The sequence below is a fragment of the Chroococcidiopsis sp. [FACHB-1243] genome, assembly GCF_014696895.1.
Lineage (GTDB): Bacteria > Cyanobacteriota > Cyanobacteriia > Cyanobacteriales > Chroococcidiopsidaceae > Chroococcidiopsis.
This window is the reverse complement of record NZ_JACJQX010000048.1, coordinates 1-42,884: the sequence shown is the minus strand read 5'-3', so window position 1 is coordinate 42,884 and position 42,884 is coordinate 1. Positions and strand designations below refer to the sequence as shown.

40 protein-coding genes and 1 pseudogene are annotated in these 42,884 nt (G+C 47.0%); 16 read left to right on the top strand and 25 right to left on the bottom strand.

The genetic code is table 11. From position 1 onward, the window contains the following. Window positions 1-310 (top strand): annotated as a pseudogene (locus H6G17_RS26960) (hypothetical protein); the annotation flags it as partial. Between the two features lie 69 nt (window positions 311-379). Here the strand turns inward: H6G17_RS26960 and H6G17_RS26955 are convergent. Further along, window positions 380-544 (bottom strand): hypothetical protein, encoded by a 165-nt coding sequence (locus H6G17_RS26955; protein ID WP_192161647.1) that lies wholly within the window; start codon window positions 542-544, stop codon window positions 380-382. 311 nt (window positions 545-855) lie between these two features. Between H6G17_RS26955 and H6G17_RS26950 the strand changes: the two genes are divergently transcribed. Further along, window positions 856-1,356, top strand: coding sequence for a GNAT family N-acetyltransferase (locus H6G17_RS26950; RefSeq protein ID WP_192161642.1), 501 nt, complete (start codon window positions 856-858; stop codon window positions 1,354-1,356). A gap of 515 nt (window positions 1,357-1,871) precedes the next feature. Next, complete coding sequence (locus tag H6G17_RS34295; protein WP_255409926.1) at window positions 1,872-2,003, top strand: hypothetical protein; 132 nt, start codon at window positions 1,872-1,874, stop codon at window positions 2,001-2,003. Window positions 2,004-2,036: 33 nt separating this feature from the next. Here H6G17_RS34295 and H6G17_RS26945 read toward each other — a convergent pair whose 3' ends face one another. The 4 genes from H6G17_RS26945 to H6G17_RS26930 form a co-directional block, all read right to left on the bottom strand. Beyond that, a complete protein-coding gene (locus tag H6G17_RS26945; protein WP_192161641.1) occupies window positions 2,037-3,653 on the bottom strand; it encodes a sodium:proton antiporter in 1,617 nt (538 codons plus the stop codon). Between the two features lie 2 nt (window positions 3,654-3,655). Further along, window positions 3,656-4,042: an ion channel gene (locus H6G17_RS26940; protein ID WP_106166091.1), complete on the bottom strand. Its 387-nt coding sequence runs from the start codon at window positions 4,040-4,042 to the stop codon at window positions 3,656-3,658. 534 nt (window positions 4,043-4,576) lie between these two features. Next, window positions 4,577-4,834: a hypothetical protein gene (locus tag H6G17_RS26935; protein ID WP_199317030.1), complete on the bottom strand. Its 258-nt coding sequence runs from the start codon at window positions 4,832-4,834 to the stop codon at window positions 4,577-4,579. After that, window positions 4,782-7,166, bottom strand: a complete 2,385-nt coding sequence (locus tag H6G17_RS26930) for a PAS domain-containing sensor histidine kinase (RefSeq protein WP_192161640.1) — start codon at window positions 7,164-7,166, stop codon at window positions 4,782-4,784. Before H6G17_RS26930 ends, H6G17_RS26935 begins: the two co-directional genes overlap by 53 nt. A 396-nt stretch (window positions 7,167-7,562) precedes the next feature. Here H6G17_RS26930 and H6G17_RS26925 point away from each other — a divergent pair, with 396 nt between their 5' ends. Together H6G17_RS26925 and H6G17_RS26920 are read left to right on the top strand one after the other, a co-directional pair. After that, window positions 7,563-8,963 carry a hypothetical protein gene (locus tag H6G17_RS26925; RefSeq protein WP_192161639.1) on the top strand — a complete coding sequence of 467 codons (1,401 nt, stop codon included), beginning with the start codon at window positions 7,563-7,565 and terminating at the stop codon, window positions 8,961-8,963. Between the two features lie 326 nt (window positions 8,964-9,289). Next, a complete protein-coding gene (locus tag H6G17_RS26920; protein ID WP_192161638.1) occupies window positions 9,290-9,433 on the top strand; it encodes a hypothetical protein in 144 nt (47 codons plus the stop codon). A gap of 56 nt (window positions 9,434-9,489) precedes the next feature. Here the strand turns inward: H6G17_RS26920 and murJ are convergent, their stop codons facing one another. From murJ to H6G17_RS26905, 3 genes are all read right to left on the bottom strand, one after another. Beyond that, entirely contained in the window at window positions 9,490-11,079 is a 1,590-nt protein-coding gene (gene murJ, locus H6G17_RS26915; protein WP_192161637.1) for a murein biosynthesis integral membrane protein MurJ, read from the bottom strand. A 171-nt stretch (window positions 11,080-11,250) separates the two neighbouring features. Next, window positions 11,251-11,781: a hypothetical protein gene (locus H6G17_RS26910; protein WP_192161636.1), complete on the bottom strand. Its 531-nt coding sequence runs from the start codon at window positions 11,779-11,781 to the stop codon at window positions 11,251-11,253. A gap of 88 nt (window positions 11,782-11,869) precedes the next feature. Further along, on the bottom strand, window positions 11,870-14,584 hold the full coding sequence (locus H6G17_RS26905) for a cation-transporting P-type ATPase (protein WP_192161635.1): 2,715 nt from the start codon (window positions 14,582-14,584) through the stop codon (window positions 11,870-11,872). Between the two features lie 192 nt (window positions 14,585-14,776). On the opposite strand from H6G17_RS26905, the gene H6G17_RS26900 reads away from it, so the two are divergent. Next, on the top strand, window positions 14,777-15,499 hold the full coding sequence (locus H6G17_RS26900; RefSeq protein ID WP_106166095.1) for a bacteriorhodopsin: 723 nt from the start codon (window positions 14,777-14,779) through the stop codon (window positions 15,497-15,499). A gap of 13 nt (window positions 15,500-15,512) precedes the next feature. Here H6G17_RS26900 and H6G17_RS26895 read toward each other — a convergent pair whose 3' ends face one another. Next, window positions 15,513-15,899, bottom strand: a complete 387-nt coding sequence (locus H6G17_RS26895; protein ID WP_192161634.1) for a hypothetical protein — start codon at window positions 15,897-15,899, stop codon at window positions 15,513-15,515. Window positions 15,900-16,064: 165 nt separating this feature from the next. Here H6G17_RS26895 and rppA point away from each other — a divergent pair, with 165 nt between their 5' ends. From rppA to H6G17_RS26880, 3 genes are all read left to right on the top strand, one after another. Next, a complete protein-coding gene (gene rppA / locus H6G17_RS26890; RefSeq protein WP_106166097.1) occupies window positions 16,065-16,742 on the top strand; it encodes a two-component system response regulator RppA in 678 nt (225 codons plus the stop codon). A gap of 16 nt (window positions 16,743-16,758) precedes the next feature. Continuing rightward, the gene (locus tag H6G17_RS26885) at window positions 16,759-18,045 is read left to right on the top strand and encodes an ATP-binding protein (protein ID WP_192161633.1); all 1,287 of its coding nucleotides are present in this window, start codon (window positions 16,759-16,761) and stop codon (window positions 18,043-18,045) included. Window positions 18,046-18,310: 265 nt separating this feature from the next. After that, the gene (locus H6G17_RS26880; RefSeq protein WP_192161632.1) at window positions 18,311-18,988 is read left to right on the top strand and encodes a TrkA family potassium uptake protein; all 678 of its coding nucleotides are present in this window, start codon (window positions 18,311-18,313) and stop codon (window positions 18,986-18,988) included. Window positions 18,989-19,055: 67 nt separating this feature from the next. Here the strand turns inward: H6G17_RS26880 and H6G17_RS26875 are convergent, their stop codons facing one another. The 7 genes from H6G17_RS26875 to H6G17_RS26845 all read right to left on the bottom strand — a co-directional run bounded on the left by H6G17_RS26875 (window position 19,056) and on the right by H6G17_RS26845 (window position 25,350). Continuing rightward, entirely contained in the window at window positions 19,056-20,918 is a 1,863-nt protein-coding gene (locus tag H6G17_RS26875) for a monovalent cation:proton antiporter-2 (CPA2) family protein (RefSeq protein WP_192161631.1), read from the bottom strand. Further along, window positions 20,908-21,546, bottom strand: a complete 639-nt coding sequence (locus H6G17_RS26870) for an NAD(P)H-dependent oxidoreductase (RefSeq protein ID WP_106218980.1) — start codon at window positions 21,544-21,546, stop codon at window positions 20,908-20,910. The genes H6G17_RS26875 and H6G17_RS26870 overlap by 11 nt, the downstream gene beginning before the upstream one ends. A 34-nt stretch (window positions 21,547-21,580) precedes the next feature. Continuing rightward, window positions 21,581-21,961, bottom strand: coding sequence for an ion channel (locus H6G17_RS26865; RefSeq protein ID WP_192161630.1), 381 nt, complete (start codon window positions 21,959-21,961; stop codon window positions 21,581-21,583). Window positions 21,962-22,072: 111 nt separating this feature from the next. Continuing rightward, window positions 22,073-22,282 (bottom strand): hypothetical protein, encoded by a 210-nt coding sequence (locus H6G17_RS26860; RefSeq protein ID WP_106218978.1) that lies wholly within the window; start codon window positions 22,280-22,282, stop codon window positions 22,073-22,075. A gap of 323 nt (window positions 22,283-22,605) precedes the next feature. Beyond that, window positions 22,606-23,001, bottom strand: a complete 396-nt coding sequence (locus H6G17_RS26855; RefSeq protein WP_192161629.1) for a hypothetical protein — start codon at window positions 22,999-23,001, stop codon at window positions 22,606-22,608. Window positions 23,002-23,003: 2 nt separating this feature from the next. Further along, window positions 23,004-23,753 carry an AAA family ATPase gene (locus H6G17_RS26850; RefSeq protein ID WP_192161628.1) on the bottom strand — a complete coding sequence of 250 codons (750 nt, stop codon included), beginning with the start codon at window positions 23,751-23,753 and terminating at the stop codon, window positions 23,004-23,006. A gap of 250 nt (window positions 23,754-24,003) precedes the next feature. Then, window positions 24,004-25,350, bottom strand: a complete 1,347-nt coding sequence (locus tag H6G17_RS26845) for an IS200/IS605 family accessory protein TnpB-related protein (RefSeq protein WP_192161627.1) — start codon at window positions 25,348-25,350, stop codon at window positions 24,004-24,006. 15 nt (window positions 25,351-25,365) lie between these two features. Between H6G17_RS26845 and tnpA the strand changes: the two genes are divergently transcribed. Next, window positions 25,366-25,809, top strand: a complete 444-nt coding sequence (tnpA, locus tag H6G17_RS26840) for an IS200/IS605 family transposase (protein WP_192161626.1) — start codon at window positions 25,366-25,368, stop codon at window positions 25,807-25,809. Window positions 25,810-25,904: 95 nt separating this feature from the next. Further along, a complete protein-coding gene (locus H6G17_RS32880; RefSeq protein ID WP_199317028.1) occupies window positions 25,905-26,420 on the top strand; it encodes a hypothetical protein in 516 nt (171 codons plus the stop codon). On the opposite strand, the gene H6G17_RS26830 is transcribed toward H6G17_RS32880, so the two are convergent. The 4 genes from H6G17_RS26830 to H6G17_RS32875 form a co-directional block, all read right to left on the bottom strand. Then, complete coding sequence (locus tag H6G17_RS26830) at window positions 26,397-26,879, bottom strand: hypothetical protein (RefSeq protein ID WP_192161625.1); 483 nt, start codon at window positions 26,877-26,879, stop codon at window positions 26,397-26,399. The genes H6G17_RS32880 and H6G17_RS26830 overlap by 24 nt on opposite strands. Before the next feature lie 207 nt (window positions 26,880-27,086). Then, window positions 27,087-28,061, bottom strand: coding sequence for a site-specific integrase (locus H6G17_RS26825; RefSeq protein ID WP_192161624.1), 975 nt, complete (start codon window positions 28,059-28,061; stop codon window positions 27,087-27,089). 551 nt (window positions 28,062-28,612) lie between these two features. Next, complete coding sequence (locus H6G17_RS26820; RefSeq protein ID WP_199317027.1) at window positions 28,613-28,843, bottom strand: DUF4351 domain-containing protein; 231 nt, start codon at window positions 28,841-28,843, stop codon at window positions 28,613-28,615. Between the two features lie 9 nt (window positions 28,844-28,852). After that, complete coding sequence (locus H6G17_RS32875; RefSeq protein ID WP_199317026.1) at window positions 28,853-29,023, bottom strand: hypothetical protein; 171 nt, start codon at window positions 29,021-29,023, stop codon at window positions 28,853-28,855. Between the two features lie 169 nt (window positions 29,024-29,192). On the opposite strand from H6G17_RS32875, the gene H6G17_RS26815 reads away from it, so the two are divergent. Both H6G17_RS26815 and H6G17_RS26810 read left to right on the top strand, forming a co-directional pair. Beyond that, window positions 29,193-29,789: a type IV toxin-antitoxin system AbiEi family antitoxin domain-containing protein gene (locus tag H6G17_RS26815; RefSeq protein ID WP_192161645.1), complete on the top strand. Its 597-nt coding sequence runs from the start codon at window positions 29,193-29,195 to the stop codon at window positions 29,787-29,789. Continuing rightward, window positions 29,786-30,709 carry a nucleotidyl transferase AbiEii/AbiGii toxin family protein gene (locus H6G17_RS26810; RefSeq protein ID WP_192161623.1) on the top strand — a complete coding sequence of 308 codons (924 nt, stop codon included), beginning with the start codon at window positions 29,786-29,788 and terminating at the stop codon, window positions 30,707-30,709. Before H6G17_RS26815 ends, H6G17_RS26810 begins: the two co-directional genes overlap by 4 nt. Window positions 30,710-30,734: 25 nt before the next feature. Here H6G17_RS26810 and H6G17_RS26805 read toward each other — a convergent pair whose 3' ends face one another. Continuing rightward, window positions 30,735-34,043: a plasmid replication protein, CyRepA1 family gene (locus tag H6G17_RS26805; protein ID WP_192161622.1), complete on the bottom strand. Its 3,309-nt coding sequence runs from the start codon at window positions 34,041-34,043 to the stop codon at window positions 30,735-30,737. Between the two features lie 503 nt (window positions 34,044-34,546). Between H6G17_RS26805 and H6G17_RS26800 the strand changes: the two genes are divergently transcribed. Then, window positions 34,547-36,625, top strand: a complete 2,079-nt coding sequence (locus tag H6G17_RS26800) for a transposase (protein WP_192161621.1) — start codon at window positions 34,547-34,549, stop codon at window positions 36,623-36,625. Here the strand turns inward: H6G17_RS26800 and H6G17_RS26795 are convergent. The 4 genes from H6G17_RS26795 to H6G17_RS26780 form a co-directional block, all read right to left on the bottom strand. Next, window positions 36,622-38,751, bottom strand: coding sequence for a helix-turn-helix transcriptional regulator (locus H6G17_RS26795; protein ID WP_199317025.1), 2,130 nt, complete (start codon window positions 38,749-38,751; stop codon window positions 36,622-36,624). The two genes, H6G17_RS26800 and H6G17_RS26795, sit on opposite strands and share 4 nt — an antisense overlap. 217 nt (window positions 38,752-38,968) lie before the next feature. Then, window positions 38,969-39,733 (bottom strand): hypothetical protein, encoded by a 765-nt coding sequence (locus tag H6G17_RS26790; protein ID WP_192161620.1) that lies wholly within the window; start codon window positions 39,731-39,733, stop codon window positions 38,969-38,971. Next, window positions 39,730-40,461, bottom strand: a complete 732-nt coding sequence (locus H6G17_RS26785) for a hypothetical protein (protein ID WP_199317024.1) — start codon at window positions 40,459-40,461, stop codon at window positions 39,730-39,732. Before H6G17_RS26785 ends, H6G17_RS26790 begins: the two co-directional genes overlap by 4 nt. Continuing rightward, the gene (locus H6G17_RS26780) at window positions 40,458-40,901 is read right to left on the bottom strand and encodes a hypothetical protein (RefSeq protein ID WP_192161619.1); all 444 of its coding nucleotides are present in this window, start codon (window positions 40,899-40,901) and stop codon (window positions 40,458-40,460) included. Before H6G17_RS26780 ends, H6G17_RS26785 begins: the two co-directional genes overlap by 4 nt. A gap of 409 nt (window positions 40,902-41,310) precedes the next feature. On the opposite strand from H6G17_RS26780, the gene H6G17_RS26775 reads away from it, so the two are divergent. Together H6G17_RS26775 and H6G17_RS26770 are read left to right on the top strand one after the other, a co-directional pair. Further along, a complete protein-coding gene (locus H6G17_RS26775; protein ID WP_192161618.1) occupies window positions 41,311-41,769 on the top strand; it encodes a plasmid mobilization relaxosome protein MobC in 459 nt (152 codons plus the stop codon). After that, the coding region (locus H6G17_RS26770) for a relaxase/mobilization nuclease domain-containing protein (protein ID WP_192161617.1) at window positions 41,744-42,884 on the top strand (1,141 nt) is incomplete at its 3' end. The genes H6G17_RS26775 and H6G17_RS26770, both read left to right, overlap by 26 nt.

Here is a 42,884-nt window from a genome sequence, read left to right as displayed (position 1 = left end):
GCAGCCACGCCAGCCTCAATCAAAGCATTTGGCGGCAATGTATGAAGCATTCAGCCGTGGACTTGAAAATTTATTACCGACCGACCGAGACAAAGAGATTGCTACGCGAGCATTTAACCGAGGTCTAAAGGCAGAGGAAGTGGAAGAAATAATTGCCACTAGCCCTGTTGATTGGACGCAGGAGGAAGCAAAATTAATAGTATCGTTTGTGCGATCGCACTGGGAGCAAGAGCGGGAAAGCCTTCAACAACAACAGCGGCAACAACAGCAGAAATCCGAACGAAATCGGGACAGAGGAATAAGTTTATAGGTTTGCTCTCTCAACCAATTAACTGCGATTTTATCAGGTGATATGCAACCGTCATTCATTCTCAAATTCTTAACTTGTAAATTTCAAAACTTGACAGTTTTCGGTAACGGTGCGAACCACATTGTCTGGTACTCCATTCGGAATGCTCGCTTGAACTTCCAATGTAATCTTGACTTCTGCACCTACCAAACTGGCGAAGTGTTGAATGACTTCATGGGGTATAAGTGGCACCAAGATGTTTGTAATTTCCGGTAATATGGTTTGAAAAAGCCTATCTATACCTACTCTCCTCGCGGTAGATGTAGCGAACTGCAAACATCGGGAGATGAAACTGCTTTCCAAGGCAGTTTTGAAACCACATTCTCTGCAAATAAGGGGGTCTCAAAACCACAATAAGGTTCTTATTAGCTTTTGGTGATACTTGGAAGGAATGGGGCATGGAACTAAGCGGCAAGTCAGGAAAATAGAACCCTGCGAACAGCGGACAAAAGCTTAAGAATCGCGTTAATCGACAAGAATGCTTCATAGTATGAGGAGGTAGTGGCTTGGATTTGTTAATTCGAGCAGCTCAACTTGAGGACGCTGAGGCGATTGTCAGTATCCTCAATCCAATCATCAAAGCTGGAGTATACACAGCGCTGTCTACCCCGTTTTCTGTAGAGGCGGAACGGGAGTTTATATTGAACTTTCCCCCACGGGGGATCTTTCATGTAGCGGTATGTGAGCATACACAAAAGGTCGTGGGGTTTCAAAACACAGAGCCGTTTGCGACCTACACTCGTGCTTTCGATCATGTCGGAGTGATTGGAACCTACGTCGATTTGTGCTATCGACGACAGGGGATTGGTAGAAGTCTGTTTCAAGCGACGTTTGAGGCTGCTCTTGGCAAGGGATACGAGAAGCTATCTGCATTCGTCCGTGCAGACAACATCGCGTCATTAGCTGCCTATCTTAGCCAAGGGTTTCGCATCATTGGAACAGCCCAGAGACAAGCCAAGATCAATGGAAAGTATGTAGACGAAATCCTAATCGAACGGTTCTTGTAGAAACAAGAGTTGGGTGTCGCATTGCTTGGACTCTTATCAGATTAATCATCACCAAAAGCTGCCAAGACCCTTATTGTGGTTTTGAAACCCCCTTTGTTTGCAGCGATTGTGGTTTCAAAATTGCCTTGGAAAGCAGTTTTATCTCTAGATGTTTGTAGTTCGCTACACCTATCCTGTCTGCCATTGAAAATTTGCTACATCACATTCAAAAACGCCTTTACCTACAATGAAAAATCAAGCATGAGTGAACTCCGGAATGCAGGTTTTTGGTCATATCTCGGCTCAATACCTAAGTAGCAGTCGAACAAGAACATACGCTAATGAGGCAAGTAGTTAAATTTTGAAGTAAAATAATAACGTATAATTATAGATTTTCTGCCTAAAGCCTCTAAAATCGCTATCTAGCTATAAGTTTGGTTTATTAATTAAATCACGGGAGCCACTGAGATTAGATAGCTGAAATACTTATGTGCAAGCATTTCAGCCTTAGCATACTTTCTGTTCGTTTGCTACTTATGCCTCTTAGTCTGGATTTGGGAGAAATTCTGGAAACAGTTCACTCCTTTTGGACAATAAATGTATTTGGTTATACCGATGGTTGTACGGTATTAATTGACATGACTATCCAAATCCGTAAGATGCCATAGGTAGATGGAATATCGACGAGAGCGAGTCATGCGCTAATCGTCTTCTAACTTGAGAAGCTGTTCGTTGAGTTCTTGAACGTAAGCCTGTACAAAGTCCTCTGAGAGGATGCGTTTGCGTAGCGCATCGTTCACCGCGCCTTTTTCAGCTAGCAGCAAGCGGCGGCGAATAGCATCTAATTTGGTGCGATCGCTAGGCTCGCTAGCAGAGCGCCCTGAACTTTGGTTATAAAGGTCGCGCAAACTTCTTTCGGACGTTGCCACCCTTACCTGGTAAGCAGCCCGCATCTCCTCGTAGATTGCCCTTGGTAAAACTCCTGCCTTGAGCAGGCTATCCAACTCATCCTGAGCAGCTTTAGAAGCAATCAATTGAATTTGTAATTTTTCAGCCTGTTGCCTAATACTTGAAACCTTGGACAGCTTCAATCCCTTGATCAGCCAGGGTAGGATTAACCCTTGTCCTACCAGGGAGAACAGTACTGCGCCAAAGACCAGAGTGATGATTTCTTCTCGTCCTGGCAAAGTCAAAGGAATGCTCAGAGCCAGTGCCATCGAAAGAGAGCCTTTGATGTTACCTAAAACCAGAACGTGCTGCCAGAGCCAGGGAATTGGACGGTCGAACCAGCGGACTCCAGCTAACAGCGGATAGACCGAGAGAATACGTCCTACTTGATACGCTAGAACAACCAAAAGGATTGCTGGCAACATTCTCCACAGCGTCATTGGGTCGATCTCTATGCCAATTAGTAGAAAAATAAAGGTGTTGACAGCAAAACTGGCATATTCCCAGAAGCTAAACAAGGTGATTCGATCGGAGGCGGAAGTACTACGTGAAAGCCCAACATTTCCGAAAATTAGTCCCGCTACGACCACTGCCACTGCACCTGATACCCCCAAAAATTGTCCTACCTGAAAGGTGCCTAATGAAATTGCAACTGTTAGTAAAAGACTGCTAAGGGGGTTATCTAAACGAATAAATATAGGTACGCTCAAATAGCCTATAACTAACCCCAAGAAACTACCCCCCAAAGCGACAATCAGCAGTTGTTGAACTCCTGTTGAGAAGGTGAGGGAACCTGTTTCATATATTGTCAAAATTAGATTGAACGAAACTAGGGCAGCAGCATCGTTAAATAAGGTTTCTCCTTCAACAATGGTGGAAAGACGGGAGGGCACGCGAATCTCTTTAAAGACGGCAATCATTGAGACTGTATCCGTGTTTGCCAGAATGACTCCCATGAGGGACGCTGGTATCCAAGCTAGTCCAAGCCCATATTTTAATAGAACAGCAATAATTGCAGAGGAAAACACAGCCCCTGGCCCAGCCAGAAGAGCGACTGGTTTAAACGTGTTGCGTAGACGGCGGATGTCTGTATTGATTGCCGCGTCAAAGATGAGAATTGGCAGGAACAGATTTAAAACAAGAGCAGGATCTAAACCAATGCGACGAGACAATAGCTCAGTGATTGGTAAACCTGCTAATACTAAACCTGTAACGTAAGGAATCCGAAGCTGCTGTGTGACCAGAGCAACAGCTGTTGCAACGAGTAGTAGAACAATTAGGATTGTTGCCAGTTCTGATAAATCCCCAGAAACTTGGGGGTCTACTGGACTACTTTGTGCCAAAACTGATTGTCCTAGCAACCAAAGCATTACTAATACCTATGCGAGCTGAGTGATGGGAAATCTTCTAATTTTTCTCTCAGTCGCTGTGAGATGAACCGTTCTAATGTTGCTGTGACCACTTGAGCCAGAAATATCAATTCTAACAAGTAACTGCTCAATGCTTCTAACCCAACAAGCAGACAACTCCAGCCAGTTGGTACTTGATCGCCATAGCCAATCCGAAAGAAGGTGCCCATGCTGAAATACAGCAGCGATAGAAAGTCAACTTCACGAGTTTCTTGACGGGTTAACACCATTCCCCAGCTAAGTCGATCTATTCCCATATATAGTAGTGCAAAAAGCACAATTAATCCCAAGCAAATTGAGGTGAGCAAAACGGCGTAATTACACCATCGACGTGTAGTTAGACGGTTCATATTTTGATTTTGCAATAAAACTCAAGAGTTACGCAGTTGAGTAAAAGGGGAATGAATCCATCGAAGGTCAACGAGTACGACTATATCAACTAACTGAATTGCTACACAGAAAGCCAGCAATGTTGAAGCAGAACGAGTCCAACCAGAAAGTGGAAACTCGCCTGCCCATGATGCAATTATAAGCCTACTACATCGTCTGGAACCAACGCCAGAAGTATTGTGGAATGAAGCTCAACAGCAGGTGAATAAGAGAGCCGTAATTCTGGTGGTGGAAATCGTTGAGGTTCCACCCGATGAGGAAATGTATCAGCGCGGCATTCGCCAAAAATGTAGGTACAAACTGGAAACCACCCGGAGGAAAAATCTGTTTGAACTGAGGGCGATGTGACAAAACACTGTTGACTATTGATGAAACCTACATTCTGGTGTTAGCACTCCTGAAGTCGCTCTGGATATCAGCAACGCGCGTGAATAGTGGTTTTGGTGATGGTTGGCACCCACGCTACAAAGCAAACTCTCCAGGCAACGCCTCAGTCACACGACGGGTGCTGCATCCGCACCAGTTGTAGTGGCTTGTGGCTTGGGTTCCTTCGCCTTCTTCTCAAACACCTTGATACCAGCATCAACCACTTCAAAGCCGTTGTCGCTTTGTTGCCCTAACTTGCCGCTCACGGCTCCAACCCAATCACGCTCAAGCTGCTGCATCAGCTTCCGCGATCGCGCCAACTCTTGGCATTGATTAGCATTGAGTAGGCCTAATGGGTAGCTCAACGGTGAAGGTTGTCCATCCATTGCTAGCAGTTGCTTTGATAGTCCCCCCCAAGTGTTCTACTAGCTTCTTAACCAATGCTAATCCTAACCCAGTTCCACCATGCTTCCACGGATCGCTGTTGGGAATGCGGTAGAACTTGTCGAAGATCCGATCTAGCTCAGACTCAGAAATTTCAACTCCAGAATTGCTGACAATCAACTTTAGCCGATTAGAGAAAGCATCGGCAGTCATCAGAATTTGTTTAGAAGCTGGCGTATACTTGCAGGCATTATGCAGCAGTTCAGTCACAACTCGCTCCAGAAGCGCTGATTCAGTTGTCAACGCTGGCAAGTCGGTGGGAATGTTAATTGACAAAATTTGTTGCTGAGTGCGGACACGTTCGGTAAAAGACTCAACGATAGGAGAAATCCACGTTGACAGGTCAAGCGTCGTCAAGCTCAAGGGGTCACTTTCAGCATCAAAGCGTGACAAGTCTAGCAAGTCATTGATCAGGCTAATCTCTCGCTGACACTCGTTCCGTAAAATCTGCAAGTACCGCTCTACTCGGTTAGGCTCTGCATCGTAGAATCCAGCTTGTTTTAGGGTGACTTCTAGCAGAGAGAGCGCTACTTTAATGTTAGACAGCGGTGAGCGTAACTCATGGGAAACTGTATCTAGGAAATCATCTTTAAGGCGATGCAGTTTTTCCAATTCTTTGACTTGTGCCATAGCTGCTTGATAAAGTCGGGCTTGGCGTAGAGCGATCGCGCATTGGGTTGCCACCTGCTGCACTAATCTAATCTCCGGCTCGTTAAAGGCTATGTCTGGCTGATTGATTAACCATAAGTCGCCCAGCACCCCTTGGTCATCTTTAATCGGACAGGCTAGCATGACAACTCGACCACGAACAGGGTTAGGAGAGATGGAACAAAATTGGCAAGACTGCCCTTGCAGGAGCTGTTGGTAGACTTCAGGAAAGGCAGCTATTTGTATCCGACGAGCCTGCGCCCCAGGGTTGATGGTGGCGTACTCATAGTAGATGGTAGAAGTGCCTGACTCCAGATCGTATAATGCTGTATTACAACAAGTCGCTCCCAGTACAACGGCCAATTCCTGTACCGCGGTTTGCAAGATTTGGCTTTCGTCGAGACTATCGCGCACTTTATCTGTAATCCGCTTTAGCATCGCTTCAAATTCAAGTCCCTGTTGCAGTTGTGCCGTCCGCTCGGCCACTTGAAATTCGAGGTTGGCGTTGAGTTTCTGCAAAGCTTCATTCGCTATTTTGCGTTCAGTAATGTCAACTTCAACGCAAGTCACAACCCAACAATCGGCAAACTCATCGCGGTAAGGTACGATGGTATCAGAGATCCAACGCCAAATTCCATCTCGATGCTGAAATCGAAACTCAACTTTAGTCTGGCGCTCAGCGAAGACGCTCTCAAAGATTTGCGGAATAACAGTTTTAACGTCCTCCGGGTGAATGCGTGATATCCAAAGGGTTTTATTAGCTTTCAATTCCTTTGGTGAATAGCCAAAAATTGCCTCGGTTCCAGCAGAAAAGTACTCATATGTCCAGTCTTGGTTAGTGAAGAGACGAAACCTGGCAATGACAGCTCCAGCACTACTAAGGATGCTACTGAGTTTGGCTTCGGAGTCTTTCAAGGTTAATTCTGCTTGTTTGCGCTCTGTGATATCTTTACTTACGAAGAGAATACAGGCTTGTCCATCAATTTCAATCATCTCTGCTGAGAGTAGGAATGTCTTAATTTCACCTGCCTTGGAGCAGCAATCAAATTCTAGGTTGCGAATCACTCCTTCCGCTTGCAAACGTTGTATAACTTGAGCACGCTCTTCCAGGTTAATCCCAAGCCCTAAGTCAACTGAGGTAAAACCAATTACCTCTTCGCGAGTGTAACCAAAAAGGCTAAGGAAACTGTCATTCACCTCGATGAAGCGTCCTTCTGCCCACGTCGAGATTAGAATAGGGTCAGGGCTAGCACGAAACACTTTGGTAAACTTTTCCAAGGATTCGTGTAACTGCTGTGTCATTTCCTCCAATTCATTTACAGGAATATCTTTACCAATGCGCTGCTCCGCTCCACCATTAGCTGTGGCAAGAGATGCGTTAATTAACTGAAAGAGCGGTTTAGCAAACCACTGAGCAGTTACCAGTCCCAGAAAGAGCGTCGTTCCTAAAACTACCTGATTCAATAAAGCAGTCTGTCGCTCAGAGCAAAAGGAGAGATAGCTCGTTAACCCAACTGCTACTACAACCTGTACCACAAAAGGTACTAAAAAAACGAATTGCAGTGGCATTTTGCGATTTTGGATTTTAGCTTGCTGATTTTGCGTTTTTGTTGGTTGACTACTCATGACTTCTTGCTGCTGCAAGTTCTCTCATCCATATAGCAGGTCATCATGTTCCCGCTACTTTGGCAACAATTACGGGAGAGATTTTTTTCATTTCTAAATAAATTTGTAAATATAGATTGTGATTCTAATCCTCTCGGTTAAGAAAGATAAAGAGTTAAAGGAGGGAGATGTGACTCTTTTCCATCCTTAACCTTTCCTAGTCCGATTGAAGATTAGTATTACTTGTCCAAACGTTTTGGGTTCTTATCCTAGTTAGCCGAATGAACGATCGCGCTTCCAGTATGACAGACTACTTATTGATACGCGAATATCCTAAGTGCAAGAGCAACTACAGAAACTAACATGGACTGCGACACCTACTCATTGAAGGAATGGATTTTTTCCGAGTTCTATCCTATGAATACAAGAGTACTTCAAGGGGAGCTGATGCCTGAAGACATGGCAAGCATTGTGAATGACTGCGCGCTTAAGGAGCTACCTACAATTGATGCGCTCAGCACGCGAGAAGGCTGGCAGCTTTTAACTTTATTAGGAATACTAGGCACTTCGGTCGAGCGGCACGCTCAACAAGCTGTACGTCGTCACTCGCCAGCTGAAGCAGTTTTACCCGGCAAGGGATTGGCACTGCTTTTCGTCAACGGCAAGCAACCATTTCTTGAATACTTTCAAGCACTTGCTAATACTCTACACCATCCTCATCGCGATAGCTTCATCACTTATATCGAGATGAATGGTCCTTGCACCGAAGTGCAACACCCTGGGATGCGGCAGCCTATGTATCGCTTAGGCAATCTGTTTGAGGACGATTCATTTATAACCTTTACAGGCAAATTTCAAGAGGTGGAGTTCATCACCCTGCTGAAGAAATCCGTGAGCTTGCAGGGGGCAGCAAATCTGCTGATAGAAGAAGCAATAAATCATCCAAAGGGTATACAGGCACACGAGTCCATTCAAGCATTGACCGCTGCTGCCACGTTGATGTTTGCTATCCGGGATTTGATAGCTGACTTTATCCGCCGGAACCCATTTTCCACTGACTTCTTCCTGGATGAGCATCGGCAGTATGCTGTCTGCTGGTATGCAGACCGAACAGTCAAGGCTTCTAGTGCTGCCAATGATGACTCATCCCTACTGCGGGATCTACTCCTGTTCACAGAGCTAGTACCACTTCGACAGGGTTTTGGCGGTTTTCGCTCCCATGTCCGAGATACCTATCATGTTTTGCTTCCTGATGCTGTAGCTCGCTTGGAGCAAGCGATGAACCGTGAAAGCTTGGAAGTTCTCATCTCAAAGGCGATTCATCTTGACTTAGAAGCATTGTTAACCTTGGATGAAAGTCAGGTTTGTGCACTAATACAAAAACAGCCTTGGTTGGCCGCATGTTTAGTCCTGTATCGCTCTCAGCATGAAGTTTCAAAAGCACACTTCTCAACCATTATGAAGTACTTGGTGTGGCCCAAACGCAAGCGCGATAAGCTTGAAGATTCCCGGGAGCAAGTTACGGTAGTCTCTAATACCCGTGGTAGTACAGGAATGGAGCCAATGGGTATCATGGCTTGGCTTGACCAATCGAGAGCTCGGCATCCTTTGGCTATGCTTGGGCATCGCTTGCCGATAGTACAGCTTTGCTCGACGCTCCTTCAACAGTACGTCTCTCATCCAATTGAGATGTCATTTGAAGAATTGGTTACCTTTTTACCGACAGATATGAGCGATACACTCCGCCCTTGTGCGCTAGGACGTTGGAGCAATCGTATTGGAGTAGATCTAGTGAGCCTAGTACCAGAGGCAAACTAGAAAGTAAAATGGCTACCCACCAAGCATTTTATCACTCAATATTTTTTGTAATTCTTTAAGTATCAATTAACCTATCAATTAACCTATAGCCTATTTGGTACAGTAATTTAATACGGTACAGCAAGGATTTGAAGCCCTTACATTTCAGAGACTTCAATTGATACAGTTTTATTGCTGGTGAGCGAGATATTGAAAACGGCTCATCAATTCCAAGTGCGTAACTTTCGGAATCACTGCTCATTTCACCCCATTCATACCTTGCCTGAATCCGCGTCACGAAGAGTGCGCGGAGTGGCTCAAGCGGGCGCAACGCAATTCCCTTTGGATTGGCAATTCGGGCATTCTTACGCTTAGAACTATACTGGTTTGCTACAGGTATTAGTTGGTACGAAGCTAAACTCGCTATTATTCGGGATGCAATTCGGACTTACCTGAGCGCTCCTCGCTACTCCCTTCACCCAATTGCGTAACTCCTGCCAGTTTTTCTCCCTCAGCTCCCTCAGCTTCCCTAGCTCTCTTCTAGCTCCTAAGCCCTCTTCTTGAGTCGAGAAATCAATAAATCGATTTCTGGTAATTTCATTTGGGTGGCGATCGAGGCGAAAACTCCAATGCCGACGAAGCCAGAGGCGATCGTTTGCAGCAATAGTAAAACTAATCCCTGACTGCCGAAAAAATGTTGCAAACTCCAGAGAGTCCCCCAGCTAGCTGCCCCAGCAATAAAGCTACTAGTAATTAACCCCAAAAATGGTAAACTCCATTGCCGCAAAGGTAAGCCCTGGAGCTTGCGGTGCAGAATGCCCAAAAATATCAGCGTCGAGATCGTATTGACTCCTACTGTCGCTAGCGTAATTCCAGGCGCACCAAAAGGTTCGATCAGGATAAAATCTAGTAGAGCGTTGAGAAATATATTTAACAACCCAACGCGGAAGGGCGTTTCTCCATCTCCCAAAGCATAAAACACTCGTACCACAACATCGCGCCCTAAGTAGACAAACATACCAATGCCGTAGGCAACTAAAATTGAGGCTACGAGTTGCGAATCGTCTTGTTGAAAGGCTCCGCGTTCGTACACAATTCGGACAATTGGCATCGCTAGAGCTGCAAATAAAGCTCCTAAAGGAAGCATCGTGAGAGCCGTTAAAATTAATCCCTGCCGCAGCCGCGATTTGAGATTATCCCACTCTAACGGATCGGCAAAGCGAGAAAGAATTGTAAATAAGGGGAGCAAAATGACATTGGAAATGATGCCGAGGGGAGTCTGAACGATTAAGTTGGCGTAGTTGAAAGCTGCTGCTGCCCCAGGAATACCAGAAGCAAAGAAAAAATCGCTGAACAGATTAATTTGTAGCATCCCAGAAGCAAAAACAGCCGGAGCCATCAACTTAATTGCTTGCTGCACGCCAGGAGAGCGAAAATCGAACCGCAGCCGCAGCGTACCAAGTCGTAATCGCCACTGCACGATCAGTTGTACGATCCACTGAAGCAATGCCCCTGCTAGCGTTCCCCAGGCTAAAACTTGCCCTCCAATTGCCACATAAGCAGGAGAAATTATTTGGCTCCCCAAGGATAAATATAAGATTCCCAACCCCAAAATAATCGTGATGCTTGAAAGTACGGGACTGAGAGACAGCAACCAGTATTGATTGGCAGTATTGAGCGTGCCAAAACCAATCCCAATTAATCCCGATAGTAAAATCATCGGCGACATAATTCGCAATTGCTCGGCGGCGATCGCGTGGGCTGTCTGGCTCAATTGCGGACCCACCAAATAAATTAATCCATCCGCTGCAAAGAATAGAGCAATGGATACGAGCAACAGCACCCCACTGACCAGAGTTGTCACGCTTTCAACTAGGGGAGCAACTTCCTGTTTGCTGCGTTTCTCCAAGATGCTGACAATCGTGGTGTGGATCGGACCATTTACACCTCCCAGCAAGATTAAAAAGAAACTAGGGACGATGTAGGCATAGTTGTAGGCGTTAGCAGCTATACCCGTACCGAAAGCCGCCGCGAGCGCCTGTTGGCGAAACAAGGCAACTAATTTACTCAACAGGGTTGCTACTGCAACGATCCCCGCAATTCCAGCTAAAGTTCGAGATTTTGGTTGATTGGACACAACTAGGGACTCGGGGCTAGGGAAGCTGAGGGGGTTGAGGGAGCACAGCAGTTACGCACTTGAAGTTTCAGATCTCGATCCCCCCTATACTCGCTTAACAAAAGGGGGGGGAAACTAATGTCCTCTTTTTAACTCTGTTGGGGAATCGACTGCGTAACTTCTGAAAACTATTTAGGGAACATTATAAATATGCCACTCCTGAATTCCCCAATGGCTGAGAACAGCTTCAGCCTTTTGGATCTCATCCTCTGTTGCTTCTACGATCGCTAGGTAATCTCCTTGGTTAAATCGCTCGCTGTAAAATCTGGCTTGTTCTTCGGGAACAAACCAACCTCGCAGCGCGCCATGCAGTCCGCCGGCAACTGTAGCAGCTCCACTACCTAAAATAACCGCTACCATACTTTCCACAGCCAAGGCAGGACCCACTCCAGGGACTAGCAAGATGCCCAGTCCAACAATTAAAGTCATTAATCCTACTCCTGTACTCCCTGCCAGCGCGCCCTTTATCGCACTTTCAGCTCGTGTAATTGGCGGTCGTTGAATGACATTACAACCTAGAACCTCATCGCCTTCGGGGGTTTTTGTCACCATAGAAATCTTCTGCATGGGGAAGCCAATGCTTTGCAGCTCGGTAAGTGCCTGTTCTGCGTTTTGACGATGAGAAAATATACCAATACCATGTTTAAGGTTATGATCGGTCATATTGATTTTTGAAAGTTTGATGTTGTAAGAGTGAATACTCTCTACCAGTAGAGTTGGAAAATAGTTGCCAAGCCGCGCTACAGAGAGGCTACTTGAGAGGTGCAAAACGCTTTAACAGGGCTGCTAGAGCAATCATCGGGATTCCCAAACCAAGACAAATTAAGCCTTGAATCAAACTCAGTGTCTCAGTTGTAAATAGCTGGTTCATCACGCTCCATTGACTAAAAAGCGTTTGAAAGATGAATACACAACCAATGCCGATCGCCACAGCATAGCCAATGGATTCATCTTTGCCCCGTATTCTGGCAAAGAGCGCTGGGATAAATCGACTGATGCTTAACAGGTAAAAAGCTTCTGCTGCAACCAATGCCTGAATTGCCATCGTCCGAGCTAAAGTTTCATTTCCTGTGGTTTGAACGATCCATTCAAACGTGCCAAAAATTACAATCCAGTTGAAAACAGAGACTGCCAGAATCCGTGTCAGCAGGCTACCAGATAGAAGGGGTTTGTTCGTCGGACGGGGAGGTTGTTGCATGACCCCAACAGAGGCAGGCTCAAACGCTAAAGGTACTGTCAAAGCTACGGAGCTAACCATATTCAACCAAAGAATTTGCACCGGAAGAATCGGCAATGCCGTTGACAAAAGTACCCCAATCAAAATCGTCATCGATTCTCCACCATTTACAGGCAAGATGAAGGCGATCGCTCTCAGCAAATTTTTATAAACCGTGCGTCCTTCCTCAACTGCCGCCTCGATTGAGGCAAAGTTATCGTCGGTCAAGAGCATGTCAGCCGCTTCTTTCGCGACTTCCGTACCAGCGATCCCCATTGCCACCCCAATATCGGCTTGCTTTAAGGCTGGGGCATCATTGACTCCATCTCCGGTCATCGCCACAATCTCACCTTTGGATTGAAGCGTCTCAACGATGCGAAGCTTTTGTTCGGGTGCGACGCGAGCAAATACCATACTCTGCTCTACAGCATTTGCTAGTTCCCGATCGTCCATTTGGCTGAGATCTTGACCCGTGAAAACGGGAGCATCTTCGCTTTGGTTCAGCCCGATCTTCTGGGCGATCGCCGCCGCAGTCATTGCATGGTCGCCCGTAATCATTTTGACTTGGATACCAGCCGACTGACAGGAATGAATTGCTTCAATCGCATCTGGGCGAGGTGGGTCGATCATGCCTTGCAGTCCCAGAAAAATTAAATCTTTCTCAATGTCAGAATGCTCAATTGAAGACTGCGAACGCGGTACAACTTTCTTGGCAAGTGCGAGTACCCGCAGCCCTTGCTTCGCCATCTCATCTACAGATCGCTCTATCTGCTTTGAATTGACTGCAATCCTATCTCCATGAGTATCGAGCATTTGGTAGCATCGCTTGAGGATCGCCTCGGCTGAACCCTTGACATAGATCGACCTTTCTGATCTGGTGTCATGCAGGGTTGCCATGTACTGAAACTGAGATTCAAAAGGAATCGTATCGAGTCGGGGAAGTGTCTGTTCCAAAGATTGCGATGTTAAACTTGCTTTACGAGCTACAGCAACCAACGCTCCTTCCGTAGGACTGCCAACCACTACCCAGTTGCCATCCTCTTCCTTCAAATGTGAGTCATTGCACAATAGTCCTGCTTGCAAGCATTCGTACAGGGCTGGTGCATTTGCCAAGTCAACAGGTTGTTCGTCCAGGAAAATCTCTCCATCCGGAGCATAGCCCCCACCGCTGACCGTGTAGCGTTGTCCACCGGCATAAATCTCCTGAACCGTCATTTGGTTTTCAGTCAGCGTTCCTGTTTTGTCAGAGCAGATTACCGTTGTGCTACCTAATGTTTCAACCGCTGGTAACTTGCGAATAATGGCGTGATGAGCCGCCATCCGTGAAACGCCTATCGCCAAAGTAACGGTTAAAACAGCTGGTAAGCCTTCAGGAATTGCACTCACTGCTAAAGCGACAGCAGCTTTAAACACCTCAACCCAGGATGCACCTTGGGCAACTCCCACAGCAAAGGTAAACGCGGCCAACCCCAAGATGACATACAGCAGAGTTTTGCTAAACTTATCAATTTTACGAGTCAATGGGGTTTCTAGACTTGTACTCTGTTGCATCAAGTGGGAGAGGTGTCCTGCTTCTGTCATCTCTCCAATTCCCACAACTAGCCCACGTGCTTGGCCGAAAGTGATTAAGCTACCCGTGTAAGCCATATTTATCCGTTCTGCTAGAGCAGTCTCCGGAGGCAGCGGTTTGAGATCTTTTTCAACCGGAACCGATTCTCCTGTCAAGCCAGACTCATCCACTTGTAAATCGCGAATTTCGCTCAGCCGTAGATCGGCAGGCACTTTGTCACCGGAGGATAGCAAAACGAGATCGCCAGGAACTAGATCGCTAGAAGAAAGGACTAGCTTTTGACCGTTTCGTACAACGGTTGCCTCCGTCGTTACGGATTCTGCTAAGGCGGCGATGGCATTCTCAGCTTTAGCTTCTTGAACGAAGCCAATGATGGCGTTGATTAGAGTCACACCAAAAATCACGCCTGAATCGATCCACTCTTGCAAAAATGCAGTCACCACCCCTGCAACTAACAAGATGTAAAGTAGAGGCTGATTGAATTGCTGGAGGAATCGTAACCAGGCGCTTTCTCTTTTTTTCGCTGTTAACTGATTTGGACCCAGGTGATCGTGCCGTTCTGCTGCCTCATTGGCAGATAGACCCGTTTCAAGATCGGTTGCTAAAAGCCGAGCAACTTCCTCTATAGCAAGATAATGCCATAGGTGTTTGGTTGATTTCTCTACATCCGCTACTGCCATAGCACTTCCTTCACGCAAAATGGCAACGAGAGAGCAACTAAAGATGATTTAAGTCAAGGGTTTTTCTGTTGCTTCACGTTGTCTCTAGCGTCGTTTGCAAATGTGAGTGAAATATGATCGACTCGTTGACGTTGCTCACTTTTGGATCACATTTGTCCTCAAGACTAAAAGGCAAGCCAATGGAGGTAGCTTATGGACTTGCAGGCAACGTTTCACTGGATTTATGTAGCAGCAATGGCGATCGGGGCGCTTTACTTCATTTCACTGGGCACCAACCCGCGTGGCGTTCCCAAGTACGAGTATTTGGTTGCTAGCTTCATTCCGATCTGGTCAGGTTTGGCATACATGGCAATGGCATTAGGTCAGGGAAAAGTGGAAGTGGCAGGTCAAATTACTCACTATGCTCGTTATATTGATTGGATTGTGACTACCCCCTTGCTATTGCTGGCACTCTCTTGGACAGCGATGTACTACATTGCAAAAGACTGGACTCTAATTGGTTCTCTGATGGGAACTCAAGCGATCGTGGTGGTGACTGGGCTAGTAGCTGATTTGTCTACTGTGGATTGGATGAGATATCTGTGGTATGCCTGCGGCGTAGCCGCATTTTCAATCGTGCTTTGGGGAATTTGGCTGCCTCTACGCGCCAAAACTCGCGGGCAAGGTGTGGAACTATCAAAACTCTATGACAAACTCGTCACTTACTTCACAGTGTTGTGGATTAGCTACCCAATTACTTGGCTGATCGGTCCTTCGGGGCTGGGTTGGGTCAATCAGACGATTGAGACACTCCTGTTCTGCGTCCTGCCCTTCTTCTCGAAAGTTGGGTTTAGCTATTTGGATTTGAATGGTTTGCGGCGTTTAAATGCCTCTAAAGCTCGTGTTATTGCTTCAGCTCAAAAAAGCTTTTATTAAAGCGAAACTAACTTCACTCAATGATTTCGTAGCGTACTAACTGCCTGATATTTTGTCGGGATAATCCTAGTTCTTGAGCGATCGCCGTTTCTATCCGCTCGACCTCTATTGTTGGCAATTCCATTTCCAATCGCTTTAGGATCGGTTCCGCTGTCTCCACTTCTACCTGAGTCACTCCCTTTGTTCTGTTGATAGTAGCATTGATCAGCAATACGTTTACCGATACCTTTGCTTCCAATTGAGTATCTGATTGAAGTTTGTTCTTTGTACTGTAGGAGCGGCTTAATTCCTGAGCAGCCAGGAGACTACAGACAAACCAGAATCCTGCCGCTACAAATGGTAAAGGCGACCAAAACTCTATCCCCGATACTTGTAGCCAACGTTCGATCGTACGCCGCACGCTTCACCCTGTCCCATTCATTCTATAAGTCCGCTCGTATCTGCACTCTAATGCCGCGATCGCCCTCCTGAAATCTTACCTATAGACGATGTGCTAATTACATTAAATTCTATGCTGATAAAGCAAAGCGCAACAGCAATGGTATGAGAATCTTGCTGGAATGGTATGAGAATTTTACTGGTTGAGGATGATCCTAAACAATTGATGCCCCTTCAAATCGTTCTCTCCCAAGCAGGACATAGCGTGGACGGGGTGAAGGATGGGGAAACCGCTCAGTGGCTCTTATCTGAAAAAGAGTATGACCTACTGATTTTAGATTGGATGTTACCCCACATCAGTGGGTTAAATCTCTGTCGCCAGTATCGAGCAGCAGGTAAAACTGCTCCGGTGCTGATGATTACAGCCAGAGATACCACACCTGAGAAAGTAACTGGGTTAGATGCAGGAGCAGATGACTATCTGGTTAAGCCAATCGACATTGTAGAATTCATGGCACGAGTGCGGGCATTGCGGCGGCGATCTCCCCTCTGGGAGGCAGATATTCTCTGCCTTAGCGATCTCCAACTCCACCTCGACACGCTGGCTGTGGAACGACAAGGCAAAGTCGTTTCTCTCTCCAGTCGAGAGTTTCAGTTGTTAGAGTACTTCATGCGTCATCCCCGACAAGTTTTGACTCGCAACCAGATTGAGCAAGCGTTATGGGAGTGGGGGACTGAGCCAGAAAGCAATGCCATAACTGTTCTGGTTCGCAAGCTTCGTCAACGCTTGCAGGCGGTGGGAGCAGCTGATTGGATTGAGACTGTTTATAGTATGGGCTATCGTCTTGTTCCTCAAAAGCATTGACTTTGAAGTTTGAAAAGTGTTCAACCACAGTCGTCGGAATCTAGCTCGTTGGTTCACCCTTTCAATGGGTAGTATTCTCGTGGTCTTCGCTGGGGTAATTTATTATTTTGAAATTAAAGACAAACTAGATGTTTTAGACCGGCTGCTATATGACAGAACAAGGGTGATGGCAGCTAGCGTGCAATATGAGTGGCGCCAGGGGCACAAACAAGTCGATCTGAGCAATGTACCGCTATTAGGCAGCGGCTCTCACCCCTTGGATAAAAATTTAGTCTACGTTCGGTGGTACAACCCTCAAGGGCAGTCGATTCGATTTTTCGGTACTCCTCCCCCAGAGCAGTTGAATGTATCCCCTGGATTTCTCACGATTAAATCTGTCGATCCGCTATTGGAAGACGAACTCTGGCTTCGTCAAGTCACGTTGCCCGTTGAAGGACGGCACGGGATACTTGGCTATCTTCAAGTTGCTATGCCACTAGCTGAGACTCAAAACAGTCTTAGTCAGTTTCAAGTTGTATTAACTCTTGCTGTACCTGTAGCACTGGGGTTGATCGGACTGACAGGTTGGTTGCTTGGTGGAGCAGCGATGCAGCCGATTCGACAATCCTATCACCAACTTCAACGGTTCACTGCTGATGCTTCCCATGAGTTACGATCGCCGCTCTCTGCCATTCTTACCAATGCCCAAGTTGCGTTAATGATAGCAGCGGACGATTTGCAATACCATCAGCCGTTGGAAAATATTATAGATAGTGCTAAATCGATGGGGACTTTGGTTAACAATTTATTGCTATTAGCTCGTCAACAAGGGCAAATTCTGCCTCAATCTCTCAAGCTGTTAAATCTCAACGATCTGCTGGAGAATTTAGCATCACAATATCTGGAGCGAGCAATGTCCCAAAGCATCAGTCTAACCTATGAGTTGTCCGAGCAACCAATTGAGTTATGGGCTGACCCAGACTTACTGCGGCAAGCAGTAGAAAATTTGCTCGACAATGCCTGTAAATACACTCCTGCTAGTGGAACTGTGCAGTTGCGCTTAGTCCTCCATCCAGGTTGGGCAGTCATCCAGGTCATCGACACTGGTATTGGAATTCCAGAAGCAGATCTACCCTATATCTTCGATCGCTTTTACCGAGTTGACACAGAACGATCGCAAGATAGTGGCGGCTTTGGGTTAGGATTGGCGATCGCTCGACAAATTGTTCAAGCCCATAACGGTCAAATTCATGTAGCAAGTACAGTAGGTAAAGGTTCGAACTTTCAGGTTGAACTACCAATCAAACCCCGAAGCATGGCTTAGACCGCTTGATGAGCTGTTGCTCACTTGCCATCGCTCGTAAAGTGGATCGAAGGCTTCAGTAAAGGTTTGCCGATATTTAAGGTAGAAGCAGCATAGGCTTCCTATACTCGTCTTGCTATGTTTAGGTGAGCACAGACATTGCATTGGCTGCTATAGAAAACTCATCTACTTCTGGTGCGCGCAAACTTACATTTGTTTAAAGTACAATCTAATCGTTTGCTAGCCCTTAAAGTAAAGCAAGGAACAGTAGCATTAGGAAACAACAATGTACGTCCTCATTGGCGGAGCAGGTTTAGTGGGGCTAAGTCTAGCGCAAAGCCTTGTAGAACTAGGGCATACCGTAGCCATTATTGATATCGATCCTATTGCTTGCCGTTATGCCCGCGAACAAGTGGGGGTGATGGCTTTTGAAGGAAGTGCGGTAAATACGGAAGTTTTGTTAGAAGCAGGGATTCGCAAAGCTGATTCTGTAGCGGCTGTCCTTCGCCATGATGCCTTGAATTTGGCAATGGTGACTCTTGCCAAGCACTACGGAGCTTCCCACATTTTGGCACGAATGCGACATCGCGACTTTGCCGAACCGCTACGCCTTGCAGGAGCCAACCATATTGTCAGTACTGTTGACTTGGCAGTTGCCACAATGGTGAATGCGATCGAGTATCCGCAAGTAGAATCGATGATGCATTTTGAGCAAGGGCAGATTGAGGTACTGAAACTTTCCATTCCAGAAAGTTGTTATGTTGCTAATCGTAGCGTTGCCGAAATTGCTCGAGATCCCCGGTTCCCCGCAGGTTCTTTAATTATTGGCTATCAACCCCATCCCCACGAGAATCTGATGATTCCTAACGGTAGTACGGTACTGGAACCCGATTCAACTATGCTGATCGTGACCAAACCAGGGTCTTTACATCAAGTGATTGATTTTGTGGAAGGCTGCAAGTAGTTTTCATGAAACTGGATCTATATTTTTATTTAGCAATTGCAGCGATTGCTCTGACTTGTTGCACGTCTCAGATAGCATCTCTTTGCTGAGCTAGGACATCCCAAGCTCGATCGTCATGGGCGATTTCTCGTTCGTCAGACTGCAAAATTCGCTCCAGATCTTGTGCTAATTGACGAGAGCGTGCCATCAAAGCGGTGTCATCTCCTTCTACAGAAGCCATATCATACAATGCTTCTTCATCATGATGTCTGAAGGTTTGAGCAGCGCGATGTGCTTTATAGGCTCGTAATCCCAATAGCTTCAATGCCTCAACGCCCATATCTAACGCCGACCCAAATGTCTCGCGTTGAATCACATCTACTCCACGGCGAATCAACTCGTAGCAATGGCGACGATCGATCGCCCGCGCTAAAATCTTGAGGTGCGGAAAGTGCTTACGTGCCAAGTCTACAATCTCCAGGATTTGCTCGCGATCGTCGATCGCTACGACCAGAAGTTTAGACTGTGCTGCCCCAGCTGCATATAACAGATCGATCCGAGAGGCATCACCATAAAATACCTTCCAGCCAAAGCGCCGCAATAGCTCAATTTGGGCTGGGTTATACTCTAAAACGGTAATTGGATAGCCATTCGCGAGCAACAACCGTCCGACAATTTGACCAAATCGCCCAAACCCAGCAATGATTACAGAGTTTTCATTGTCTTCAATGTCATCGGCTTCCCGATCGTCTAACTGTAAAAGAAAACGAGGTACGATCAGGCGATCGTAGGCAATCATAAACAGCGGCGATAGCAGCATCGAAAGGGCGACAACGGCAATCAAGCTGCCTGCCAGATTCTCTGAAAGCACGTTGCTCTGTGCTGCAAAAGAAAACAAAACAAACGCAAACTCATCACCTTGTACCAGGGCAAACGCAAACAAGATACTCTGATTCAAATCCAGTTTGAATAGCTTCCCTAGCGCAATTAACACCCCAGATTTAAGGATGGAGACTCCGACAATTAACCCGAAAATCAGCAACGGTTGCCCCAGGATTAAGTTGAAATTGATGCTAGCTCCGACCGAGAGAAAAAATAACCCCAGCAGCAAGCTCTGGAACGGTTCAACGGTACTCATTAACTCATGACGATACTCACTTTCCGCCAGCACCACCCCCGCTACAAACGTTCCCAATGCTGGAGATAATCCAACTGCTTGCATTGCCAGGGTAATTCCCACAACCAGCAGTAGTGCCGTCGCCGTAAAAATCTCGCGCAGGCGAGTAGCCGCAATAAAGCGAAATACCGGACGCATCAAGAATCGCCCACCCACGACAATACCGCCCACCGTACTCATGACCAGTAGAGTTTGTTGCCAGCCTGCCAGTGTATTGCTTGATGTCGCAGTTTGACTCACCGCCTCTCCAGGATTTGTGGTCAGCAGGGGCAACAGTGCCAGGATAGGAATAACGGCAACTGCCTGAAACAACAAGATTGAAAAGGCGGACTGTCCTCCCTCTGTTCTCATGAGTCCCCGTTCAGTCAGGGTTTGTACGCCGATCGCCGTCGAAGAGAGGGGCAGGATCAGCGCGATCGCCAGTGCGGTTTGCCACGACAGTCCCAACAGGATTCCTAGCCCTGACAGGAGGACAACGTTAGCAACCATCTGCAATCCGCCCAATCCCAAGATTGGGACTCGCATCCGCCACAGCAGATCGGGCTGAAGTTGCAAGCCTACTAGAAATAACATCATCACCACGCCAAACTCAGCGAAGCGCATGACATCCTGACCTTCCTGCCCCACTAGACGCAGCCCGAACGGACCGATAACGACTCCAGCAATCAAATATCCCAATACAGAACCCAGTCCCAGTCGTTTGGAAATTGGCACTGTAATGACTGCCGCCGCTAGGTAGACGAAAGCCTGAAAGAATAAGTTTTCATTGGACATGGAGAGGTGTCTCCTGCGTGTCGAGCGCTTGCTCAAGGTAATGATTTAGATGTCGGTGTTGCAGCAGTTGCTCCCAATCAATCGCGTGGTTGCGTAGCATGAGAATCACGGTTTGATAGTCTTTGACATACCTAGAAATTTGGTGAGTCTCCTGTAGTTGGTGGGTTCCGTGAATCACAAACGGTGGTAAGTATTCCATCCCACACAGATGTGCCGTTTGCTCAAAGGGAGCCAGAAGTTCTCGGATTGTGAAGTAATTATGTCCCTGTCGGCAATAAGCCTGCTCGCTCCCTCCAGTGGTAATAGCAGAAAGGAGCTTTTTTCCGCGTAAGGCAGTGCCATTATGACCATAGGCAAAGCCATGTTCCAGCACTAGATCTTGCCATTCTTTGAGGATGGCAGGGCTGCTGTACCAGTAGAAGGGATGTTGAAAAATAATGATGTCATGGGTGACCAGAAGCGCTTGCTCAAACTTCACATCAATATGAAAGTTGGGATAGTGCTCATATAGGTCGCGAATGGTAATGGAGTCCATTCCACGAACGGCTTTAATCAATTGGCGATTGATTCGTGACTTTTCCAGTGCCGGATGAGCAAATAAAATCAAGATACGGTTTGGCTTATCCATTGATTGAATCGAGTGACACGATGGAGTTGGCAATCTAAAAACGATTCAGCAGGTTTTCCAGGCGCGTGCGATTGCTGAGCGAAACTAATTTGTTTAAACTCAGCGTCGCAAAGTGAGCGACAAAGAGAATCTCGACCACAAAATGACTGAGAGCTTCTAAGGTGACAGCGATCCACATTGCTCCCAGCGGTACTTGGGTTCCATACCCAATCCGAAAAAAGGTTTCAATGCTGAAATAAAGAAATGGTAAAAATCTGACTGCTCGTTTACCCTCCCGATCTTGCAGTAATCCCCAGTTCAGTCCATCTATTCCCCAGTAGACGAGCGCAAATAAGATCATCAGTCCGAACGAAAGCAAGACCAATTGCAGGACTGCTGAACCCCAGCGGGATTCAATGGGGTCATCGATCGCCATACCTATCTCCATCTATGGATAAGTTAAACACAATGTCAACCCAAATGATGATTGACTCACGAAGTCCTTCGCGCTTGGGAGCTTTCAGTCCTGTAAAAGGATACCTAAGCTTCAACGCCAATTTGTAAAGCTACTCGCAATTGACAGCACCCCTGCAATCAAGATTGCCTTTTGAACAGGCATAATGCTTTTTTCTGATTTGCGAATTTGGTCTGTCATCCATCCCAGCATCATCAGCACTGCAAATCGGGCAACGAAGCCCGTAAGAGAATTTCTGACTAAATCTAGCGGCAGAACGAATTCCATTGCAATGTCATTCATCTATCTTATTAGCGGTGAAGTACGGCTTCCAAAGAATTTCTTTGAGTCAGAAAGAAGAGTCGATCTTAACCCCTAGAATGGCAGCACTGCGGTTCAATTTGCAACCATTTCCTCTAGCCCGTCTCAATACCCCCAAGCCTCCAAGGCATTGCACCGAGATGTTTGTCAAAATCTGCAAGATGCCTACAAAAGACTTGCTTTTTCATTGCAAATAACGGCTTTTTTAATTCTGATATAGCAAATTTCCAAACCTTGATAGGATAAGGATTTTTAGTCTATCTTGCAGGATTTTACGTCTATCTCGGTACAATGCCACTTTAGATTCAACCTCTACTCCGGCGTTGTCTTTCCTGTAGTCTGGCTACAAGTAGATCGCGGTTTTGAAGCATCTGCTCAAGGAGTTGGGAGATTGCTTCTTCGACGAGCGCCTCTTTGTAAGGTGCATTCGCCTTACCCAGTTCCAATTGCAACTGCAAGTGAAACGTGTCTAGCTGCTCCAATACTGATTGACTCAACTTGAAAGTGGCTTTGCGTAACTTGTTTGCTTGTTGACTTGTTGGATTGTCAGCATCCTGACTTCCTGACTTGTTAAACTGCTGGTTGACTTCCTGACTTGTTGACTGGTCAACAGATTTGACCTCAACAGAATCAAAGTATTCATCGGCTTTGGTCTTTGGCAAGTTAATTCTGTCGCCAGCGCTCCTGCGTTCTTTTGGCATAGCTACGACTCCGCTACCATCTGCTTAACAACTGCTCGATAGGGTTGCACCAGTTTCCATTCCCCGGCGTACAAGTGAATTGGTTCCCCAGCTAAATTAGACTCAGCAAACTTCACGGACTTAGGCACTGGGTCAAAAACTTTAATCCCCTCCAGTTGCTGCTTCAAGGTATTGATTACGTCCTGCGTCATTACCGTGTTTTTTTCTGCCATTGTGGGCAATACACCTAAAATCTTCAGGCGCGGATTCAGCCGTTTTTTGACACTCCCAACCGTTTCTAGTAATGCCTCCAGTCCCTTGAGGGCAAAAAACTGACACTGGACGGGAATCAGGAGAGTATCGGCAGCGGCAAGAGCGTTAACGGTTAGCAATCCTAAACTGGGAGGGCAATCAATCAGGATGTGCTGGAATTTCTCCCTAGCTGGCTCTAGCCTTTCTTTCAGGATGTAGAAGTTTCCCACCTTGCCGAGCAGTTCTGTTTCCCCTTTAGCTAGCGAAATATCAGCAGGCAACAGATTTAGACCGGATTTAGTCGCTACAACTGCATCCAAAATCTCAGCAGTCTCTGTAATGACTTCATAGGTTGTGAGTTGGTTGTCTGTTACTTCCACGCCCAACCCAGTAGTTAAGTTCCCTTGGGGGTCGAGGTCTATGGCAAGGCATGAGAATTGTTGTGCCAGCAATCCCCCCAACGAGATGGTCGAGGTGGTCTTTGCCACTCCTCCCTTTTGATTGGCGATCGCAGTAATCATAAATGTATTCAATTACCCCCTTTAGCTTGCCAGCAAGTTAACTCTTTGACCAGCTAACTTGATAACTTCTTAACAATCTGACAATTTAACAATTTGACACGTCAACCTGTTGGGGTGCCGACAAGCTGACTTGTCAACAAGTTATTTCGATACTCGATTCGGATCGCCACTCGCAAGTTAACTCCGAAAAACTGCATATTGGTAAGTTAAAAGTTGTAGACTTCTTTGTAAGTAAGTCATAGTGAATGCTCTACGCTTCATTGCTTCGCACTCTTAACGTAGCGTCCCTATCCCATAAAGCAGATAGAGTAATCGGCATTCTCGATTTACTTCCAGAACTTTTGCTGGAGAGTAACTGACGACCATTTCTGTACGCCAGCTTTAGCTTATAAGCCCAATATCGGGCTGCAATATTTTGACTGCCGTTAAGGTCGGCATTATATCGTTTCCCGTTTTGGAAAGTAGCTAATGCGTAGTTGTCTTTACTACGCTTGAGTTGACCGGAACCATCATACGCCCAAGAGGACGTGCCGCGAGGATAGACTAGTTCTACCCTGCCACCCACCTCGACAAACTTGTTTTCAGTTAGTTGCACCAGCAGTCGATGCAGCCAGCCGTGAAATCGCTGTTTGAGGGTGGAACGTTTCCTGCCTGCCTTTGGTTTCCAGTCTTTCAGGTTTTCAAACACGATTACAGATGCACCGTGTTGGGATGCAAATTGCACGATCTCCTTAGAGATGTGCTGCGCCATGTTGTGATTGATGCCCCTAGCGCGACGATATAACCCTTTGCAGAAACCTCTGTGCAGTTTCTTGGTTAACCTTGCCTTGTGTCGAATCTGCCCTAATACTTTGTCGCGACGGTCTATGTCTCCCCCTCGATGAAAGAACGCACGAGAGATTACAGTGCCGTCGCTACTAACAATAGTAGCAGTCGCAGTTGTATTGATTCCCACATCTACCGCACACACCACTTCCCCCGACAACTTCTTGGGGTGCAGTTTGAACGGAACGGATAAGTGAGCCTTACCATCTCTGACAATCAGTGACGGCGATAGCCCCTTGCTGTGCGCCAATAAATGACGCTCTCTGACTCGCGTGATTTGAATGTTTATCCAAACCCAATCAGAGCCATTCCATACCTTAATTTGGGCGCTTACAAAACCATTGGAGAACTTGATACACTGCCCTCGATATAAAGCGGGATAGCAGCCCGCTTCTGGGTTAAATCTTGGGGGTAGTGCATCCCTCCGTTTACGGTTCCCAGACTGCCAATCGTAGTAGCGAGTCACAAATGAAGAAACCTGCCCTCCTACAAACTCGATAGCCGCTCGGCGCAGGTAAGACGGGAACTTGTAAAATCGCTTCTGAAAATATTGGTATTTAGGGTTTGGGTTAGAGCTAGTTTTGTGAATTAGCTTTTCAATCGCCGCACAACGACAAGGCGATCCTGCAATCTCCGTCCAGTGACCCATAACCACGTAGGACAGAGCTTTACAGAACGAGCGATACTCGCTAACCGTTGCCTCCAGATAGCTTAATTGCTCTGGAGTCGGATTCAGTTGCCATCGGTCTGTGCGTACAATTGAATTAACCATGAAATCATTATACCAATGAATCAAGATAAAAAATTAAAGTTAAAGTCAAGACATCACATGACTTACAGACTTTGTTATCATTTGATTTTGACTTTGAAGTATCGCAAGGATATCTTGACTGTTGAGATGCAGGATAGGTTGAAGCAAATCATCGCTACTTTGTTAGTAAAGTGGGAGTGCGAACCCATCGAACTTGGAGGTGAGGGCAACCATATCCATGTCCTGTTTGACGGGCATCCTGGCTTGAACCTGGCTAACTTCATCAAAAATATTAAATCCGTCTCTTCTCGTCATATGCGTAAAGAGTACGGCGATTATCTAGAAAAACATCTATGGGGCGGAGAGTTTTGGAATAATGGCTCGACTATTATTTCTGTTGGAGCCAGCGCCAGTATCGATGTGTTAATTTCTTACATTAAGAATCAGGGTAAAGCAGATAAAGATCCTGACCGCCGCTAACTACCGCTTCGTCTTTCAGACAGAAGCGTAGGATGCGCGGCGGAACTTTGCTCAAAATATACTCACATAAAGTAGATGACTGGGGCAGACACCAGATGACACAGGCAGGAGAGACAAAAAGGCAAAATTTCAACGTCACGCCAGAGCAAGAGGCACAGATCGAGTGGCTGCGAGAAGCAATCGGTGCTGCCAGCGCGAAAGAAACTATACTTCGCGCTGTTTCCGTGCTGTCCGCGCTCAAGGAGTACACCCAGAAAGGGTTCAAGGTGGCTTTGCTCAAACCAGACGAGCAAGTGGAATTAGTCATTCCAGGTCTTCAGCCTTCTACAGGGGCGCAGTGGAAGTATTTGGTCGAACGCCCTCACCCTTGGCGGCGACAACTGTACGTGAAAGGTCGGCGGTTACTCGCTTCTACCGTTTGGCAGGATATGCTCGCCAACGAGCTGTCCCTCAATGGGACAGCGGAAAACTTCTCTCTGCCTATTGATGCTGTAGTGGAAATCGTGCGCTATTGCGAAACTAACCAAGAACTGCTGAAGATGGAAGCTGACGAAGAGCGCTGCCGCCTGGAAGAAAAAGGATTGGCATCAATCGGAATTCGGGTGAAATAGTTCCCCCTTCTTGCACCAACTTCTTTGAGCTGGGTCCCTTCTCTTGCTCCAATCCCTAAATTCAGCTTCACTTTTTTGAGCTGCTTCCTCAAGCGTAGCGGCACTCACCCCTAGCCTTCGCGCCAACTGGGTAATGTCTTGGGGAGGTAGTACGGGTGGTGGACCATACTGATAGGGCGCTCTTCTAGCTGGCTTGGATCGCTGACTTGACACGAAAGCCGACTCCAAAACCGCCAAGCGCCTCTCAATCAGGGCTATTTGGGCTTTTAATGGGGCAGTCGCCTCGTCTAATTCAAGGATCGCGACTCCTTCGCTCCCGCTCTCGCCATCGAAGAACTGCTTGACTATCGCAACAATCGCCGCACTTTCGGTGAGTGTTTGGGATTGCATGTACTCGCGCAACTTTTCATGATAAAGGGGTGGCAGGTAGCCTACAACTCTAATATTGTTGGTCGCCATCTAGTATGCTATCTTTGTGCTTGATTCGTGCTACTCCTCCAGCCTACTCTTTTGCGCTTAGTATGCCAAGTCTAGCTTTAAGTGTGCGCTTTACAGCATACCAGGAGCTAGATTTTGGCAGCAGATCTATATATATTGAATGCCACCATCAAGAGGGTGGTCAAAGGTGAATAAGAAATCTCAAGGTTTCCGGCAGTCAGCGTGCAGCTATTGCGTTGTTCGAGAAGAGCGAGGAATTGACAACCTTTCTACCGCCTTTCGCTTTGTCTCCTCGCCTCGGCGATCGTATTTGGCAGTCGTAACTGGCGTTGCATGACCGGCTAATTTCTGCACCGTGACGACATCATTATCATCCAGCAGCTCCGAGCAAAACGTCCGGCGGAAGTCGTGGGGCGAGAAATCTGCCACCCCAGCCTTTTTCCCTCGCCTTTTGACTATCTTCAGCACCGCATCTCCTGACATGTGCCGCAGTTCCACTTTCCCCCCTTTACGCACTGGAGTTATCAGCGCCCCTGGTTGGCGGGAGCGGATCTCAAGCCACTCTTCCACTATGGCGATCGCCTCCGTTGGTAAATAAACCTTTCTGTAGGACTTTCTCTTGCCAGAGCAGATCTCCAGTTCGCCTAGAAGAGGGTTATAGTCTTTCAGTTCTAGCTGCGCCAATTCCTGCCGACGTACCCCACCACCGCGCAGGATAGCCAAGATTGCCGCATCCCTAATACCTATAGTTCTAGCTTCTGACTCGCACGCATCCATCAACAAGGCAATCTCATCTGTAGCAAGAGCGCGACCTTTGAGTTTTTGCGGCGGCGTGTCAATCCGAGGCAAGTCTACAGCACGGGCATAATCCTCATAGCCCATCAACCCCAATCGAGCCGCTTCTTTAAGCACTCGCCGCAAGGCACAAACCATTTTTTTCGCCGTCGCCGGAGCAAACCGCTGCACTAAACTCGCACGAACTGCCGCCGTATGCTGATAGCGCAGCTTAGACCAGTCTAAAGTCAGCGCGTCGCATTCGCCACCAGTCAACATCGCAGCGATCGCGTCCAGGGCATGGCGCATTGTCGCTCTTGACCCTTGACTCAAAGAAGCCAAGTACACCGCTGCCGGATGAAGAGTTGCTGGCACGGGCGCGAGTAACTTCAGTCGGGCAGCATCAGCAGCGCGATCTATTTTGGGCATTTAGTCTTTGGAACATCAATTCTACAGACTAAAATTTATTGTCACATCTCTGGGGCGATCTCGATGTCGGTTTGCACATAAGTTGAAAACTGTTACACATAAGGTGAAAATTTGACACATAAGATGAAAAATATTTGCACATAAGTTGAAATTGCTCCCAACCGGAACGGGACTACATTTACCTGCTCTCAATCGCCCCTGATGTCCTCTCCTACTGCGAGCAGCCCTTCACGATAACTTATTCCTCACAGGTTTTCCCTCACAGGGGAAGCTAAATTGAGATCTATGAGCCGACCATTTTCTTTAAAATGCCTTACTCCCCCTCTCCCTGCTTCATATAGGAATGAGTTATCGCTGTTGGCAATAGGAATGGCAGAATTTTTCATCTATTGGGTAAATCTGTTCGGAAAATTTCACTTTTTGTGCAAATAATTTTCATCTTATGTGCAAATGACGCGGCTGAAAGTGCCTAAATCCGTAGCAGATTTTTCACCTTATGTGCAAACCGACATCGATACACAAACCGCGATCGCGAGGCAATTCCAACCGCGTTATCTCCCCTGCTCTTGCTGCAACCAAGCTGTCAAGTCGGTAGCACTAGCAAAGTCTAACAGTGCCTCACTCAATTCATCTAATTGCTCGATAGACAAGTTTTGAATTTGCGCTTGCAACTGGGGAGGGACAGTTCCAATCCGGCGCGTGAGTTGGCGGATTACAGTGTCCTGCTTTCCTCGTTGCACGCCTTCTCGAATGATTTCTTGGTAAATGGGAGATTCTCGCATCAGCTCTTCTCAAAATTGTCGAATTAAATTCGGCTCGAACCTCGCTCCTTGCCAACGCCTCCACGCACGCTCCTGATGGTGCGCTTGCTCCGGTTCTTCAATCGTATCCACCATTGCCGCGACTTGAATAGCGAATGCTGAAGGATAGTCCGTCTGAGCCTGGGGTTGAGTCGAGCGCACCCTGACTCATCTTTAAGTGATAAAACGTTAGTTAATGTAAATAAATACCTACATAATATCACAAAATCGCGTAGATTTGGTCGAACTATGTGTTATTATGTCGGTAATTGTAAATTATTACCAACAATTTATCACAAAACGCTCGTCAGGAATGCCGATCGATCTGAGTATGTCAAAGACACAGCTCCTACTGGAGCTTGCCCGTGAGGTAGGCGCGATCGCCGCCAAAGATGTAGAGGCAAAAGGAATTCATCGCCAGTATCTCAAGCGTCTCGAACAGCAAGGATTGCTGATTCGTTCTGGACGGGGAATTTATACTTATGCTGACGCTGAGATTACGGAGAAGCATAGCCTGGTTGAGGCGGCTAAACGAGTTCCTCATGGAGTTATTTGTCTGCTCTCTGCACTTAGCTTTCACGAACTGACGACTCAAGCGCCTTTTGAGATTTGGCTGGCAATCGATCAAAAAGCGCGTTCTCCCAAGGAGGCTATTCTGCCTCTGCGAATCGTTTATATGTCCGGTCAAGCACTCGAAGCTGGGATTGAGACACATTCCATTGAAGGAGTGCCAGTGCGAGTGTACTGTCTTGCCAAAACGGTTGCAGACTGCTTTAAGTATCGCAACAAAATAGGTCTTGATGTTGCTCTTGAAGCGCTGCGGTCTTGTTGGCAGCAACGACGCTGCACGATGGACGAACTCTGGCACTATGCCAAGATTTGCCGAGTGCAGAATGTAATCCGCCCTTATCTGGAATCACTTGGATGAATCAAAAGCCGCTTCGTAACGTAGCTAGCTCTATCCGAGCGCGACTACTTCAGCTCTCTAAGCAGCAAGGGGAAGACTTCAATCTCTTGCTAACACGATATGCTTTGGATCGTCTGCTGTATAGGCTAAGTCAATCCGAGTATAAAAGTCGATTCATTATCAAGGGAGCGACACTTTTTAGAGTGTGGCAAGGCGAACCACACAGAGCCACAAAAGATTTAGACTTACTTGGTTATGGAGTAAATGAAATTCCCGAACTGATAGAGCTTTTCAAAACAGTTTGTCAGCAACAATGTTCGGCAGATGGCATGGAGTTTCAGGCAGAAACTATTAGCGGAGAAAAAATTAAAGAAGAGGAAGAATACGAGGGAGTAAGACTCAAAATATTAGGGATGTTAGGGACTGCTAGAATTAATACTCAAATTGACATTGGATTTGGCGATGCAGTTACTCCCGCTCCGCTAGAAGTTGAGTTTCCAACTATTCTAGATTTACCCGCACCGCGTTTGCGAATTTATCCTCGCGAGACAGTCGTTGCTGAAAAATTCCAAGCAATGGTTTCCCTTGGGATCGGAAATAGTCGAGTTAAAGACTTTTACGATCTTTGGTTTCTTTCCCAGAATTTTGAGTTTCAAGGAAGTTTACTAGTTCAAGCTATTAAAGCCACGTTTGAACGGCGGCAGACAGCAATGCCTTCAACCGTACCTTTGGCGCTGACACCAGAATTTGCATTAGATGCGGTTAAACAGCAACAGTGGAAAGGATTTCTCAATAAGGGGCGACTTAGAGCGGAGCAAAAATCATTGAGTGAAGTTATTGCTGCATTAAAGCATTTCCTCATGCCACCTACTCTCGCAGCCGTGCAAGAGCAACCCTTCGAGCAACTTTGGGTTCCATTAGAAGGCTGGCGCTCTTTCTAACACTATCTAGGCAATACCTGAGCGTTTAAGGTAGATCTAGGTGGGGCAGCAAGGTGCGATCGCGTCCTTGCAAGGAGTCGATTAGGGAGCGGATTTTCTGTTTCACCCAATTAGGTACGACTTGCCATAATTGCCGCAACTGTTGTGGAGTCCAAGGAGTGAAGTCTTTTAACTTGTCTACTGCCTCTGTTTGAGCGATCTCACCTAACAACTCGACTCCAGATTGGAGAGCTTGGGGGGTTAGCGGTTCTTGGTTGGGCATCGGGGTTTGCGATCCGGTTGTAACCCCCTCCGTTTTATTTATATAGGGGGGGGTTACAACATCAAGCGAGTCCGTCAATGCTACAGGAGTTGCTGCTAGGGCTGACCGTTTAGCCTGACGCTTTGATAAAATCGACAGCAATTCATCCCAAGCAGTTGCGTCGATCCTGACGCAGCGAGACTGCTCTCTGCCCACGCGCCGCGCCTTGGTCTCGATCCCCAATTGCTCTAATAGCCGCCGGAAAATCCAGATATTTGTGGCGTGTAGGGGATCGTCGGGAATGGAAAAGCCAAAGAACGCCTGCACTTGTCGGCTGCACGCCCTAGCTCTCGCTCCTAAAGGCTCTAGCTCTGCATCCGTCCATTCCCTTCCAGGGACGAGAAATGGCAGCAGTCCGAGTGCATCTCTAGCAAATCGCCGCAGTTCGTAGCAGGGATGGTCGAAAGGTAGTACCCCATGCCCCCACTTGAGTTGACGCTCAAAGGCATCAATGTCGCGTTTGGTTGATAGTTCGGCTCCTGTTAGCAGCACTTCCAATTCTACGATCTGCCCTCGGCGCTTACCACCGTTGTCATAAGCGACTAACTGGGGGGTTACGTTCTCTATACTGTAGAACTCAGCGATTTGGGTTTTCTCAATCGCCAATTGGTCTTCGGGGCTGATAAACTCCTGGCGCTCTAGGGAAGCTAGTTCTGTCTTATTAAGCAATTTAGCATTAGCGACTTTGGAGTAATACTCTTCTTTTACCAAGCTTCTAGCTTCAGCCATTGCGTCTTTGACTGGGGCATTTTTCTCCTGGCACACGACTTCAACCGTATTCCCTTCGTAGCGCAGCCGTTCTAGCAGATTAGCTCGGAGGTTCCACATCGCGGCGTTGGTCTTGGCAGTCAGCTTAGCCCACAAATCTAGGTGGGGGTTGTCGTCCCAATCAAATGCTTCGACCCCAGGAATCATGTCGGGGCTGAGACTAGTGCGGACGATCGAGATTTCTGCTTCCCAACGGGTCTTTAGGGCTTGTTTTAACTGGAACGGGGATTCGCTCTTGCTCACCTTGCTAAAATTCTTGCCAACAGTCGCGCACCAGACGACGCGGGGAATATTAGCCCGCACCCGAATCAAGGCTTGCGCCGCATCTGCATCGGTGACTGTGCCGTAGAACAGCCCGTAAACTTTATCAAAATGCTCTACTTCAATGCTGACTCCCGTTGCCATGCTAGGGGTAGCAATGACAGTATCTACGTCTAGGACTCGCTGGTTGATGTTGCGAATAAAATCTACCTCAGACTCGCCCCCCGACGTGTCGCTGTTGATCAAAACTAGGTTGGCTGTTTTCTCTTGCTCCAGCCTCTCGATGAGATGCTTGAGGGCAAGCGATCCCCGCTTGGCATCGGTGGCAACAAAGATTTTCAATCCTGCCCGAACGTCTGCCAGTAACTCCCCGATAATCGCATCGTCTCTAGCAGCGTCTAGAAAGCGCACCGGATAGCCTGAAGCTTGATAGACATTATGAATCAAGTAGACAGGGCTTGCTGCGCCTCGCAGCGACCGGAGATAGTCTATTCCAATATCTGCTGCATCCGCATCCGCCACAATCACCCAGCTTGCTACCCGAATCAGCCAATGCAATCTGGCGAGGAGGGCGGCGCGTTTGCCGTCTTTGTTGCAGGTGGAGCTGGTGAGTAAATGGCTAAACACCTGCATGAACTCGTCAATCACTAGCACGCAGCCAGCAAACTTCTCTGGGTGAATCGAGAGCAAGCTGTCTACGCACAGCCCCAGGCGCAGGGTGTAGGCCGAGCCAGTGATGAAGTCGCCATTCACCCGATCTACATCGCCTTTGTAGTCTAATCCCATCCGAGCGCAGAGATTACGCATCAGGGCGATGCGGTGTCCGGCAGCGATCGCCTTGGGAGCATCTTGCACTAGGCGGCTGATGAATTTGGTTTTGCCCGTGCCTTTACCGGAGGCAAGGACAATAATGCCGCCGTTGGGGGAGTCTGGAAGGTTTAATCGCTCCTGCCCCGCTATCGCCGTCTGCGGCGGGGCGAATGGGAGTTGCAAGAGCGTTAGTTCTTTCACGTCCAGTTGCAGCCAGGGGGTGTAAGTTAACTCGGCTTGTTTCCTCACTCGCCACAGCCAAGAACCCAAGGGCAAGGCTTGCTGGTAGATAGCGTCAAATGCAGCAGCGCCTTGAGCAACAACAAAGTCATCTACCCCTTTTTCGGGTCCTGGTAGGGAGATGACGTGAATCTCGCAGCCTTTTTGCTCTAGCAGTTTACCTGTTTTGAGGATGGCGAGGTTGACGTTTTTGACGGTTTTGGGTTTGGTGTCGCGATCGAAGCAGAAGTAGAAGCGACGACCAGCTGTAGCGAATAATTCTAATTCGGGAATGAGGGATTCAGCCCAGATTTTCCCCCAATCATCCCGCATCACTCGCCGACCGTTGAAAATTCCAGGTAGGGCGATCGCCACGTATCCCAAACTCAACAGACAGCCTGCTTTCTTCGCTCCTTCAACTAGCACGATCGGAATTTCAGGATGTTCCAGCACCCACTGCCAAAATTCAAAGCTGTCTCTAAATCGAGTGGTTGTACCGTCGTTGACGAATCGATGCAACTGCCCTTCCGTACACGCAGCGGTTACTCCATAGCGAATGGCGATTTCTAGCCACAGGCGGTCTGGAATTTGGAGGAAAAAGGCACGAGTTGGGGTTTTGGGCGGATGCTCGTACTTGATGGGCTTGCCATTGTTGCGGTTGAGCCGAGGGCGATTTGGTTTGAAGCACCCCCACAACATCGGTTGCCAGTTGTCAAGCGGATCTAGACCAGCACACCACCAGCCGCCTCGTTCCGTATGCTCGTACTGCCGGATGAGATGAGAGACTAACCGCCCCGTGTTGGTGCGCTCCAGCTTCTCCGAGTAGCAAAGGTATTCGTAGGGCGTTGTCCCAAGTAGGCTTTTGATATTGTCCCAGATAATTTCATGGGCAACAGCGCTTTGTAACCATTCTTGCCAATGCTTGGGGTTGATGTAGGGCGGCTGGAGTGTGGGATGCGGCTGGTCGTCGAGCATGAAGCAGTTTGTCCCTGGTGTAGAGATACAGGGGCAAATCTTCTCAGATTTTTTTAGCGGCTGTTTTCAAGTGGATTAGTCTTATCAGACTACTTAGAAGTGTTAGCAAGGCTGAAACCCTTAAGGTGTAAAGGTTTCAAAAATGAGTGGTCGGGGGATACTAGAGGTTTGGTCGGGGGATACTAGAGGTTTGGTCGGGGGATACTAGAGTCTTTGTTAGCAAGCTCAAAACCATACAGCGTAAAAGTTTGAGGTCGATTTTTGCAATTATTTTTTTGCTAACAAACTGCTAACAAACTGCTAACAGGCTGCTAACAAAAACTAATCCCTTAGCCAGGGCTGGTATTCCCACATGGGGCTAGTCATGAATTTGTAGTATATTCCCACGAGATGCGCAACCAGCGGATTAGGAAACGCTAAAAACAAGACGTGAACTGGGTTCTACAGTTCACTTTCTGCGCTAAAAAAAGACATCGAGCCATACCTCAAAGAGGCACTCACCGATGTCAGAAAACAATGTTAGCTTTACTGTAGCAGGATTAGAAGTCACGACAACCGAACAATCGAATCCAGCGATTCCAAGCTGGCTATCCGAAGCCTTATTGGTAGGACAATATTGGAATCAGAGTGGGCTGCTAGATCGCTTACAGCAACAAGTTCGAGTCAGGCGTGGGCGGATGGGACGCTATGAGGTCTGTGACTTTGTGCTTTTACTTCTAGCTTATGCAGTCAGTGGCGTGGAAACTTTGAAGTTGTTTTTCGAGCAACTCGAAAGCATCAAATCTGTGCTAATGTCAGTTTGGCAACGAGCAGGATGTCCAGTGGCAGCAACATTGAGTCGTTTTCTAGCTGATGTGGATAAGACGGCTGTAGAACAATTGCGAAGCTTATTTGAAGTAGATTTACTCGCCCATCCAATTGAGATGGGAGCAGCAATGGGATTAAGTGACCGAACGGGAAAGCGATGGGTGGTCTTTGATGTGGATGGAACCGTTAAAGCGACCCGCCATCGCGCTTTGGTGAGTGCACCCACGCACCCGCAGTTGAAGCGGCGCAGTGAGAATGCTTGCGCTCCAGGCTATGGGGGACGCAAACGGGGAGATCGTGTTCGAACTCGAAGTACAGTTGCTTGTGCCCATACCCATGAATGGTTAGGCACGTTTGCAGCGCCAGGCAATGGTACGCCTAAGCTAGATCTCGCTCGTGCTTGTGACTTGATAGAACGCTATCTTCGAGTTCAAGGTCTAACTATTGTACAGGGCATTGTTCGGCTCGATGGACTGTATGGCAGTGCAAGCTATGTCAGTGAGCTGCAGCAATCTAAAATTGCATATATGATTCGCTGTCGGGACTATCATCTCCTCAACGACCCGATAGTAGAAGCCGCCCTGAAACAAGCACCACAGGCAACGATTACCTATCCTGATAGTCCACATCCTCGCGAACTGTTTGACATTCCTTGCCTTGATTCGACACGACGAGGCTACCATGAACCGATGCGATTAGTTGTGGTGCGAATGGAGCGATTTGACACGCGCAAACGTGCAGTCGGGAAATGCCGAGGTAAGTACATACATGAACTCTTCTTGACCTCGCTTCCCATTGAGCAGTTTACAGCAACAGATGTGCTGAATCTCTACAATGGGCGAGGAGGCTTTGAGCAAGTGCTGTCTGAAGAAGATATGGAGCAAGATGGCGACCGCTGGTGTAGTTGGCAGGCGCAAGGACAGAGCTTTTGGCAGATTCTCAATCAATGGGTGTGGAACTGGCGGATTCGAGCAGGAGCCGCACAATCGCCAGAGTTATGTGCCCGTCAAACCGAGTGGTCGCCTGCTTTGTCTGAAATCAGGTCTGAGATCGCTGCGGCTCCAGTCGAAAAGGCTCAACCTGCATTACCTGTTGCTCACCAGAGCGATAGGTCTACTCCTCGCTATGGTGCGATGACCGTGGCAGAGGGTTGGGGAAAAAGTCGTCACAAGTATGGGGGCAAAGACTTCAAAGTCATTGAAGACCAGTTCATCGAATGTCCAGAAGGGCATCGCATGGGACGACGCGAAATTCGCTATACCCGTCGGGGAGATATGCAAATGCTTTTTAGTGTCAATTCACGCATCTGTGCCAGTTGTCCGGTGAAGCATCATTGTTTATCGGATGATTCCAAAGGAACCAATGGCAGACGTATCTCGGTGATGCGAGCCAAGTTGCCTCCAGTTCCGACTGTTGCTTTAGAGCCTGAGATTACGGTGATTGCTCAAGCTCCGATTCAGACCGTGCAAGGCACTCAAGCCTTGATTTGGACGGATGTGCCAGCGACTCAGTTGCGGCGTGAGATTCGGCAGCATCTGAGGCGACATCAAACTCGCATTCAGTCCAGCTATTCAAACACTCGACTCATTCGACCAATCGCTTCTTACTTGACTCGCAGCCAACGCGCTCATCGCCGCTTGTCTTGGGCAGAACGACTCAAACGCAATGCGCTCTCATCCCAAGATTTTCAGGTGTCAGTTCAGCTTTTTGGCATTTCACCTAAGTTGGTCGATTTCCTCAACTGCCTGTCAAAAAAGCGTTCCGAGTCTTCCTAATCCGCTGGTTGCGCATCTCGTGGGCACAGTAGTATTTCCCTAAGCTTGATTTCCATGTCTGAGGATGGGGTACGCTTGCCTTTTTCCCAATAGCCAATCAGTACATCGCTCACCCCCAGCCATCCTGCTAGCTTCCTTTGCGTCCAGCCCTTGGCTTCCCTAGCTTTACGTATTTGGTTGCCCGTTAGCTTGGTTGTCGTCGCTGCTAGTTGTAGCTTCTTCTGGGCTTTGGGTTTTGGCTCTACTTTAGCTGCAAGCAGTTCTGGTATGGGTACTGGAGGATTGATAGTTAACTTGGCTTGAAGCAACCAGTCTATAATTTTCATCTTTCTCCAGTCTTCCGGCTTTGGAGCATTATTTCCACCAGGCTGTAGCCACTCTGGGTAGGATTCATCAAACTGAATCTGCCATCTGAGTTGTAGTAGTAGTTTCAAAGCATTATCCCAGCGTTGCTTCAGGTCATATGCTTTATGCTTGTTACTACGGGCTGCATCAATGACGGTATGGGGCAGCATCGCCTCTAGCAAAGTTGCTACCCGATACTTTCCGATAGCATGAATTCTGCTATCCATCGTTAAGTGGATTGCCAGCCTTAGCGCCAGTTCATCATGGTAGGGATCGATTCTGAGAATATCTTGAGCCAAGTAGCCAAATTGGTACAAAGCTTCTTTAAGTCTGCTGCCAGCCTTGTTCAGGAAACTTTGGAAGATTAAACCTGGCTGCACCGTGATGTAAACCTCTTCCGGTTTTTCTACCTTTCCTTCCAGGTTAAGCTGCCCTCGCGGGTCAATCACAACACTCCACATTCTACCCGTGGGGGTACTGGCATTGATACCACCCTTTTTGTTTCTGCCTTCAACCCAAACAGATTTCACCAGCAAACAGTCTAGAACAAACGCAGCCTTAGCGATCTCGTTTAGCTTTTCATGGACTGGCAAATCCGTCCGTTTATCCCAGCCCAGGTACTTGACTACATCACTAGCCTTGAGACTGAATTTGCCTTCCCAAGGTACGGGTTGATTCATGGTATGAGCTGCAAAAATTAGATGCAGCTTCACCGTATTGAAACCAAACTTGTCTATGATTTGCTCAGCCTGATTCCAGGGAAGTACTGCAATATCACCAGGGCTAGTGATGTAGTGTTCGATGTAATTATTTGGATTGCCCTTGGCTTGATGTTGAAAGCAAGCAAGTCCACTTGCATCTTTACGCCATAGGTCTTTTCTAGTTTGAGCAGTAATTGCGCTGGCGAAAGCAGCGAAAGTAGGGACGGCTAAGGTAGCGTCCGTTAATTTAGACTCTGTAACTGGTATTGACTTTGTAGCATCGTCTAGACTTAACCCAAGAATTTTGTCTAACTCCACCAGAGAAATGTTTGGTAAGTCTAGCCCTTTAATAATCACTTGGACAATTTCATCAGAAAATGTACGTACAAGTGCATTCAGTTGCTCTTCTAAAGAAGATGTAGAGGATTGCTCGTGAATATATTTGTGAAATTTGTCCTGCCAACTCTCAGCACTCATTTCATCAACAGCTTTTTCCCCTAATTCATCTTCCATTTTTTCAGTTGCGGATACTGCTTGATAGCTTAATATACTCTTGGCACAGCTAGTCCAAATATCCGATGTTTCAAAGCGAGATTTAATCGATTCTTCTAAAGAACAAATTACTTCTTCAACTCCTGCTTCATTTAGGTTTAATTTGATGTTTATAGGATTATGCTCTTTATCGAGAATGAGTAAAAAGTGAGGAAGTCCTTTGTCAAACAATTTTCCGTTTTCTAAGCCTAGTTTAAGTAAATGGTCATATACATTCACTAAATGGAAGCAGAGTTGAGTTGCCACCAAACGCAAAAGATTACTTTCTTCACGTACCCATTGTGCGATTTGCTGAACCAGTTTTGGTTTGAGATTTTTTCTAAAATAATTTAGACGAGCGTAAAATTTATCAACTTGTTTAATAATTTGTTCTTTGCTGTTTGTTTTTAATCTTTCAGCGTTAACAATTACAACTTCTCCTGTATCTTGATTGACTACAGGAACATAAGGCGTGGGCTGATAGTAAGGTGTATTTTTCCAGAAACTTGCTGGGTCATACTCAAAAACGTCATCATTTTTGTCGTCCATGACTTTAATACACTCCTGAAAGTCCTACACGCGGCAATAAGAGCAGCTTAGTTAACAAAATTTTAGACTTTATCAACCTTTTTGGGGTGGGAGTCAGTTCGTTAGAATCAAAGTTGGGATAGGAAATATTTCGACTTTACACGCCTTATGCTACCCATTTTCTCCAGCTATCACTATCTAAGAATAGCACCGTAGCGTTAGTCCATTCAGTGGAAAACTAACGAGTTGGATCTGTCCTTAATTTTTTCTCTACTCGCTGAAGCTTTGTATTTGCCCAACCAGTACGCTCCCAAATTTCTTGAAGATATGCCATAGTGTCAGCGGGGGTACGAGCCGGAAATATTGCTGAGCCAATCCAAGATAGGATAAAAAATAGAATCAAGAAAACTAAGGCAGTTTGACCAGCTTTTCGCCAGCTGTTATAGTTCCAGCCCTCTTCCTCTATCTGGCTGATTATTTTCTGATTCTCTAGGCTTAACAGTCGGGTTTCTATACCGCTCTGATTCTTGTCGAGCTGCTCTAACTTGGTCGGGATACTGCTCAAAACTTGCCTCAAGGACAAGATTTCTGCCTTCAACCCTTTCAGCTCTACGTTCCCTATTTGCGGCGAGGATTTGGGCATATTCTGTAACTGATTCTTCAAGAGCGCTAATTCTCGAAGCAAGTTCTCGCTGTGAAGCTCCGACTGCTGCTTGGAGTTCTCGGAGTTCTTCAACTCCTGAGTCAACAGCTCTATTACTGCTGTCTGTTTGGTTATCAGTTGAGTCTGAATTAAATTCGTTTGCGCCCATGCTTTTAACTCCGCTCTGTCTTGCGATCGCTCAGCTTTTTGATTGATTTCTAACTCATTAACTTTTTTGTATAATCTGCCCAGTGCTTCTTTTATTTCTCCGATTCCACCAGAAGTCAGTAAGAATTCACTTTCATCGCTCGAATTCGTCGTCGGTGGTGACGGGTTGCTTTGACCGTTAGTTTCACTCATTTTGCTCTCGAAGTTTTGATTTTCAGCCCCAGATATTCTGCCGCTTTTTCTAGTTCTGGCTTAGCTTGGTCTAAGAAGCCACTCACTAATAGATAATCCCCATAGGGAAAGCCATTCTCTTCCGTAGCCGCCGAATAGGGTAGCCCCTGCTCAATCAGGGTATCAAAAGTGGAATACTCTAGCTCCGGCATTTCAATCTCTATGCCCTTTAATTCCGTCACCGCCATCTTAGTTTTGCTATCATCCCAGCGCCGAAATCCTAACCCTTTATCCCAGCAAAGATTTTTCACGACTACATAATCAACAGAATCGCCACAGAACTCGACCATAGCGCGAAGCGAATTTATTACTGGATAATCCAGGTTAAGCACCGTGACTAAAGTGACCCGATAGCCTAAATCTGCTGCAATTTTGAACAGACCAAACCTTTTAATAATTTCCCTGGTCTTGTTGCCGACTGCTCCTGGCATATCCATGACAACTACATCGGGAGATTCGGTTTTCACTTCGGTGAAGAAGCGCTTGGCTTCAGCCACTTCCAGAAAATTAAGCAGCCTGACTCCAGTGCCAAACTCTTTATAGTATTCGTACAAATTTGGATTTTCTGTATCCGCATCGTAAGCTAAATAATTAACGGATAAGGATACTAAATGATCTAGTAAAAGTCGCAAAAAGGCAGTCTTACCAGTGCCACCCTTACCCCCAAGAATCATGACTATACGTTTCAAATGTTCCTCCTATCAGTGATGTTAAATTTCGATTTAGCACTAACCTTAGACTTGGGTAGGTCATCTGGCTCCTCCAGCTCGTGCAGCTCTGCTTCTAGGATCTCTGGTTGGAGTTGAGTTTCCTCAGATGATGCAGATTGTGGCGATGGCTCTGGCGGTGATTGATTCGAGTCAGACGGTGCGGATTGTGGCGGATTTTTTTGGCTCTTCTTGTGATAGCTTTTGATCCCACTAGCTGCCAGTTCTACCCCATGCTCGGCAAACACTGCCGCGATATCTTCATAAGAGTACCCAGCATCTAACATCTCTTGAATTGGTATAACAAGACTTCGTACTAGCTCCTCAATGGTGACGGTGATAGGAGTCGCGGCTTTAGCTTTCAAACTAGCAGCAATTTCGGGAATCTTATTTTTACTAATAGCCTTGGGCTTTCTCGGCATATAATAGCTTTCAAAGGGTCGGTAAATTTATCCTACAATTTTTTCTTTTTTCCAAAAAGCATTTCCTGCTGTGATAACAATAAGATTAATGTAGATGTATCCTATTTACAGCTACTAGTCCGACAATAGGTTCCACATCCCCACTTGACAATGGGCAAAAGTACCCCTTGTGACCAAATCACAGTTATACTGCGAACAGCCACAATTCCCCGATCTGCCCTAGAGCTTGACTGTAGGTATCCACACCCCGTCCTCCACTCCATCCCCCTATCGACTCCGGCTCCTCGCAGAGGCAAGCAATACGCCGTAACGCGCTAACGCGCTCTCATTCGTAAACGAATGACGGCGTGATTGCTTGTTGGGGGTGTCCCCCAAACCCCCTGTTCTCGCGTCAGTTAATTAGAGATTTATGTCTACAGAACCGCGTAGTCAATTAAGCAATCATTTAGCCGACGTGCTAAAGCATCGCTCAGTTATTCCTGATGAAAAGCGAAAAATATCCATCACTTTTAGAGTGAGCGCGGCAGAGAAGCAACGGCTAGAACAGCGGTGTAGCGGAGTGGTGGCTAGCGACTACATTAGAGCCAGATTATTTGACCATCCCTTGCCACAATCTAAGTTGGTTATCCCAGAAGTTAATCGGCAAGTTATCTATGAACTAAAGAAGATCGGCAACAACCTAAACCAGCAGACCAGAGCAATCAACGAAGCTGTGAAAATTGGTAGCCAGCCGTTAAACAGTTCGGTCAAATGCTACTTGGAAACAATAGAAGAATTGGCAGCACTTTTAGAACAAACTCGTGCTTCGCTTACCCAGGCTATCCCAGCAGAGGGGCAGAGGGATGATTGCAAAGACCAAAGCGAATAAATCTTTTCGCGGTACTACCAAGTACGTGCTGGAGAAGGAGAAAGCCAAAATTATTGGTGGGAATATGTATGGTTCTACCACAGACGAATTGGTGGAGCAGTTTACATTGTCAGCTCATCTTAACCCCCAACTCAAAAACCCCTGCTACCACTTAATGCTGTCCGCGCCAAAGACGGATGGTGCGATCTGCGATGAAAAATTAGCCGAAATATCCGAGCGTCACTTTGCCACTGTAGTTGTGCTATCTCGGCTAGAGGGCGATGAAGCCAAGGTAAAACAGCCAGAAAAAAGGATAGCCGATGCCAAGCTAAATCAGTTAGTCGAACGGTTCATAGCAGAAGAACTACCAGCTTATGATTTTTTCATAGCACGGCACGAAGATAAGGAACACGACCACACCCATATTGTTGCCTCCAGAGTCAATAATTTGAATGGATTATCTATCCGCACCTGGAACAATTACGCGCATTCCGAACACTCTGCCCGACTGCTAGAGCGGGAATTTAATCTGACCCAAGTACAAAGCAGTTGGGAGAGCAAGCAGAAAGCCATGTCTCGCAATCAACGAGAACGTATAGAGCGGGATGGACTTCCAGGTGAAGAAATCATGCGGCGTGCGATTGATGCTATTGCAGCAGATCGCCTCACATTGCCGGAACTAATTAGCAGACTATGGCAAGAGCATCAGATCGTGGCAGAGGTGAGCTATTACAGCCACGGTGGGGTAAGAGGTATCAAGTATGGCATTGATATCGGACAGATAAACTCGGATGGTTCCCCCCGTTTGCTATGGAAACAGGGAAATAATCTCAATAAATATAAGTATTCATTTAAGAAAATACAAGCAGAATTAGGGGTGAGTTACGAGCCAGAACGTGATGACAAGCTGATTAAAACTCTCAATGAAATGATACAGCTTCACCCAATCGAGCAAGATAGAGAGCAGAATTTATCCACCCCAGCATCCAAACTTACAAACACTCTATTCTTGACTGCCCCAGAGCCAGAAGCCGAGCAGCCACGCCAGCCTCAATCAAAGCATTTGGCGGCAATGTATGAAGCATTCAGCCGTGGACTTGAAAATTTATTACCGACCGACCGAGACAAAGAGATTG

Excerpts from the sequence above, each read along its gene's own strand:
- tnpA (WP_192161626.1), top strand. The coding sequence starts at position 25,366 with ATGAATCAAGATAAAAAATTAAAGTTAAAGTCAAGACATCACATGACT.
- H6G17_RS26875 (WP_192161631.1), bottom strand. The coding sequence starts at position 20,918 with ATGTCCAATGAAAACTTATTCTTTCAGGCTTTCGTCTACCTAGCGGCG.
- H6G17_RS26925 (WP_192161639.1), top strand. The coding sequence starts at position 7,563 with ATGAATACAAGAGTACTTCAAGGGGAGCTGATGCCTGAAGACATGGCA.
- H6G17_RS26945 (WP_192161641.1), bottom strand. The coding sequence starts at position 3,653 with ATGCTTTGGTTGCTAGGACAATCAGTTTTGGCACAAAGTAGTCCAGTA.
- H6G17_RS32880 (WP_199317028.1), top strand. The coding sequence starts at position 25,905 with ATGACACAGGCAGGAGAGACAAAAAGGCAAAATTTCAACGTCACGCCA.
- H6G17_RS26860 (WP_106218978.1), bottom strand. The coding sequence starts at position 22,282 with ATGAATGACATTGCAATGGAATTCGTTCTGCCGCTAGATTTAGTCAGA.
- H6G17_RS34295 (WP_255409926.1), top strand. The coding sequence starts at position 1,872 with ATGCCTCTTAGTCTGGATTTGGGAGAAATTCTGGAAACAGTTCACTCC.
- H6G17_RS26865 (WP_192161630.1), bottom strand. The coding sequence starts at position 21,961 with ATGGCGATCGATGACCCCATTGAATCCCGCTGGGGTTCAGCAGTCCTG.
- H6G17_RS26810 (WP_192161623.1), top strand. The coding sequence starts at position 29,786 with ATGAATCAAAAGCCGCTTCGTAACGTAGCTAGCTCTATCCGAGCGCGA.
- H6G17_RS26900 (WP_106166095.1), top strand. The coding sequence starts at position 14,777 with ATGGACTTGCAGGCAACGTTTCACTGGATTTATGTAGCAGCAATGGCG.
- H6G17_RS26905 (WP_192161635.1), bottom strand. The coding sequence starts at position 14,584 with ATGGCAGTAGCGGATGTAGAGAAATCAACCAAACACCTATGGCATTAT.
- H6G17_RS26930 (WP_192161640.1), bottom strand. The coding sequence starts at position 7,166 with ATGAGTAGTCAACCAACAAAAACGCAAAATCAGCAAGCTAAAATCCAA.
- H6G17_RS26805 (WP_192161622.1), bottom strand. The coding sequence starts at position 34,043 with ATGCTCGACGACCAGCCGCATCCCACACTCCAGCCGCCCTACATCAAC.
- H6G17_RS26830 (WP_192161625.1), bottom strand. The coding sequence starts at position 26,879 with ATGGCGACCAACAATATTAGAGTTGTAGGCTACCTGCCACCCCTTTAT.
- H6G17_RS26820 (WP_199317027.1), bottom strand. The coding sequence starts at position 28,843 with ATGCGAGAATCTCCCATTTACCAAGAAATCATTCGAGAAGGCGTGCAA.
- H6G17_RS26795 (WP_199317025.1), bottom strand. The coding sequence starts at position 38,751 with ATGGACGACAAAAATGATGACGTTTTTGAGTATGACCCAGCAAGTTTC.
- H6G17_RS26775 (WP_192161618.1), top strand. The coding sequence starts at position 41,311 with ATGTCTACAGAACCGCGTAGTCAATTAAGCAATCATTTAGCCGACGTG.
- H6G17_RS26845 (WP_192161627.1), bottom strand. The coding sequence starts at position 25,350 with ATGGTTAATTCAATTGTACGCACAGACCGATGGCAACTGAATCCGACT.
- H6G17_RS26940 (WP_106166091.1), bottom strand. The coding sequence starts at position 4,042 with ATGAACCGTCTAACTACACGTCGATGGTGTAATTACGCCGTTTTGCTC.
- H6G17_RS26800 (WP_192161621.1), top strand. The coding sequence starts at position 34,547 with ATGTCAGAAAACAATGTTAGCTTTACTGTAGCAGGATTAGAAGTCACG.
- H6G17_RS26910 (WP_192161636.1), bottom strand. The coding sequence starts at position 11,781 with ATGACCGATCATAACCTTAAACATGGTATTGGTATATTTTCTCATCGT.
- H6G17_RS26790 (WP_192161620.1), bottom strand. The coding sequence starts at position 39,733 with ATGAGTGAAACTAACGGTCAAAGCAACCCGTCACCACCGACGACGAAT.
- H6G17_RS26880 (WP_192161632.1), top strand. The coding sequence starts at position 18,311 with ATGTACGTCCTCATTGGCGGAGCAGGTTTAGTGGGGCTAAGTCTAGCG.
- rppA (WP_106166097.1), top strand. The coding sequence starts at position 16,065 with ATGAGAATTTTACTGGTTGAGGATGATCCTAAACAATTGATGCCCCTT.
- H6G17_RS26935 (WP_199317030.1), bottom strand. The coding sequence starts at position 4,834 with ATGGATGGACAACCTTCACCGTTGAGCTACCCATTAGGCCTACTCAAT.
- H6G17_RS26850 (WP_192161628.1), bottom strand. The coding sequence starts at position 23,753 with ATGATTACTGCGATCGCCAATCAAAAGGGAGGAGTGGCAAAGACCACC.
- H6G17_RS26870 (WP_106218980.1), bottom strand. The coding sequence starts at position 21,546 with ATGGATAAGCCAAACCGTATCTTGATTTTATTTGCTCATCCGGCACTG.
- H6G17_RS26780 (WP_192161619.1), bottom strand. The coding sequence starts at position 40,901 with ATGCCGAGAAAGCCCAAGGCTATTAGTAAAAATAAGATTCCCGAAATT.
- H6G17_RS26825 (WP_192161624.1), bottom strand. The coding sequence starts at position 28,061 with ATGCCCAAAATAGATCGCGCTGCTGATGCTGCCCGACTGAAGTTACTC.
- H6G17_RS26815 (WP_192161645.1), top strand. The coding sequence starts at position 29,193 with ATGTCAAAGACACAGCTCCTACTGGAGCTTGCCCGTGAGGTAGGCGCG.
- H6G17_RS26855 (WP_192161629.1), bottom strand. The coding sequence starts at position 23,001 with ATGCCAAAAGAACGCAGGAGCGCTGGCGACAGAATTAACTTGCCAAAG.